The organism is Cupriavidus sp. FW305-46, assembly GCF_058787075.1.
Window position 1 is genome coordinate 1 of record NZ_JBYSZI010000058.1, and the last position, 44,266, is coordinate 44,266.

Sequence of the window (44,266 nt, forward strand, 5' to 3'; positions counted from 1 at the left end):
TAGCCGGCGAGTCACTTTTTGTCCGAGCGACAAAAAGTAACCAAAAAACGCGTCGCCTGTGCGGCTGGCAATCCATTCCACGGTGTTGGTGGTTCGAGCGGTGGTGCTTGCCGTTTGGGCGTGGTTGCCCGTTCGACCCTGCTACGCCATGTGAGTGTGGGGCAGTGCCTGCGTTAACCCACTATTGAACGATCCCCATGCAGGGCGTAGGCCGCCTGCTGCCAGCCGCATCGCGGGGACGCCTACGGCTGCTGCGCGGGTCCAAAATGCGCCGTCGCGCACTGGGCGCTTGTGCGTAGCGCAGCCGAACGCGTTGATGCGTACTCTCAATCCGGCACCGCCATCACCCCGCTCTTGAGCAGTGCAGCCACCAGATCGGACTGCGTCACCATCCCCACCACGCGCCGGTGGTCGTCGATCACTGGCGCGTGGTGCAGGCCGCCATCCGAGAACGCCTGGGCCAACTCCACCATCGGCTGCTCGGGTCGGGCGGTGACGACGGCGCGTGTCATCAGGTCCCGCACGGTACCAGCCAGCCGCCGCGCACCGGTATCACGCTGCGCCGCAAAAAAATCGCTTTGGGTGATGATGCCCACCAGCCGCCGGGTGGCGTCCACCACCGGCAGGGCCTTGATACGGTGCCGCGACAGCAGGTGCCCGGCCTCATGCGCAGGCTGGTCCGCGGTCACCATGACTACGTCGCGCGACATGATCTCGCCGCACAGCACGTTGCCGAAGTGGCGCCGGTAGGCGCGCAACTGCGCGGCCACCAGGATCTGTTCGAGGTCGTCTTCTTCGATATCCAGAAATTCGCCGCGCACCTTCAGCGCGGCATCGAGGTCGGCGCGGGTGACGCCCACGCGCTGGGATGGCGGCACGTCCTTGGTCCCGTGCTGCATGGCCGGCTCGGGCGGGCGGTGCGGGTAGCGCCGCCGCGACAGGTTGTTGAAGGCCAGCGCCATCATCAGCAGCAGCATCGAATTGAACAGCACGGGCACGGCAACGAAGCCGAAGCCCAGCGCACTGACCGCCGGCCCGCCGAATACGGCGGTGATGGCCACCGCGCCGCTGGGTGGGTGCACGCAGTGGAACTGGAACATCAGGGCGATGGAGACGGCCACGGCGACCGCTGCGGCCAGGCCAGGGTCCGGGATCCAGCGCGCGCACGCCACGCCGACCACCGCGGCAATCAGGTTGCCGCCAATCACTGACCAGGGCTGTGCCAGCGGCGATGACGGCACCGCGAACAGCAGCACCGCGCAGGCCCCCATCGGCGCGACAAACCAGGGGTTGAAGCCGCCCAGGGTCTGGTGGCTGATCCATTCAGTGCAGAGCAGGCCCAGCAGGGCGCCCAGGCAACTTTTGAGGCGCTCCTTGCGGCTGGCGGCAACGGGTAGCGGAACGAATGTGCGCAGCCATGCACGGGCATTCTGCGCCAGGGCAGAGACAGCGGGGGCGGTTGGCATTCTTGTGACGGGGGGCGCTTTGGAATGGTGCGCGTAATATATCACGGGGTGATATATTTGGCCGCCTTTGGTGCAATGCACCCCAATCGTGGGGCGTGATGCACCGCACAAGCGCATGGCGGCGCCGGGCGTGGCGCCCCTGCCGGTGGGGTAGCGCCGGGACCTGGGCGGGTCCCTTTACTTGTAGGTCGACAGCAGGATGCTGGTCTCGGTGGCGCTGATGCCGTCGATCAGCCGGATCCGGTCCAGCGCGCGGTCGAACGCTTCCAGTGTGTCGGCGCGCAGTTCGGCAATGATGTCCCAGCGGCCGTTGGTGGTATGCAGGGCCTGCACATTGGGCTCGCCGCGCAGCGCCTGCAGCACGGTGCGGGCCTTGTTGCCTTCCACGGCAATCGTCATCCAGGCGCGGATCCGGTGTGCTTCGGCCTCGGGCCGCAGGCGCACCGTGTAGCCAACGATCACCCCTTCCTGTTCCAGTTTGTCGATGCGGTTCTGCACGGTCGCGCGCGACACGCGCAGCGCCTGCGCCAGCGCCGTGACCGGCATGCGCGCGTTGTCGCGCAGGAGGGAAATCAGCTGGTGGTCGGTGGCATCCATATGGGTGGGCAAACAATCTTTTCAAAGCGCCAGCGTAGGCTGACATTTTGATAAATGCCTCGCGCAAATTGCACAAGTTGCTGGCTATTAGTTAACACCAGCTTGCCCGAGAATTCAATCGACCGATTGATTTCCCGAAACCTGCCATCAAAAAAGGAGCCCCCGTGACCCACTCCCCCACGATCCTGCTGGTCGAGCCGACCTTCTACGATGTGTCGTACAGCATCAATCCGTGGATGGACCCGGCTGCCTGGGCGCGCGACCCGCGTGGCATGCACCGCAGCGCGATGCAGTCGTTCGACGCGCTGCGCGAGGCGCTGGGCCGGGCCGGCTTTGCGGTCGAGGTGGCCCCCGGCGCACCGGGGCTGCCCGACATGGTGTTCCCGGCCAACGCCGCGGTGGTGCTCGATGGCCGCGCGCTGCTGGCGCGATTCCGTTACCCGCAACGCCGTGGTGAAGAAGCGCCGTTCGCCGACATCTTCGGCAAGCTGCGCGAACGCGGCCTGCTCGACGAAGTCGCGCTGCTGCCCGAGGGCTGCTTCCAGGAAGGCGCGGGCGACTGCATCTGGGATGCCGGCCGCGGCCACTTCTGGGCCGGGTTCGGTCCGCGCTCGTCGCATGAGGCGGCCGTGGCGGTGTCGAACTACTTCGGCAAGGACGTGGTGGCGCTGGAGCTGGCCACCGAGCAGAGCTACCACCTGGACGTCTGCTTCTGCCCGCTTTCCGGCGGCGAGGTGCTGTACTACCCGCCAGCCTTCAGCGAAGCGGCGTTGCGCGAGCTGCGCGCGCGCGTGCCGGCGCGGCTGCGCATCGAGGCCAGCGCCGACGACCTGCGCCACTTCAGCGTCAATGCCGTCAATCTCGACGACCAGGTGGTGATGACCCGCACCACGCCGCACCTGCGCACCGAGCTGGGCCGGCGCGGCTACCAGCTGCATGAGGTCGACCTGTCGCCCTTCATGCTGTCCGGCGGCGGCGCCTATTGCATGACGCTGCGCCTGGATCGCCGCAGCGGGCGTGGCGTGGCCGCGGCGGCGGCCTGAGCAGACCATCAAGGAGAGGGTCATGAAGAACACCGCCCGATCATTGTTTCTCGATGCCACGGACGTCGCCCGGCTGGTGGCCTTGATCGGCCCGCAGGCCGCCATCGTCGACCTGGCCGGGCAGGTCCGGCAGGCCTTCCTGCGCTGGCACGACTTCGACAAGTCCGCACGGCTGGCGAGCCATTCCGCGCGTGGCGTGATCGAGCTGATGCCGGTCAGCGACGGCATCCAGTATGCGTTCAAGTATGTGAACGGCCATCCGCGCAATGCGCAGCATGGCATGCCGACGGTGATGGCCTGTGGCTTGCTGGCCGAAGTGGAAACCGGCTTCCCGCTGATGCTGGCCGACCTGACGCTGGCCACGGCGCTGCGCACCGCGGCCACGTCGGCGCTGGCGGCGCGCGCCATGGCGCCGCCCGGTGCGGCGACCATGGCGCTGATCGGCAACGGCGCGCAGGCCGAGTTCCAGGTGCTGGCCTTCCAGGCGATGCTGGGCGTGCGCGAGATCGCCGCCTATGACATCGATCCCGCCGCCACCACACGGCTGATGCGCAACCTTGGTGGCGTACCCGGACTTTCGATCCGGCGTGCCGAATCGATCGAGGCCGCGCTGGCCGGGGCGGACATTGTCTCCACGGTCACCGCCGACAAGACTCGCGCCACCATCCTCGCGCCGGAAATGGTGCGGCCCGGCATGCACCTGAATGCGGTGGGCGGCGACTGCCCCGGCAAGACTGAACTGCACCCCGATATCCTGCGCCGCGCGCGCATCGTGGTGGAGTACGAAGACCAGACGCGCATCGAAGGCGAGATCCAGCAGTTGCCGCCCGACGCGCCGGTGACCGAGCTGTGGCAGGTGCTGGCCGGCCACGCGCCCGGCCGCGCGGCGGCGGACGAGGTGACCGTGTTCGATTCGGTCGGGTTTGCGCTGGAAGACTACGCCGCGCTGCGCTGGCTCTACGCCGCAGCGCAGGCGCACCGGGCGGGCAGGGCGGTTGAGCTGGTGGCGATGCCGCCGGATCCGCGCAACCTGTACGGCTGGATGATGGCGCAGGCCGACGGCGACGAAGCCGGGCTGGCAACGCCCCGGCAGGCGGCAGTGGCCTGAGGCTGCAGGCGATGCCGGGGCCGGCATGGCCCCGGTGCAGCCGTGCTCAGGCGGCGCGGCCCATCATCAGCTGGGCGCGCAGGAAGCCCTTGACCTCTTCCAGTGACGGCGTCTTCAGGAACACCATGATGCCCCAGTGCTGCAGGGCATCGGCCACGCCTTCATAGGCCTGGCGGTTGGTGATCACGGCAAAGATCACGTGCTGGCTGGCAAAGAAATTCTGCAGCTTCTCGATGGTGGCCGACTCGGCGTCGTTCAGTTCGTCGACGTAGTACAGCACCACGCGCGGATGCTCGCTGACCGAGGTGATGACGGTGTCCAGCACATCGTCGACCACCACGCTCTTGAGCGGCAGCCCCCATTTGGCAAGCTGGCCGTGGATGCGCTGCGCTTCCTGGTGGTTGGGGTGGAACACCACCAGGTCCAGGCCGTGCGGCGACGCCGATTCCGGCCCGATGCGCGTCGCCAGCAGGCGGTGCACGGTTTCCTTGTGGATGCGCCGATGGCCGCCGTTGGTCTTCCAGGCGCCAAGTTCGCCGCGCTCGACCATCTTCTGGACGGTGCCCAGAGAGACGTTAAGCAGTTTTGCCGCTGTACGCGTGCTGTAATAAGGCTTTTCAGCCAGTGCCGGATCCAGTTTCATCCCATCACCCGTGGTCCTGAAGGCAGTCGCGCCGGGACGGCGCCCGCGGCGCCAGGCACATGCGCCGCGCGCTTGTCACTGCCAATGGTTGACTGACCCTGTGTCCTGGCCCGCTCCCCCGCCGGCCGGACGGCTTTCTTTATAAATTTGTTGTTTCTTTCATTTCCAGCCGATCAGCGACTTTCTGGACGTATTGAAGATCTCAGACTCGGATCTGCTGGAAGCCAATAATATGCCGCAAACGCCAATCCATCTGTAAGAAAAAACATAAATCCATCGCGTATTGGTTGTTTAACGCACATTGGTGCTTGCAGGCAGACACGACAGTAACGGAGACATTGTCCTGCGCAGGTGGTTCCCCGGGGTTCGACGCAGCGTCTGAAGCATCCGCTGAATACAGCGGGCGCTTCAGAGTCCTGTCGTGACATGACAGATTGCGCGGCATGGCCGGCGCGACTGTCCCCGATTCACCGGCCACGCTTCAAAGCCCGTACTTGCGCACCTTGTCGAACAGCGTGGTCTTCGCCACGCCCAGGGCTTCGCTGGCGCGGCTCAGGTTGCCGTCGTGGCGGCGCATGGCATCGGCAATCAGTGCGCGCTCGAATTGCTCGACTGCCTGCGCCAGCGGCAGGGCTTCTGGCGCGGTGGTGCCGTGGCCGGGGTTGCAGCCCAGCCCCAGCACATGGCGCTCGGCCAGGTTGCGCAGCTCGCGCACATTGCCGGGCCATGGGTAGGCTACCAGCGCGGCCAGCTCGGCCGGGGTCGCGGGCACAGCCTCGCGGTTGAAGCGCAACGCGGCCTGCGCGACGAAATGCTCGAACAAAGCCGGCACGTCTTCGCGCCGCTCGCGCAGCGGCGGCAACTCCAGCGTGATCACGTTCAGGCGGTAGTACAGGTCGGCGCGGAACTGGCCGGCATCGGAGAGCGCACGCAGGTCGGCCTTGGTGGCGGCCACCACGCGCGTGTTGACCGGCACCGGCTGGTTGGAGCCAAGCCGTTCCACCACGCGTTCCTGCAGCACCCGCAGCAGCTTGATCTGCAGCGGCATCGGCATGCTCTCGATCTCGTCGAGAAACAGCGTGCCGCCTTCGGCGTGCTCGATCTTGCCGATGCGGCGGCGCGCGGCACCGGTGAACGAGCCGGCTTCATGGCCGAAGATCTCGCTCTCGAACAGCTGCTCTGGCAGGCCGCCGCAGTTGATGGCAACAAAGTTGCGCGCGTGGCGCTGGCTGGCCTCATGCAGGCAGCGCGCCACCAGTTCCTTGCCGGTGCCGGTCTCGCCGTGGATCAGCACATTGGCGTCGGTGCCGGCCAGGTCGGCGATCAGGCGGCGCAGCCGCTCGACCGTGGGCGAATGGCCGATCAGGTGGGCTTCCAGCTTCTGGCGGCCCGCCAGCCGTTCTCGCAGTTCTGACACTTCCAGCGCAAGCCGGCGTTGCTCCAGCGCGCGGCGCGTGGCGTCCACCAGCTGCTCGGGCGAGAACGGCTTTTCCAGGAAGTCGTAGGCGCCTTGCTTCATCGCCTGCACCGCCAGCCCCACGTCGCCGTGGCCGGTGATCATGATCACCGGCAGGGCCGGGTCGCGCTCGCGCAGTTGCGCGAGCAGCGCCATGCCGTCCTGGCCCGGCAGGCGAATGTCGCTGACGACCACGCCGGCATAGCCCGGCCCGGCCTCGCGCAGCGCGGCCTCGGCGCTGCCCACGCCGCGCGTGGCAATGCCCTCCAGGCGCAGCGCCTGCTCGCAGCCCAGGCGCACGTCGGCATCGTCCTCGACGATCAGTACGGTCAGGTCAGCCGGCATGCTTTGCGTCCTGTGGGTTGGCGTCGTGCGCCGCCAGCGGCAGCACCAGCGTGAAGCAGGCGCCGCCGTCCGGGTGGTTGGCGGCGGACAGGCTACCGCCGTTTTCATTGAGGATGCCGGCCGACAGCGTGAGGCCGAGCCCCAGCCCTTGCCCGGCGGGCTTGGTGGTGAAGAAGGGCTCGAACAGCCGTGCGAAGGCTTCCTCGGACAAGCCGGCGCCGTTGTCGCGCACGGTCAGGTGGACCATGGCGCCCGCCACGTGCGCATGCAGCGCAATGCGTGGCGCGGACTGGCCGGCAACGGCATCGAGCGCGTTGCCGAGCAGGTTCACCAGCACCTGTTCGAGGCGGTTGGGATCGCACACCACTGCCAGCGTTGGATCGATATCGCGCTGCAGCGCCGGTTGGACCGCGTCCACTCGCGTCTGCAGCAGGAACAATGCGTTGTCCACCGCTTCGGCCAGCCTGGCCTGGCGGCGGCCGTTGCCGGACTTGCGTGCAAACGACTTGAGCGCGCCGGTGATGCGGCCCATGCGCTCGACCAGCCCGATGATGGTGTCGAGGTTGGCGCGCACGGTGGCGTAGTCGCCGCGCTCGAGGAACTTGCCGGTATTGCCTGAGATGGTGCGCAGCGCCGCCAGCGGCTGGTTCAGCTCATGCGCGATGCCGGTCGACATCTGGCCCACGGCGGCCAGCTTGCCTGCCTGCAGCAGCCCGTCCTGGGCCTGGCGCAGCACGGTCTCGGCACGGATGCGTTCGGCCACCTCGGCCTGCAGGCGCTGGTTGGAGGTGGACAGGTCGGCGGTGCGATCGGCCACCTTGCGCTCCAGCTCGCTGTTTGCCGCCTCCAGCGCGGCGCGCGCCGCCAGGCGCTCGTTGACGATGCGCCGGCGCACGTTCCACGCCGCCCCCAGCAGCAGCACGAAGGCGCTCAGCACGCCGGCCAGCGCCGCCGTGTTGAGCGCGGCCACGCGTGCCTGCGAGGTATTGGTCAGCAGCGTCAGCTGCCAGTCGGTGCCGGGCAGCGCGGCATGCTGCGCCAGCATCGGCGGGCCGCTGCGCAGTCGCACCAGTTCGTCGCTGCTGCTGCCGTTGCCGTTGTTCAGCTTGCGCACCAGGGTCAGCGGCAGTTGCGGCAGCGGGGCGCGGTTGTACTGCAGGCTGCGCGTCAGGCGCTCGCGCGCCTCGGGTGACAGGGGGCGCAGCGCGGCCAGCTTCCACGACGGGTCCGAGGCCAGGATCACCACGCCGTTCTCGTCGGTCAGCAGCATCTGGCTGTCCGCGCCCTGCCAGCGGTTCTCCAGCGGCTCCAGGCCGATCTTGACCACCGCCACGCCGACCGGGTTGTCGCGCTCGCCCAGCGGCGCCGACAGGTAGTAGCCCGATTCGCTGCGGGTGGTGCCCACGCCGTAGAAGCGGCCCAGCTGGCCGTCCATGGCCGCCTGGAAGTAAGGGCGGAAACTCAGCGCTTCGCCCAGGTAGCTGTCCGGGCGCTGCCAGTTGCTGCTGGCCAGCACCTTGCCGTGCGCATCCAGCACATAGATCACGCGCGTGCCGGCGCGCGTATTGAGGGCGCTCAGGTAGTCATTGGCGCGTGCCGCGCGGGCGGCGTCGTCCGGGCGCAGCAGCAGCGCGGCGATGCGCTCGTCCAGCGACAGCAGGCCGGGCACGTAGTCGTAGTGGGCCAGCTCGCTTTCCAGTGCCTGCGTGTACAGCCGCAACTGCACCTGGCCGCGTTCGGCCTGTCGCGCCAGCGCGGTGTCGTAGCTGTAGCGGTAGCCGAGCGAGCCCGCCAGGCCCACCAGCATGGCCAGCGCCAGCAGCGCGAGCAGCGGCGCAAGGCCGCGCAGGCCGTGGGGCAGGCGCGAGCCGGTGGGTGCGGCGGACGCAGGTGCGGTGGCGCGGGTGGTATCGCCGGGAGGGTGTAGCGGACCGGTCATCAGGTGTTGGGTGAGGCAGGTGGCAAAGCCGCCGCGCGGGCAAGACGGGCAGGGGCCGGCGCGGGTGCCTACTTTTACCACACCAGGGGGGCAGTGCCGCGCCAGAATGCAAAAAGGCCCGGTTGCCGTATCGGCAACCGGGCCCTGGCACGCCTGGCGGACGGTATTACTTGCCCGCGAGGACCTGGGCAGGTGCCAGGCCGGTGGTGGTATCCGCGGCGGGTTCATCCTCCTCGGACGGTACCGGCGCGCCGATGGCGCCTTCGCTTTTGGCGACGACGGCGGTGGCAATTGCATTGCCGAGCACATTGGTCACGGTGCGACCCATGTCGAGTACGTGGTCGATGCCCAGCACCAGCAGGATGCCGGCCTCCGGCAGGCCGAACATCGGCAGCACGGCGGCGACCACCACCAGCGAGGCGCGCGGCACGCCGGCGATGCCCTTGCTGGTGACAAGCAGGACCAGCAGCATGGTGATCTGCTGGGTCAGCGACAGCTCGATGCCATACACCTGCGCCACGAACAGCGCGGCAAACGAGGTGTACATGATCGAGCCGTCCAGGTTGAACGAGTAGCCCAGCGGCAGCACGAAGTTGGTGATGCGCTCCTTGACGCCGAAACGGGTCAGCTGGTCGATCACCTTCGGGTAGGCCGATTCGCTGCTGGCGGTGGCGAAGCCGATCATCAGCGGCGCGCGCATCTGCTTGAGCAGGCGGAACACGTCACGGCCCAGGAAGAAGTAGCCGCCGGCGATCAGCGCCACCCACAGCAGCGCCAGCGCCAGGTACAGGCTGCCAATCAGCTTCGCGTACACGACCAGCACGCCCAGGCCCTGCGCGGTGATCACCGCCGCGATCGCGCCGAACACGCCCACCGGGGCAAACGCCATCACGTAGTTGGTGACCTTCAGCATCACCGTGGCGAGGCCTTCGATGCCTTGCAGCACGGGCTTGCCCACGCCGTCCTTGACCGTGCCCAGCGCAAAGCCGAAGAACAGCGAGAACACCACGATCTGCAGGATTTCGTTGTGCGCCATCGCCTCGACAAAGCTCTTGGGGAACATGTGGGCGATGAAGTCGCGCAGGTTCAGCGCGCCGGTCTTCAGGTTCGAGGCCGCGTCAGCCGGCGGCAGCGGCAGGTTCATGCCGTGGCCGGGTTCCAGCAGGTTGGCCATCACCAGCCCCAGCAGCAGCGAGGTGATCGAGGCGCCAATGAACCACATCATCGCCTTCAGGCCGATGCGGCCCACGGCGCGGCCATCGCCCATGCTGGCGATGCCGGCCACCAGCGTGGCGAACACCAGCGGGCCGATGATCATCTTGATCATCCGCAGGAATACGTCGGTCAGGATGGACAGGTGGTCCGCAATCGATTTGGCGGTGGCGGCGTCCGGCGCCATGTTGTGCGCGGCGGTGCCGACCAGCACGCCGAGCAGCATCGCAATGAAGATCAGGGTGGGCAGTCGATTCAGTTTCATCGTGGATCAGGCCTGTGCGTCCGTCTCCTGTGGCAGGGACGGGCGTCTGTGTATTGCGGGAAGGCTGGGCGGCGATGTCGGGGCGCCGGGCCGGCCTTGTCGTGGTTCAGCGCGGCAACAGGTGCCGTGGGTTCGCCGGGGTGGCGAAGGGGGTGCGCAAGGCGGGGTCGGTCATGTGTGTCCTCCTTTGTTTTTGGCATCGGCCGGGACGCCGGGCGGCGTGCCGGCATACCCGTCTGGCGCTGTAAGCGGCGGCCTATATTGCACGCGCCGTGCCAGCCCGAAAGGGCTGCAAGTGTTGTGCAACTTGTTGAATGCAAAGGAGAAAAAGATGTGATTCCGGCGCACGATTCGGGAATCCGGACCGGCATGCGAAAACGCCGTTCGGGAATCCGAACGGCGTTCTAGGTGTTAACCCGGGTTTTGGGGTGCCTGGCAGCGGGGAGGATGGGGCGTTTGCCGGCGTCACAGGGCTGGAAAAACCCGAGGGCCTTGCTTGATGTGGTTCCTGGCTAAACCACCCCTCACCCCGGCCCTCTACCCATGAGGGGAGAGGGAGAACACCTTGCTCAGGCTAGCTCGGGCGGCATTGGTGCACCCTTTGCAGGCGCCAGGGAACTCATTTCAGCCGCCGTCCCAGCGTTTCCGGCACCATTGCCAGGCCGATCAGCGATACCAGGCCACAGCCGATCACATACAGCGCGGGCGCATTGGCGTCACCGGTGACCTGGATCAGCCGGGTCGAAAAATACTGCGCAAAGCCGCCGAAGATCGCGATCGCCACGCAATACGCGATCGACAGCCCGGTGGCGCGCAGCCGCTGCGGCAGCACCTCGCTGACCAGCACCATCGAGGCCGGCGCGGTCATCGACATCGGCACCGACAGGCAGCCCACCACCAGCAGCAGGCGCGTCAGCGACGGCTCGGCGTTGATCAGCACGAAGGCCGGGTAGACCATTGCCAGCAGCGCCACGCGCGACCACAGCACCACGGTCTTGCGGCCGATGCGGTCAGCCAGCCAGCCCGCGAACGGCGACAGCACCACCTGCACCAGTGCCGCCACGCACGCGGCCCAGATGCCCAGCGACAGCGGCATCTTCAGCACGCTGACCGCGTAGTTGCTGAGGTAGTACACGACGATATAGGTCGAAGAGGCCAGGCCGATCATCAGCAGGATGCTGGCGATGATCTCGCGGCCATGGCGGCGCAGCAGCGGCCATTGCGCGGCGTGCTCGCCGTGGCGCACGGGCGCGGCGGTTTCTTCCAGCCGGCGGCGGATGATGAGGCCGACGGGAATCACCAGGATGCCGATCAGGAAGGCGAGGCGCCAGCCCCACGCTTCGAGGTCCGCCGGCGCCAGCACGTTGCTCAGCACCAGCCCGGTGATCGCGCCCAGCAGCGCCGCCAGCCCCTGGCTGAACGGCTGCCACGCGGTATAGAAGCCGCGCGTGCGGTCATCGGCGTATTCCAGCAGCAGCGCGGTCGATGCGCCCATTTCGCCGCCGATGGCAAAGCCCTGCACCAGCCGCGCCACCACCACCAGCACCGGCGCGAGGATGCCGATCTGCGCGTACGGCGGCGTCACCACGAAGATCAGCGAGCTCAGCCCCATCAGCCACAAGGTCAGCGCCACCGCCGGCTTGCGCCCGGCGCGGTCGGCGTACATGCCGATCAGCAGGCCGCCCAGCGGGCGCATCAGGAAGCCGACGCCAAAGGTGGCGAACGACATCAGCAGTTGCCCGGTAGGGTTGTCGACCGGGAAGTAGAGCCGGCCGATCAGCGTGGCAAAGAAGCTGTAAACGACGAAATCGTAGAACTCCAGGCCATTGCCGATGGTGATGGCGGCAATGGCGCGCGTGCGTGACAGTTGCGCCTGGGGCGCAGCGACCGCCACGCCGGCGGTGGTGTCGATGGACATGGGTGTCTCCGTAAAACGATAAGGCGCCGGCCGGGGCGCACGCGGCGGCCCGGCGGCAAAACGGCTCTTGCTGGCCGCGGGATCAGTCGCGCGATGCGTGGTTCAGCATCGGCAGGTCCAGGCCCTGCTCGCGCGCGCAGTCGACGGCGATCTCATAGCCGGCGTCGGCATGGCGCATCACGCCGGTGGCGGGGTCGTTGTGCAGCACGCGGGCGATGCGGGCGGCGGCTTCATCGGTGCCGTCGCACACGATCACTACGCCGGAATGCTGCGAGAAGCCCATGCCCACGCCGCCGCCATGGTGCAGCGAAACCCAGGTGGCGCCGCTGGCGGTGTTGAGCAGCGCGTTCAGCAGTGGCCAGTCGGACACGGCGTCGGACCCGTCCTGCATGGCCTCGGTTTCGCGGTTGGGGCTGGCGACCGAGCCCGAATCCAGGTGGTCGCGCCCGATCACGACCGGCGCCGACAGCTCGCCGCTGCGCACCATCTCGTTGAAGGCCAGGCCCAGCTTGGCGCGCAGGCCCAGACCCACCCAGCAGATCCGCGCCGGCAGGCCCTGGAAGCTGATGCGCTCGCGCGCCATGTCGAGCCAGCGGTGCAGGTGCTCGTCATCGGGGATCAGTTCCTTGACCTTGGCGTCGGTCTTGTAGATGTCCTGCGGGTCGCCCGACAGCGCGGCCCAGCGGAACGGGCCGATGCCGCGGCAGAACAGCGGGCGGATGTACGCGGGCACGAAGCCGGGGAAGTCGAAGGCATTGGCCACGCCTTCTTCCTTGGCCATCTGGCGGATATTGTTGCCGTAGTCGAAGGTCGGCACGCCCATCTGCTGGAACGCCAGCATGGCGCGCACATGCGCGGCCATCGAAGCCTTGGCGGCCTTGACCACTGCCGCCGGCTCGCGCTGCGCGCGCTCGCGGTATTCGTCCCAGCTCCAGCCGGCCGGCAGGTAGCCGTTGAGCGGGTCATGCGCGCTGGTCTGGTCGGTGACCATGTCCGGGCGCACGCCGCGGCGCACCAGTTCGGGCAGCACCTCGGCGGCGTTGGCGCACAACGCGATCGAGATCGCCTTGCCTTGCGAGGTGTAGCGGTCGATGCGGGCCAGTGCGTCGTCCAGATCGGTGGCCTGTTCGTCGACGTAGCGGGTCTTCAGGCGGAAATCGATGCGGCTTTGCTGGCATTCGATGTTGAGCGAACAGGCGCCGGCCAGCGTTGCGGCCAGCGGCTGCGCGCCGCCCATGCCGCCGAGGCCGGCGGTCAGCACCCAGCGCCCCTTCAGGTTGCCGCCGAAGTGCTGGCGGCCGGCCTCGACGAAGGTCTCATAGGTGCCCTGCACGATGCCCTGGCTGCCGATGTAGATCCAGCTGCCGGCGGTCATCTGGCCGTACATGGCCAGGCCCCTGGCGTCGAGTTCGTTGAAGTGTTCCCAGTTGGCCCAGTGCGGCACCAGGTTGGAGTTGGCGATCAGCACGCGTGGCGCGTCGCGATGGGTGCAGAACACGCCCACGGGCTTGCCCGACTGCACCAGCAGGGTCTGGTCGTCTTCCAGGCGGGTCAGCGCTTCCACGATGCGGTCATAGCATTCCCAGTTGCGGGCGGCGCGGCCGATGCCGCCATAGACCACCAGTTCCTTCGGGTTCTCCGCCACCTCAGGGTCGAGGTTGTTCATCAGCATGCGCAGCGGGGCTTCCGTGAGCCAGCTCTTGGCCGTCAGCGTGGTGCCGCGGGGAGCGCGGATTTCGGTGTCGCGGAAACGCGTGGTGGTGGTGGTCTTGGTCACGGGAACTCCTTCGGTCGTGCTGGTCTGGAACGCTCGCTTTTTCGGGCGATGCATAGGCATGTATATTCTTGTATATACAAGTACGTATAAATCGGGGTAATCCCGTAGGGCGGCCTGCGCCCGCACAGCGCTTTAATCACAAAATGATGTTGGAGTCCCTTGTGCCCTGGCGGGCGGCCAGTTCCGGGCCTAGGACGTGAACCGGCCTTCCAGGCGATGCAGCGAGCCGGGATGTACCAGCCGCACCGACGTCACGACCCGGCCCGCGGACCAGGTGCGGCGCCGGATCAGCAGGCACGGCTCGCCCCGCTGGATGGCCAGCAGCCCGCACTCTTCCGGCAGTGCCAGCACGGCCTCGACCACGTGCTCGCCTTCGGTCAGCGGTGCGATGCGGGACAGGTACTGGTAGGGGGTTTCGCTGGTGAAGTCCTGCGCCAGGTAGTCCGGTGCCACCGCGGCATTGACATAGCGGTCCTCCAGCTGGATCGCCACGTCGTCCTCATAATGCACGATCACGGAATGGAACACCCGCTCCTCCAGTGCCACCTCCAGTGCCGCGGCCTGTGCCGGGCCGGCGCGTTCCGCCTCCAGGCTAATGACCTGCGCGTGATGCCGGTGCCCGCGTGAAGCAATGTCTTCGGCAATATTGTTGACCGCATACAGCGCGGTCCGCCGCTTGGGTTCGGCGACGAAGGTGCCGACGCCCTGCAGCCGCACCAGCATGCCTTCCGCGGTCAGCTCGCGCAGCGCGCGATGCACGGTCATGCGGCTTACGCCCAGGGACTCGACCAATTCGGTCTCGGACGGCACGCGGTGATGCGGCGGCCAGCTGCCGTCAGCGATCCTGCTGCTGATGTGCTGCTTGACGCGCGCATAGAGCGGCGCCGGCATAGAGTCGGACACGAGCGACAACGGGTTCCCCTTGGGTGCGGCCATGCGGCCAATGCGACAGGCGCCGAATTTATCATGGCCCGGCACCCTGGCTACGATGCCTGCGCGTCACGCTGCCGGCATCCGGCCAGGAACACATCCAGTGCCACCGGCCGGCCGATCACATACCCCTGCGCATAGTCCACCCCGATCGCGCGCAGCGCATCGAGGGTGCGCTCATCCTCCACCCACTCCGCCACCGTGCGCACCCCCAGCCGGTGCCCGATGTCGTTGATCGAGCTGACGATCTCGCGGTCGACCGCGTTGTCGGCCAGTTGCCGGATAAAGCTGCCGTCGATCTTCAGGAAGTCCACCGGGAACTGCTTCAGGTAGGCGAACGAGGACAGGCCCGAGCCAAAGTCGTCCAGCGACACGGTGCAGCCGGCGCGCCGCATCTCTGTCACCAGCCGGTTGGCCGCGGCCATGTTGTTGATCAGCGCGGTTTCCGTGATCTCCAGCCGGATGCGGCTGGCGGGCAGCGCGCTGGCCTCCAGCTCGGCATGCAGGAAGGGCAGCAGGAAGGGCTCGCCGAGCGAGTTGGCGGACAGGTTGATCGATACCGACAGCCCGGGCACGGCGCCCAGGCGTTCGCCGTAGCCGCGCAGCACGTTGCGGATGACCCAGCGGTCGACGTGGCCCATCAGGTCGTAGCGCTCGGCGGCGGGAATGAAGGCACCGGGCATGATCAGATCGCCGTGCTCGTCGACCATGCGCACCAGGATCTCGATATGGCAGTGTTCGGCGCCGTCTTCGTTCTCCTCGGGCTGCAGTGCGCGGATCTCCTGCGCGAACAGGCGGAAGCGGTTGGCTTCAAGCGCCGAATGGATGCCGGCGGCGACTTCCAGCTCGCGGTGGTGGCGGCGCGCGTCGCTCTCGTCGCGGCGGTAGACCGAGACGCGGCTGCGGCCGGCGGCCTTGGCGGCGTAGCAGGCCACGTCGGCGCGGCTCATCAGTTCGCTGACCGGGGGCACGTCCAGGTCGATCGCGGCGATGCCGATGCTGGCGCCCATGTCGTACACGCGTCCTTCCCACGGGAAGCGGCGGCCGCGGATGGCGTCGATCACGCCCTGGCAGACCTGTTCGGCCTGGTCGACGGTGCAGTCCTTGAGCAGCAGCGCGAACTCGTCGCCGCCCAGGCGCGCCAGCACATCGTCGGGGCGCACGTGGTTGCGGATCATGTAGCCCAGTTCGCGCAGCAGCACGTCGCCGGCGCCGTGGCCGGCGGTGTCGTTGACGATCTTGAAGCGGTCCAGGTCGATGAAGCACAGCGCGGCGCGATGGCCGTGCAGCCGCGCCGCGTCGCAGGCTTCGCGCAGGCGCTTCTCGAACCAGGTGCGGTTGGGCAGGCCCGTGAGCGCATCGTGCATGGCCGAACGCGCCAGCTCGCGCTGCAGCGCGCGCGCGGTGGTGATGTCCTGGAACACCAGCACCGCGCCCAGTACCTCGCCGCGCGCGGTCAGCACGGGAGCGGCTGAGTCCTGCACGTCGTGGCGCTCGCCGGTCAGGCTCTGCAGCACGGCGCCGTCCTGCAGGTAGGCGGGCGCGAGCGTGCGCAGGCAGGCTTCGACCGGGCTTGGGATGGGGTCGCCGGTGGCTTCGTCGACGATGCGGAAGACCTGCTCCAGCGGCAGGCCGGTGGCGCCGGCCATGGTCCAGCCGGTCAGCTGTTCGGCGATCGGGTTCATGAAGGTCACGTGCATGGCCGCATCGGTGCAGATCACCGCATCGCCGATCGAGCGCAGCGTGATGTGCAGGCGTTCCTTCTCTTCGAACAGTGCCTCGGTCAGGCTCCGCTGCTCGGTGATGTCCCAGTTGGTGCCGACCAGGGCCTGCGCGGTGCCATCGTCGGTGCGCGTGACCATGGCCATCGCGCGTACGTGGCGCACGTTGCCGCCGGGGCGCGCGATGCGGTATTCGGTATCGAACGGCGCCTCGCCGCGGATGGCCTGGCGCATCTCGCCGCTGACGCGGCTGACGTCGTCCGGATGCAGCATCGCGATCCATTGCTCCACCACTGGCGTGCCGCCCGCGGGGTCGGTGCCGTGCAGCGCGTGCATGCGCGCGTCCCAGGTGACGCCGGCGCTGGTGAAGTCCCACTCCCAGATGCCCACGCCGCCGGCTTCGGCCGCCAGCTGGATGCGGCGCGACAGCCGTTCCAGCTCTTGCTGCGCCAGCTTGCGCGCGTGGATGTCTTCCACCTGGGTGATGAAGTGCTGCGGCTCGCCGGTCTGTTCGTCGCGCACCAGCGACACCGCCAGCAGAACCCAGCGGTAATGGCCGTCCTTATGGCGGTAGCGCTTTTCCAGGCGGTAGGACTCGATCTTGCCGGACAGCAGGTTGTCGACCTGGAGCAGGCCGCCGCTCAGGTCGTCGGGGTGGGTCAGTTGCTGGTAGCTCAGCTCGCGCAGCTCGGCCGCGCTGTAGCCCAGCAGCTCGGTCATGGCACGGTTCACCGTCTGCCAGCGGCCGTCCATGTCGACCAGCGCCATGCCGATGGCCGAGTGCTCCATGGCCTGGCGAAAACGCTTGTCGCTGCTGCGCAGGCTGGCGCGGCCGTGCCGGTTCTGCTCGGTCAGGTAGGCAATGCAGACCGGCAACACCATGATCACCGCCGCCGACAACGGCACTGCTTGATGGCGGTGCGCGAGCAGCATCAGCGCCTGCAGGCAAAGCGTGGCCACCAGCGTCAGCAGCGCGGTCGCAAACGGATTGCCGGCCAGCGCCACCAGCACCAGCGGCAGCGACATCGCGGCAAACGGGTCGTGGCCCTGCCACTGCGCAAAGGCGCCGATGGCCAGGCACAGCGCCAGCGCGCCCGCCTGCGGCGCCAGCACCGGCCGCGCGACGGCGGCGCGCACGCGCACCGCCGTCATCGACAACATCATCGGCAGCAACAGCGCCATGCCGAGCGCGTCGGCCTGCCACCAGGTCCACCAGACCGAGGCGAAGCTGGTGCCATGGGTCGTGGCGATGGCCATGGCCCCGGCGGTGGCCCCCAGTGCCGGCGCCAGGATGCCGCCCACCGCCAGCATCACCGCGAAGGCGGCCAGCGGACCGTGGCGCCCCAGGACGGCATGCCGGTCCAGCAGGCGCAGCAGCCCGAGCGCGAACAGCATCTCGGCCAGGTTGGCGCCGGTCAGCATCAGCGCGGTGGCGACGCTGTCGCCGGCCGCATAGTTGGCCAGCACGCTGGCGCCCAGCATGCCGGCCAGCAGCCACGGCCCCTCCGCGCGCGGCCGGTGCAGCAGCAGGCCCAGCCCGAAGGCGTTGGGCAGCCACACCGCCGCCACGGTACCGGGCAGCCGCGCCAGCCACAGCGCAGCCGCCGCCAGCACGAAATAGCCGGCGCCGGCCAGCAGCAAGGGCAGCCAGCGGCGCTGCGCGGCAGGATGGTCGTTGGCGGCCTGGTGGCTCGGCGGGGCCGTGTCGGGCGTCATGGACGAGAACGATGCAAAAAGGCGGTGCGTCTGGGTGGGAGGAGGCGGCTTGCCCGGCGCGCCCGGGCGGCACGGCCCCGGATGCGGGGACGGAATGCCGCCCAGCGTAGGGGCAATGTAGCGAGGATAAGGACGCGGCCATTGGCAGGACAGGGGGCAGGTTGGGGGCTATCTTGCCACTGGTGCTGGGGGCGATTTTTTGGTAGGGACCGTCAGGCATGCGGGTAAGCCAGTTCATAACCTCACGGGTAATCGCGCCGCGGCCCCGCCGCGCCCATCATGCAGCCATGGCCTGACCTCAGGCCGCTATACGGATTCCCAACCAAGACCAGGAGTACGCCATGTCTGCCGCCATCCAAGCCCAAGTCACTGCCGATCCCGCCACCCTTGCCGACCGCTACCTCGCCGCCTGGAACGAGACCGATGCCGCGCGCCGGCGCGAGCTGATCGCGCTGGCGTGGACGGAATCGGCAAGCTATGTCGATCCGCTGATGCGCGGCGACGGCCATGGTGGCATCGACGCGATGATCGCCGCGGTGCAGGCGAAGTTCCCCGGGTTCCGCTTTACCCGCGTGAGCCCGGTCGATGCGCACGGCGAGCATCTGCGCTTTACGTGGGAACTGGCCCCGGCGGGAGAGCCGGCGCTGGTGGTCGGCACCGACTTCGCCACGATTTCCGCCGATGGCCGGCTGGCGCGCATGACCGGCTTCATCGACCGGGCCCCGGCCGGGCTGGCCTGACCGCGGCGCGCGCCGCCGCTATGTGGCCTGCCCCACCGACAGCCCCCCGCCCACTCGCGGCAAGCTGCTGCATCCAGTGCGGCGGACAGGGGAAGGCAAATGGCGCGATTTCTGCGGGTGGCGGCGTGGGGGCTGGCCGGCACGGCTGTCGCCGTGGCCGTGGCGGCCTATGCCGCGGTATGGGTCGGCGAGCGCAAGGCGGCGCGCATTGTCGAGGTCAAGGTTTCACCCGTCGCCATCCGTGAAGACGCCGCCGGCATCGCCCTCGGCAAGTACCTGTTTGAATCGCGCGGCTGCATGGAATGCCACGGTGCCGGCGGCGGCGGCAAGCAGGTGATCGACGACCCCGGCGGCCTGCGCGTGCGCGCGCCGGACCTGACGCGCGCCAATCCGGACATTGCCGCCTACCAGCCGGTTGACTGGGTACGGAGCATCCGCCATGGCGTGGCGCCCTCGCACCGGCCGCTGCTGATCATGCCCAGCGAGGACTACAACCGCCTGAGCGACGAGGACCTGGGCGCGCTGGTGGGCTACCTGCGCAGCCTGCCGCCGGCGATGGGGGCGCCCGCGGAAATCCGCATGCCATGGCTGGTGCGGGCGCTGTACGGCGTGGGCATCGTGCAGGACGCGGCCGCCAAGATCGACCACAGCTTGCCGGTGCAGCCTGCAATGGTGCCGGCGTCCACGGCCAGGTACGGCGGCTACGTCGCCAATGCCTGCCTGGGATGTCACGGGCCGGACTTCCGCGGCGGCAAGATCCCGGGCGCGCCGCCCGACTGGCCGCCCGCGGCGGACCTGCGCCCCGTGCCGGGCGGTGCCATGTCGCGCTACGGCCAGGCTTCGGCCTTTATCGCGATGATGCGCAGCGGCAAGCGGCCCGATGGCACCGAAGTGAGCCGCGTGATGCCGTTCGATTCGTTCGGACGCATGAACGATACCGACCTGACCGCGCTCTATCTGTTCCTGGCCGGCATGCCGCAGCGCTGAGCGCGCGCGTCAGCGCCGCGCCAGCCGCCGGCCGGCGGCGATGCCGGGCAGCTCCACCCAGCGGTGCAGCAGCAGCGCCAGCGCCAGCGCCAGGCCGGCATCGATGACAAAGCGCAGCAGCTGCAGCGCGGTCTGGCCGGGCGCCAGTTCGGGCATCAGGCGCTTGACGCCCTCGATCACGGTGGGGTGCGTCAGATACAGCGCATACGACAGCTCGCCCAGCCAGACCAGTGCGCGCGGTACGCGCAGCACGCCGGCGTGCTCGGCCGCCACGGCGCCGGCCAGCAGCGCCGCCGCGGGCAGCCCGCGTCCGGCCAGGCTGAAATCGGGCCCGACCAGCGGCAGCGACAGCGCGAACGCGGCGCAACCGGTTGCCAGCATGCCCACGGCGATGGCCGGCGTCAGCAGGTGGCGCCAGCGCGCATAGGCCCATGCCAGTCCGCAGCCCAGCAGGAATTCCAGCACCAGCGGATTGCTGGCCATGGCCAGCCACGGCGTGGCGAACGGGTAGCCCTGCGCCGGATCGGCCGCCAGCGCGCCGAAGCGCCACCACGGCAGCACCAGCGTGGTCAACGCGAAGACCCCCAGCACCACCAGCAGCGCGCGCCGCCCGGCCAGCAGCAGGCCGAGCGCGAAGGCGGCGTAGAACGCCAGCTCATAGTTGAGCGACCAGCCCACGTACAGCGCCGGGTAGCCATAGTACGGCGCGTGGTCGGTTGCAGTCGGCAGGAAGGCCAGCGACGCCGCGAATACCGCCGGCGTGACCGGATTGAGCAGCAGCGCATGGATGGCCGACATGATCCAGTACGGCGGCGCCAGCCGGCAGCAGCGCCGGATCATGAAGCTGAGCGGGCGCTCAGGCTGGGGCCGGGCCAGCACCGCGACCCAGGCGATGATGAAGCCGCTGATGACAAAGAAGACGTCCACGCCGACATGGCCGCGCTTGATCACGTTGTCGGTCAGCCAGTTGAGCGCCGGCGCATCGGCGCCGCCCAGCGCCAGGCCGGAGTGGTAGACCACCACGAACGCGGCGGCCAGCCCGCGCAGGGCCTGGATGCTGTCGAGCCGCGCCACTGACGGGGACTGGGCCGCCGGCACGCGCGTGGCAGCGGTGGCGCGCGGGACCGGTGCCGCGGAGGCGCCGGAATAAGTGTGTTCTGGAATAGTCGATGGCACTGTTGCGGCGACAGAAATCGGAAAGCGAAGGGATTCATGAGGGACAGCCGCCACATGCCCAAAGTTCGTGCAAAACGGCTTCGGGGGCAGGGTAGTGCGCACGGTGTCCGGCAAGGTGACCGAAATTGCACTATCCTCATTTGTCCTTTGCGCCAGGCTGCGGCGCATGGGCAGTGCCCGCGCGCCGCACCGCGCCCGGCGGGGCACTGGAAAGAACCAGCGGGCAACGTACCCAAGGAGTGTCCCCCCATGACCACCCTCAATATCAACGTCAACGGCAAGACCCGTGAAGTCGACGTGGACCCGTCCACGCCGCTGCTGTGGGCGCTGCGTGACAACCTTGAAATGACCGGCACCAAGTTCGGCTGCGGCATGGCCGCATGCGGTGCCTGCACCGTGCACGTCAACGGCCAGGCTACGCGCAGCTGCGTGACGCCGGTATCCGCCGCTGCCGGCGCGCGCATCACCACCATCGAAGGCATTGGCACTGACAAGGTCGGGCGCGCCGTGATGGACGCCTGGCTCAAGCACGACGTGGCGCAATGCGGCTACTGCCAGAACGGCCAGGTGATGAGCGCCATCGGCCTGCTGCGCACCAAGCCGCGGCCCACCGACGCCGACATCGACCAGGCCATGGCCGGCAACCTGTGCCGCTGCGGCACGTACCAGCGCATCCGCGCGGCGATCAAAGACGCCGCCCGTGCGCTGGCCTGAGCGGGAGGAAACCAATATGCGTATCCGAGGCATCGAAGTCCTGGCAGGTGGCCAGGCCGGCGATAGCGGCGAAGCGCGCCCGAACACCGGCGTGGCCACGCTGGACCGCCGCAGTTTCCTGAAGCTGACCGGCCTCGCCGGCAGCGGCCTGGCGCTGGGCGTGGCCCCGCTGGCGCAGGCACAGGAGGGCGCCAAGCCCAAGGCGCCGCCGCCGGCGCCGCAGGCATTCCTGATCATCGCGCCGGACAACACCGTGACCGTGGCCGTGAACCGGCTCGAATTCGGCCAGGGCGTGCACACCGCATTGCCGATGGCGCTGGCCGAAGAGCTGGACGCCGACTGGCGCAACGTGCGCGCCACGCTGGCGCCGGCCGGCGATCCGTACAAGGACCCTGGCTTCGGCATGCAGATGACCGGCGGCTCCACCGCGCTGAACCACTCGTTCCAGCAGTACCGCGAACTGGGCGCGCGCGCCCGCGCGATGCTGGTGGCGGCGGCCGCGCAGCAATGGAAGGTCGATCCGGCCAGCTGCAAGGTGGAGCAGGGGGTGGTCACGTCCGGCAGCCACCGGGCCACCTTCGGCGAACTGGCGCCGGCGGCGATGGAGCTGCCCGTGCCGCAGCGGGTTACGCTGAAAGACCCGTCGCAGTTCCGCATCGTCGGCAAGCCCACGCCGCGGCTGGATGCGCGCGGCAAGATGGACGCGACCACGCCGTTCGGCATCGACACGCACCTGAAAGGCATGGTGGTGGCCGTGGTGGCGCGCCCGCCGCGCTTTGGCGGCAAGGTCAAGAGCTTCAGCGCCGACAAGGCGCGCGCGGTGCAGGGCGTGCGCGGCGTGCTGCAGGTGCCGGTTGACCGCGGCGGCAGCGGCGTGGCCGTGATTGCCAGCGGCTACTGGCCGGCCAAGATGGGCCGCGACGCGCTCGACATCCAGTGGGAAGACGCGGGCTCGAAGGTGTCGTCGCAGGCGCTCTTCGATGAATACGCAAAGCTGGCCGGCCAGCCCGGCATGGTGGCGCGCGCGGGGAGCGGGGATATCGGCTCGGCCATCAACGGTGCCGCGCGCAAGATCGAGGCCGATTTCCGCTTCCCGTACCTGGCGCACGCGCCGATGGAGCCGCTGAACTGCACGCTGCAGCCGGAAGTGGCCGGCGGCAAGGTGCAGTCGGTCAAGGTCTGGGTGGGCTCGCAGTTCCAGACCGTCGACCAGGCCGCGGTGGCGCGCACGCTGGGGCTGACGCCGGACAAGGTGGTGCTCAACACCATGATGGCCGGCGGCGGCTTCGGCCGGCGCGCGGTGCCGACCTCGGACTACATCGTCGAGGCGGCCAACGTGCTCAAGGCCTGGGTGGCCGCCGGCCACACCGAGCCGCTCAAGGTGGTGTGGAGCCGCGAGGACGATATCCGCGGCGGCTACTACCGCCCGCTGCACCTGCACCGCGCCCGCATCGGGCTGGACGCGCAGGGCAAGGTGGTGGGCTGGCAGCACACCATCGTCGGCCAGTCGATCCTGAAGGGCACGCCGTTCGAGCCCTTCATGGTCAAGAACGGCGTCGACGCCACCATGACCGAGGGCATCGTCGAGAACGACTACGACCTGCCGCTGCAGATGTCGGTGCACCACCCGCAGGTGGACGTGCCGGTGCTGTGGTGGCGCTCGGTGGGCAACACCCACACCGCCTTCGTCAAGGAAACGCTGGCCGACGAGATGGCCGCCGCCGCGAAGCAGGACCCGGTGGCATTCCGCCTGGCCCGGCTCGACGAGAAGAAGCACGCGCGCCACCGCGCCGCGCTGCAGCTCGCCGTGGACAAGTCCAGCTATGGCAAGCGCAAGCTGCCCAAGGGCCATGCCTGGGGCGTGGCCGTGCACGAGTCGTTCAACACCGTGGTGGCGTATGTGGTCGACGTTTCGGTGGTGAAGGGCGAGCCGCGCGTGCATCGCGTCACCGCCGGCGTGCATGCCAACCGCGTGGTCAACCCGATGTCCGCCGAGGCCCAGATCCAGGGTTCCTGCGTGTTCGGGCTGGCCATGACCAGGCCGGGGTTTGCCATCGAGATCGAGAACGGCGCCGTGAAGAACAGCAACTTCGCGGACTATCCGCCGCCGCGCATCACCGATGCGCCGGTGGTGGACGTGTTCTTCGTGCCCTCGCAGGAGAACCCCACCGGCCTGGGCGAGCCGGGCGTGCCGCCAATCGCGCCGGCGGTGGCCAATGCGCTGTTCACGCTGACCGGCAAGCGCCAACGCCAACTGCCCTTCGTGATGGCTTGATGGTGTGATGGCAGCCAGCCGCCGAAGGGGAGGTGCAGCCGCACCGCGCATCCCCCGAATGCGGCTGGCGTTCGCTGTCCGCTGCGCAGTTTGTTGTAATCGCACCAGTGTTTGCAGGGCCGTGGCTCCACCCTATTGCGTTTGCGCGGCGAGCCGCGTAGAACGGGGAAAACTGCGCGGGAAAAACCGCGCGGAAGAAAACTACGTCAGCACCGCCCGGCCGCCGCCTGTCGCGGACCGGAGGCGTGCCCGGAGACCGAGGTGTGACCATGGAGACCCAGGAAAGTACGCTGACCCTTGCGCTGATGACCGAGCCCGCGCGGATCCGGATCTGCCGTGCGCTGCTGGATGCCGGCGAGGCGGGCCTGCCGGCCACTGACCTGGCGCAGGTTGCACGGCTGAGCCTGGCGCGCGCCGGCCATGTGTTCCTGGAGCTGGTGCAGGCCGATGTGCTGGCGCTGTCGATCCAGGAGCGCCGCGTTTGCTATGTGCTGAAGGCGCGCCGCGCCGTGACCGAGGCGCTGGGCTATATCGACGCCAGCGGACTGGCCGACTGATCCATGCGGCGTGGCCGCCGCTACTTCCGGACTTCCTTCAGTGCCCGCTCACGCGCGGCCTCCCGGTCCTGCGTGAGCCGGTAGGCTGCGTAGTACTTGTAGATGTTGCGCACATAGGTGGTGGTTTCGATGCCGATCTTCTCGGCCACCACGATCTCGACATTGTTGAACCACTTGTCGGGGTCCAGCCCGCGCGCCGCAGCCTCCTTGCGCATCTTGGCGATATTGCCGGGCCCGGCGTTGTAGCTGGCAAAGGCGAACAACGGCCGGTTGGATTCCGAGAAATGCGCGTCAGGGAAGTACTTCGTCATCAGCCGGTCCATGTACTTGGCGCCAGCGTGGATGTTGGACTCGACCATCTGGATATTGCCCACGTTCAGTTCCTTGCCGGTGGCGGGCATGATCTGCATGATGCCGACGGCGCCCACGCGGCTGCGCGCCTGCTGGTTGAGCTGTGACTCCTGGAAGCCCTGTGCCGCCAGCATCAGCGGGTCGAAGCCATAGTCCTTGCCGTACTTTTCGAAGAAGGCAACGGTCTGCTGGAAGCGCTTGTATTCGGCGTCCTCGGTATTGTTCCTGATCTGCTTGATCCGGCGCATGGATTGCTTGAGCAGGTATTCCGCCACGCCCTGCTTCTTGACGTAGTTGACATAGAAGTCGTCGATCACCTGCCGCAACTGCGGGCTGTCCTTGCGGAAGGCCCAGCCGACATAGCCGCCTTCGCGCACCGCCAGGTCCTGGCGCACCTTGATGTCAGGCAGGATCTGCACCCACATTGCGGCCTTCCAGTCGTCGACCACGACGATCTCCAGCAGGCCCGCATTCACCATCTCGAGCACGTCTTCGTCTTCAAGCGCGTCGGGCAGCAGCACCAGCTGCATTGGCGCCTTGCCGGACTGGCGCAGGCGGTTGTTCAGTGCAGTCAGGCTTTCGTAGTAGCTGCTCGCGCGGCGCACGTGCACGGTCTTGCCCGCCAGGTCGTCCAGGCTTTTCAGCGCCGGCGACTTCGGGCCGGTCACGATCAGCTCGCGCACTGGCTTGCGGTCACGCGGTGCGGCAAAGTCGACCAGCTTCAGCCGTGCCTCGGTCTCGGTCAGGTTGCCTGCGGCGATATCGCCCAGGCCCGCCGCCAGGTCGGGCAGCAGCCGGTCGCGCGTGGTGGGGATGATGAGGACAGTGAGCGGGCGCTTGCCAAGTCGATTGGCGTAGGTCTTGTTCAGGTAGCGCTCGAATTCCCGCACCAGTTCTGCGGTAATTCCGCGCTCGTGGCCTTTGTCGCTGAAGTAGAGGGTGCGGCTGTAAGGCACCAGCACGCGGATGACGCGACTGTTGACCATCACGTCGAAGTCGCCCTTGCGCGGCTTGTTGGCCAGGTTGAGGCCGCGCGGCCTAGAATCGGCCTTGCCGGTTGCGGCTTTCGCCGTGGGGGCAGCAACAGGCGCGGACGCCGGCGCCGGCTTCTGCTGCGCTACGGCAAACGTGCTGCACAGGCTGAGCGCGCCCACCAGGCCGGACAGGAGAAGGCCTGCGAACCAGTGGCGTGGGTGGGCAGCGGGCATGGCGCGGATGGCAAGCCGGGCAGAAAGGCGCGCGACTTGCTCGTATCGAGTCTAGGCGCGATCCTGCCGCTTGCAAGCCGCCAGGGTCCGGGTGCTGCCGAAGGACAAACGGGAGGGGTATGTCCGGCAAAAAGAAGGTGGCCGGTTGATCCCGGCCACCCGTCGTGCAAAGGCTGGCGCTATTGCTTTGGTGCGGCCATTTCCTGCTTGGCCGTTGCATCTGCTGCCTTGTTCTCTACCTTGCGCTCCTGCTTGGCAGCGCCGACTTCTTCCTTGTACTCACCCTTGGCTGCCTTCTTCTTGGCCTTGTACTCGGCGGCGGCCTTCTGGCGTGCCTCGCGGCGTTCCACCAGCGGGTCCTTCGGCGGTTCGACCTGGGTCATGCCCGGCGGCACGCCCTGGCTGCCTGCCGGCGTGGCAGAAGTTGCTGGCATCGCCGGGGTCGCCGGGGTCGCGGGCATGCCCTGGGCAGCAGGGGTTGCCGGCGTGGCCGGGGTGGCCGGAGTGGCGGGGGTGGCGCTTGTCTGGGCAATCGCAGCAGCGCAGCTGAGGCCAGCCAGGCCTGCGGCAATCACACTGGCGATTCGGGTAAGGCGAGCGGGCTGTTTCGTATCCATGGAATACCTCCAGAGTCGCTGTCTGAGGCGCCGGCAACGGAAGCGCTCGGCGCGGCGTACGCCGTACATCCGGCCAAGACGGGCGCGCGGCGACAAGCCCAGTCTAGGCAGCGGCACCACGTTGCGCTGTCAGGCACACGCCCGAATGGGTGCCGGGATTATTCCTACAGGCGGGTCGTTGCCGGCCGGGAGCCCATGCCGCGCAAGGCATCGACAGCCCCTCGGGAAAACCCGCATCACCCCCGCGTCTTGAAATGCCCCTACCCCGTCCCTATAATTAGCACTCGTCAGGGGTGAGTGCTAACAGCCTCCTGCGACACCTGAACATTTCTGACGGCCGTCGCCTCGGTAGCCGGCCGATTTGTGATCAAAAACTCACTTTGTATCTAGGAGTCCGTATGAATCTGCGTCCTTTGCACGACCGCGTGATCGTGAAGCGTCTGGACAACGAAACCAAGACCGCGTCCGGTATCGTGATTCCCGACAACGCTGCCGAGAAGCCCGATCAAGGCGAAGTGCTGGCAATCGGTCCTGGCAAGAAGGATGACAAGGGCAACAACATCGCCCTCGACGTCAAGGTCGGTGACCGCGTGCTGTTCGGCAAGTACGCCGGCCAGGCCGTGAAGGTGGAAGGCCAGGAACTGCTGGTCATGCGCGAAGAAGACATCATGGCCGTGGTGAACAAGTAATTCACCAACTGACCGCCACCCCGTACAGATTTCAGGAGATTCAAGAATGGCAGCTAAAGACGTAGTGTTCGGCGACGCCGCACGTGCCAAGATGGTCGAAGGCGTGAACATCCTCGCCAACGCAGTCAAGGTGACCCTGGGCCCGAAGGGCCGCAACGTGGTGCTGGAGCGCAGCTTCGGCGGCCCGACCGTGACCAAGGACGGCGTGTCCGTGGCCAAGGAAATCGAGCTGAAGGACAAGCTGCAGAACATGGGCGCCCAGATGGTCAAGGAAGTGGCTTCCAAGACCAGCGACAACGCCGGTGACGGTACCACCACCGCAACCGTGCTGGCCCAGTCGATCGTGCGCGAAGGCATGAAGTTCGTTGCCGCCGGCATGAACCCGATGGACCTGAAGCGCGGCATCGACAAGGCTGTTGCCGCCGCCGTGGAAGAGCTGAAGAAGGTCAGCAAGCCCACCACCACCAGCAAGGAAATCGCCCAGGTTGGCGCGATCTCGGCCAACAGCGACACCTCCATCGGTGAGCGCATCGCCGAAGCCATGGACAAGGTCGGCAAGGAAGGCGTGATCACGGTTGAAGACGGCAAGTCGCTGGCCGACGAGCTGGAAGTCGTGGAAGGCATGCAGTTCGACCGCGGCTACCTGTCGCCGTACTTCATCAACAACCCGGAAAAGCAGGTTGTCCAGCTGGACAGCCCGTTCGTGCTGCTGTTCGACAAGAAGATCAGCAACATCCGCGACCTGCTGCCGGTGCTGGAGCAAGTGGCCAAGGCCGGCCGCCCGCTGCTGATCGTCGCTGAAGACGTCGAGGGCGAAGCCCTGGCGACCCTGGTGGTCAACAACATCCGTGGCATCCTGAAGACCGCCGCCGTCAAGGCCCCGGGCTTCGGCGACCGCCGCAAGGCCATGCTGGAAGACATCGCCATCCTGACCGGCGGCACCGTCATCGCTGAAGAAATCGGCCTGACGCTGGAAAAGGCTGGCCTGAACGACCTGGGCCAGGCCAAGCGCATCGAGATCGGCAAGGAAAACACCATCATCATCGACGGCGCCGGCGACGCAGCTGCGATCGAAGGCCGCGTCAAGCAAATCCGCGCCCAGATCGAAGAAGCGACCTCGGACTACGACCGTGAGAAGCTGCAAGAGCGCGTGGCCAAGCTGGCCGGCGGTGTTGCCGTGATCAAGGTTGGCGCTGCCACCGAAGTCGAAATGAAGGAAAAGAAGGCCCGCGTGGAAGACGCCCTGCACGCCACCCGCGCTGCGGTGGAAGAAGGCATCGTCCCCGGCGGTGGTGTGGCCCTGCTGCGTGCCCGCGCTGCGATCTCGGCACTGACCGGCGAAAACGCCGACCAGAACGCCGGTATCAAGATCGTGCTGCGCGCCATGGAAGAGCCGCTGCGCCAGATCGTGCTGAACGCCGGTGAAGAAGCTTCGGTGGTCGTTGCCAAGGTTATCGAAGGCAAGGGCAACTACGGCTACAACGCCGCTTCGGGCGAGTACGGCGACCTGGTGGAAATGGGCGTGCTGGACCCGACCAAGGTCACCCGCACCGCACTGCAGAACGCCGCTTCGGTGGCTTCGCTGATGCTGACCACCGACTGCGCAGTTGCCGAATCGCCGAAGGAAGAGTCGGCTCCGGCAATGCCGGGCGGCATGGGCGGCATGGGCGGCATGGAAGGCATGATGTAATTCATCGCCGACCGACTGCCCTCAAGGGCAGGCTGTCTTGGAAAACCCCCGCGGGCGCGAGCCCGCGGGGGTTTTTGTTTGGGGCGCGGCAGCAGGCTCTCGCTGGGGCGGCCGGGTCAGATCTCGACCACGCAGCACCAGTCGAAGCGCTTGTTTTCAAGCTCGCCGGTGCGGCGGCTGACGTAGCCGCGGGGGTTGCAGACCACGCGCGAATCATCGATGCAGTAGTCGAAGCTGGTGTGGGTATGGCCGTGGATCCACAGGTCCGCCTTTGCTACCAGGTCGGGCCGGCGCGACAGGAAGCCGCCGGAGACCAGGTCGTGCGAGTAGCGCGGGTCCAGGCTGCCCAGGTCAGGGCCGTGGTGCGTGACCACCACGGTCTTGCCATCGTAGGGTTGCGCCAGCTGCTCCGCCAGCCAGGCCGACGCGGCCTGGTGGCGCGCCAGCGCGTCCTGGGGCGTGAAATGTCGTGGATGGCCGTCGTCGCCGTGGAGTTCGATCAGCCGATGGTCCAGCATCACCGCCGCGCAAGCCTGCATCGCGTCATCGCGCCGGTCGGTCCCGAACAGGGAGTAGTCAGTCCACCAGGTGGTGCCGATGATGCGTACCCGTCCGTGGGCGTCGTTGAATTCGGCCACTGTGCCATTGAGCACCTGTATGCCTGGGTGCGCCTCGGTGGCTTCGGCCATCAGGCGATCCACGGTATCGAAGTTGCTTTCGTAGTATTCGTGATTGCCGGGCACGTAGACCACCGGCTGGCTGAAGGTGCGCGCGGCCCAGTCGATGCCGTCGCGCCCGTTGGCGATGTCGCCGGCCAGCACCACGATGGCGGCGTCGCAGTCGGGCACGGACTGCGGCATGTTGTGCTCGATATGGAGGTCGCTCAGGATGCGTAGCTTCATGGGGACTCCGAAAGGCGCATGGGGCTCGCTGCATGGGCCGCTACGGCGGCAGGCGGTTGCCTGCATTCTTAAGAAGCCAGCCCGTCTGGTCAAGTCCCGCGGATCCCGCCAGCAAGCAAAAAAGCCCGGAACCAGGTCCGGGCAAGTGACTGTCTAGCCGGCATTGCACCGGGAGACAGCCGGGGGAAACGATCGCGGTTTCCCGGAAGTACTACCCTCCCTGTCCGCCCATGGTCGGCAGCAGGACGCGATAGATCTGGATAAAGGCTGGCCCGAGCAGCACCAGCAACAGCGACGGGAAGATGGTGAAGATCAGCGGGAACAGCAGCTTGAGCGCGATCTTGGCGGCTTGCTCCTCGGCCCGCATGCGGCGCTTGGTGCGCAGCATGTCGGACAGTACGCGCAGGGACTCGCCCAGGCTGGTGCCGAATCGGTCGGCCTGGATAAGCATGGAGGCGAACTTGTCCACGTCTTCCACGCCGGTGCGCACCGACAGGTTCGACAGCGCCTTCTCCTTAGAGAAGCCCGAGCGCAGCTCCAGCAGCAACAGCTGGAGCTCATCGGCCAGCACCGGGCAGCGCAGCGCCAGCTCGTCGGCCACGCGCATCAGCGCCGCATCGAGCCCGAGGCCGGCTTCCACGCAGACGGTCAGCAGATCGATCACGTCCGGGAACTCTTCGAACACCGTACGCTGGCGTTGCGCGACCTTGCGTGCGAGAACGACGTTGGGCAGGTAGTAGCCGATCGCACCCAGCACCGCCAGCAACACGAACATGATGTTCCGGTCCTGCAGCCCCGGCTGGCCGGTGGCTGCCAGCAGCCCGATCATCGGCAGGGCGATGGCCAGAACGGTCTTGGCCCCAAAGTAGAGTGGTGCGGCACTGGCATTGCGCCAGCCGGCGTTCATGAAGCGCACGCGCAGCTGCGAGCCCTCCCAGCCTTCCTTGGGCAGTGACAGCCGCGATACCGGCTGCGCCCATTGCACCAGCTTTTCGAATAGCGCATTCTGCTTGCCAGGATCAGCCCCGAGCTGGCCCGCCTGGCCTGCCATTTGCTCCGCCCGCCCGCGCAAGCGGTTGGGCGAAAACACGTACAGCATCCCCAACACTGTGCCGAACGCCGCCACGAAGATCAGCGCGAGCACGACCAACTGGTCTGCCTGAAACCCCTGGATAATGCCTTGCATGATGGACTCCCGTCAGGATGGCTGTCCAAGCCCTGCTTCTTCGAGCACTGCATGTACCGGTACCGTGCATTGCGCCTTCAGACCCGGATTCGGATGATCTTGCGCATCCACAGCACACCAAAGGTCATCGAGACTACTGCGCCGCCGATCATGCGCAAGCCGAGTGGGTCTTCCCACAGCACCTTCATGAAGCCTGGATTGACCACCAGGATCAGTCCGGCAGTGCAGAAGGGCAGCAACCCCAGCACCCACGCAGACATCTTGCCTTCTGCCGACAGCACACGGATCTTGTCGAACAGCTTCAGCCGCTCGCGCACCATCGTGCCGATGGTGTCGAGGATCTCCGCCAAGTTGCCGCCGCTTTCACGCTGGATCAGCACCGCGATCACGAAATAGCGCAGGTCGCCCACCGGCACCCGGATGGCAAGGTTGGTCATGGCCTCGTCCAGCGCCACGCCATAATTGATTTCCTCGAAGGTTGTGCGGAACTCCGGCCCGATCGGGGCCTTCATTTCCTGCCCGACCATGCCGAGCGCGCCGCTGAACGAGTGCCCGGCGCGCAGGGCACGGCTGATCATGTCGACGGCATCAGCCAGCTGTGCCTCCATCTTCTTGATCCGCTTGCCGCGCAGACGCATCACATGCAGCACTGGCAGCATGGCGGCCAGCGCCGCGCCGGCGAGCACCAGCGGTCCCGGTATCGGCAACAGCGGAATCAGTGCCACCGTGCACAGCGCCACCATCGCGCAGTAGCCCAGCAGTTGCGCCACCGACCAGGTGCTGCCGGATTGTTCCAGCCACCGGTCCAGCGTGCCCACGCGGGGCACGCTCATCAGCCACTTCTGCAAGCGCGGCGAGCCCGCCAGCATGCGCTTCTTCAGGATGGACAACTGCTCTGCGCTGACATGTCCTCCCGCCGACAGCGCCCGCAGCCGCGCCTCGATGCGCCTGGCCGCGGGGCCATGGGCGTTGCTCCACCACAGGTAAATGCCTTCGACGCAGAGCACCACGGCCACGAACAGCAGAATGCCGAAGGCGTAGAAGATCGTGCTCATGTGTAGCTCCCCGGAATTGTTTGTTGTTGTATCGTGCCAGGCGGATCAGACTTCGAAGCGCTTGGCCGGATCATAGGTCTCATCCGGCAGCCCCACGCCGAACACGCGCAGCCGCTCGGCGAACTTGGGATACACCCCGGTCGCCCGGAAATTGCCGCGGACCGTGCCATCCTTGTCCACGCCCGTGCGCTGGAAGGTGAAGATCTCCTGCATATTGATGATGTCGCCCTCCATGCCGGTGATCTCCTGGATGCTGATGATCTTGCGCCGGCCGTCGGTCATGCGCGCCGCCTGCACGATCACCGTGATGGCCGAGGCGATCTGCTGGCGCATGGCCTTGGCCGGCATGGTCAGGCCGGCCATGCTGACCATGTTCTCCAGGCGCGTCAGCGCGTCGCGCGGGGTGTTGGCGTGGATCGTGGTGAGCGAGCCCTCGTGGCCGGTGTTCATTGCATTGAGCATGTCCAGCGCCTCGCCGCCGCGCACTTCGCCCAGGATGATGCGGTCGGGGCGCATGCGCAGTGCGTTGCGCACCAGTGCGCGCTGGGTGATCTCGCCCTTGCCCTCGATATTGGGCGGCCGCGTTTCCAGCCGCAGCACATGGGGCTGGCGCAGCTGCAGTTCGGCCGCATCCTCGATGGTGACCACGCGCTCGTCTTCCGGGATAAAGCCCGACAGGATGTTCAGCAGCGTGGTCTTGCCGCTGCCGGTGCCGCCCGACACCAGCACGTTGACCTTGGCCTGCGAGAGCGCCTGCAACAGCTGCGCCATCGGCGGCGTCAGGCTGCGCAGGTTCACCAGGTCGGACACCTGCAGCGGATTCACGGAAAAGCGGCGGATCGACAGCAGCGGGCCGTCGATGGCAGAGGGCGGGATAATGGCGTTGACGCGCGAGCCGTCCGGCAGGCGTGCGTCGACCATCGGGCTGGTCTCGTCGATGCGGCGCCCCACGCGCGACACGATCTTCTCGATCACCTTCATCAGGTGCGCGTCGTCGTAGAACACCACGTCGGTCAGTTCCAGCTTGCCGCGCCGCTCCACATAGGTCTGGCGTGCGGTGTTGACCAGGATGTCCGACACGGTGGGATCCTGAAGCAGGGGCTCGAGCGGGCCGAAGCCGAACATCTCGTCGTAGATCTCAACCGTCAGCTGGCGCCGCTCGTTTTCGTTGAGCAGCACTTTCTGTTCGTCGATGATCAGGTTGACCAGCGCAGCGATCTCCTGCCTCACCTGCTCCTGCGGATAGCGCGCCAGCCGCTCCAGCTCCACGCGGTCCAGCACGGTCTCGTGCACGTCGCGCTTGAGTTGGTGGTAGCCGCCCGACACGGAGGCTGCCGAGGTCGCAAACTGGATTGCGGCGTTGCCGTTGGCAGTGAAGGCGGGCCCGGCATTGGCCAGCTGTTCGCGAATGGACATGATGAGCTCCTCGTTATCGGCTTCGGTTGGCCGCCGTCCTGGCTGGCCGTTGTCTGGGTATTCAGGTGCTCCGCGCGCGCAGCATCAGCCTGCGCAGCGGCGATACCACTTCGGGCCTGCTGCGCCGCTCGGCTTCCGGCGTGGCGCACAGCTGCGTGGCCATGGCCTGCAGCGCGCGCGCCATGGCGCTGCGCCGGCTCAGCTTGGCGACAGGCTCGCCGTGGCTGACGGCCTCATCCACGGCGGCGGGGTCGTCGGGCAGGGTAAATGCGGCCTTCATGCCGAAGATCTCCTCCATCGTTGCGCGCGGCATCTCGTTCTTGCGGCCGGTGCGGTTCAGCACCAGCCGGACCTTGTCGGTGGGGTAGTGCAGCGCACGCAGGATATCGAGCAGCCGACGGCCCGGTCGCCCGAAAGAGATGGCTGGCTCGGCCACCACGCAGATGCGGTCGCTGTGGTCCAGCACGCCGATCGACAATGGGTCGATGCTCTGGCCCAGGTCGAAGATCACGAAGTCATAGGCCGGCTGCACCACCGACAGGATCCACTCCAGCTTGTCCTTCTGGATCTGGCTGGCCTTGATCGGATCGGCCGCACCCGCCAGCACGTCGAAACCGTTGTCCACATGCACCAGGCAGGCTTCCAGGAAGGCGGCATCCATACGGTCGATCTGGCTGCAGATATCGGGCAGTGTGGAGGGCGGGGTCTTGTCGCTGACGATATAGGTCAGGTCGCCGAAGTGCCGGTTCAGGTCCACCACCAGCACGCGCTTGTCAAGGTGCCGGGCCAGCGCATCGCCCAGGTTGGCCGCAACGAAGCTGGTACCCGCGCCGCCCTTGCACGAGATTACCGAAATCACCTGTCCGGTCTCTTGCGCACGCGGCACATGGCCGGCTTCCACGCGCTTGAGCGCCTCGGCCAGCTGTCCCTTGTCCAGCGGCCACGACAGCACATCGCGGATGCCGGCGCGCATGGCCTTGATCAGCACCTCGGAGCTGGGCGCCTGCGTGATCAGGATGCAGGGCAGTTCAGGGTGTTGCTGGCGCAGCGTCTCGATGGCCTGCATCTGCGAGGCATTGATGGCCGGCAGTTCCAGGATGAGCAGGTCGGCCATGCGCAGCCGGCTGGCATGGAACGGGATACGCGACAGGCCCTCCTGCAGCGTCATGGCCTGGAAGTTGCCAATTACGGCGCTGAGCCGGTTGATCTCGGCAAGCCGGTCGGCGTCTTCGGAAACGATCAGAATTCTGAGCATGGTGTGCTCCTGGTTCATGCGCGCTAGTTGCAGATCGGGCCGCTGGTGGAAGAGTCCAGGCTCTCCCGCGGCAACGTGGTTGAGAACGACGGCATCGACACCGTAATCGGAACGACCGGAATAAAGGTCTTGACCGAGACGTCGGCCACGCTGACGGTGACCGAGCGGCAGGAACTGCGCGCGGCATTGGCGTCAGCGTCGCAGCCGCTTGGTTCGTAGGCGACCTGAATATTGGTGGCCTTCAGCAGGGGCATCAGCTGGGTCATCTTGGCCTTGATGGCGGTGTCTTTGGCGTCGCAAACCACCGCGATGCGTGCACCCAGCCGGGTCACCTCACCGGCGGTGTTCCAGTAAAAAAGCACACGGGAGAACTCGGCAATGCCGATCAGCAGCATGAAGAAGATGCTGGCAACCAGGGCGAATTCGATGGCGGTTGCGCCGGCCTGGCGTGAACGCGGGTGCATGGCACGGATTGGAGTCATAGCACCTGCCTCATTACCGTTGCGATATCGGAGAACGCCAGGGCTCCCACCTTGAGGTAGGACTGGATTGGCGAGTAGGTAAAGCCCGAGATCTTCACTTCAACCAGATTGATGGTGCCCGCCGGCGGGCGTGAACTGTCGCCCCCCTCGTAGATGGCGACGTTGGCAAACTGCTTGCTGCCGCAGCCGGTCGAGTCAACGCGGTCACAGACGACCACCATCGACGTACTGAGGCCTTTCACAAGTGCCGCGCCACCGCAGGTGGTCTTGCCATAGACGGCGATGCATTTCGCCTGGTCAACCGGGTAGTTCGGCTCGCTGGGCGCATATTGCGAAAGGAAGCGTGCCGCATCGCGCGTGGCCTTGGTCAGGGCGTTGTACTGGTAGATCGCGCGCCCGTACTCCGCCACCCCGGTCACCAGGATCAGCAAGGGCACCAGGACCAGTGCGAACTCCACCGCGACCACCCCGCGCAGCTTGCTCCTGTGCTGCCTGCATTGCGCCATGATTCGCTCCTATTGCACCAGCACCGGCACACGGGGGCCTGGGCCCGTACTGGACCCGGGCACGCCCTGGGTCGCGCACGGGCTGGTGGGGTCCTTCGAGTCGCCCAGATATTCGAGGGTGGTCACAGCCTTTGCGCTCTGTTCCTGCATTGGCTCTACCATCAGCATGCAGGTCCAGGCGATCACCGTAGCTTGCTTGTCCTCGGCAAGGTCATTGCAGTTCACCATCGGCACCTGTACCAACCTGCGATCGGCGCCGGCCTGATGCACCGGCCTGGGTGATGGAGTGCCCTTGATGTCCAACCCACTATCAGTCTGGAATGGCTCGTTGATTGCCCGCTTCTGGATAAAGTCAGGGTAGGCGTTGCCACCGTTCGGCGCATTCCACGTGGTCGTGGTGTAGGCATAGCCGGTAAAGTCGGGTGCCCCGTCCTTCGGTCCCTTGTATGAGCCGGTATAGATCCCGAAGCGGGTATTCCACGCCGCGATCAGCGATGCGATGCTGCCTGGCTCGCCCACCTTGGAGCCCACCACCGGCAGGTCGCACTGTCCGCTGCCGGCAAGCAGATCGGCCAGTTCAGAAGCGCCGCCTGCCGGAGGCGAAAGGTCAGCCCAGCCAAAGCTGCCAGGACCGTATGGGTCGCTCGGATCGACCCTGGACTTGATCCAGTCGCCCCGGTTGTACGCGGTCTTCGCCGGATTCGCCGTTGGCGGCGAGCAGACATAAACCGGGATGGCACAGGCGGCTTGCGCGCTGGTGGTGGTGGCGACAGCCATGGCATTGACGGTACTGGCCTTGATATCGATCCCCGGCAGCAGGTTGAGCATATGGATGAACCAGTGGGCAATGCCCGTGCGCTCGGCGGTGCATTTCACGTACTTCACCTTGTCCAGCGGGTACGGAACGTCGTTCTTGGTGTAGAAGGTGCTGTCAGGTGTATCGCTATATGAGACGTTGAGATTCTCGAACATTTCCACTGCCTTGCCCTGGAACATGGCAGCGTTGCTCGTGCCGGTGGCCAGGCCGGCCGCCTCGGAAACGAGCAGCGGCGTGGCGCCCGTTACATCGCGCGCAGCAGCCAGCGCGCAGGCATCGACGCTGTTCTGCAGCTCGCTCTTGGTTACATAGAGCTTGCCCAGATCGAGCGCCAGCCCGACAAAGCCGATCAGCACCGCCAGCGACAGTCCCACGATGATGGCAACCGCGCCACGCTGGTGCGCGCGCCGCGTCGGCCTGGATCGTGTGAAGCCCGATGTAGACATGATGGTCTCCCGCGGTTCCGGTGCTCAGCGGCCGTTGCCACCCAGGCCCACGCCGCCATAGCCGCCGGCGCCGAAGTCGATAGTCATGGAGGGTGCGCCGCCTTGCTGGCTCCCTGACAGCGAACGGTCGAAGTTCTTCATCGCTGCCACCGCCGTCTTGCCATCGGTACCGGTGACAGTGGGCAGCCCGGCAGGCGCGTCGGGATTGATGATCTGCATCTGCGTGACGGTGGCCAGCGCTACGCCGCGCTGGCCGTCCCACACCGGCGTCGAGGTCATGCAGGCCGACAGTCCCAGGCAGGCCAGGCTGCCGAGCACCAGGGCGGCGGCGCCGCGCGAAAGCTTAAGTGTCTTGTTCATGGTCGTTCTCCGGTTCTGCAGGTGGCGCGGCGGATCAGTTGCCGCCCGATGCGGTGCGGCCGGCAGTAGCCGCGGCCCTGGCCTGGGCCAGGCGGGCGGCGGTGGCCTCGATGCGGGCGATGCGCGCGGTGGTGTCCTCGGCCGGGGGCGCGGCCGCCGTCGCCGTGTTGCGGGCGGGCGCCGGGGCCGGCAGGGCCGGACGCGTGCTTGCGGCGGCGGCTGGTTCCGGTGCGGCCGGCGCGGGCTCATCCAGCGGTTTGCCGTTCGGCACGGCCGAGACCGAAGTGCCGGGCGCGCCTTCGCTGCGCGGTGCCGTGGGCGGCGTGGCGGGTGCTGCGGCCGGTGCGGCGGGCTGCGACGGTGCCGGCACGGGTTGCGGGGCACGCTTGCCGCTGCCTTCCATATTGCCCATGAAGTACAGCGACAGCGGGTTGGGTGTGGAGAAGCTGTCGGTGGGCAGCGGGTAGTTGCTGGTCTGCATCGGCTTGACCAGCCGCGGCGTGATGACGAACACCAGTTCGGTCAGGTCCTGCTGGTACTGCGTGCTGCGGAACAGCGTGCCCAGCACCGGCACTTCGCCCGCACCCGGCAGCGCCTTGAGCGAGCCGCGCGCGCTGTCTGTCAGCAAGCCGCCGATGGCAAAACTCTCGCCGTCGCGCATCTGCACGGTGGTGGAGGCGCGGCGGGTGGTGATCACCGGCAAGATCGACTGGCCGGCCAGGGTGCCGCCGCGTATGGTGGCGCCAGTGGGCGACAACTCGGACACCTCCGGCGATACCTTCAGGTGAATGCGGCCGTTGGCCAGCACCGTAGGCGTGAACTTCAGGCCGACGCCGAACTCTTCTTCCTGCAGCGTGACCGTGCCGGCCCCGTTCAGCACATTGGCCTGCGCCACCGGGATATAGATCTTGCCGCCTGCGAGGAAGCTGGCTTCCTGCCCGCTGATGGTGACCAGGTTCGGCTCGGCCAGGATCTTGACCAGGCTGTCATTCTTTTGCGCGTCGATGGCGATATCGAATGGCCGGTTGTTGGCCTTGCTGGCGAAGATCGCGCTCGAGGCGCCGGTCAGCAGCGAAGTCACCAGCCCGCCGCTCCAGGAACCGAAGCCGCCCTGCAGGTTCACCGTCGAGCCGAGCTGGTTCAGCAGCGTCTTGGACACCTCTGCCACCTTCACTTCCAGCATGACCTGCTGCGGGGTATCCACCGACAGCATGTTCAGCACGCCGCCCTTCTTGTTGCCTTCGCCGCCCTGCGCGGCATTGGCATAGGCCTGGGCGATTTCCATGGCTTGCTGCGCGGTCTGTGCATTGGTGACGCTGCCGGTCAGCACCAGGTTATCGGCGGCGGTCATGACGCGGATGCCGGGCTCGCCGGGCAACAGCTGACCCAGCGAAGTCTGCAGCCCGCCGGCGTCGGCATTCACCACCACGTTGATGATGCTGCAAGAGCCGCTGCGGCCCTGCACGATCATGTTGGTGGTGCCCACCGCGCGGCCCAGCACGTAGAGCGTCTGCGGCGACACCATGGTGGCCTGCACCACATTGGGATTGCCCAGCGTGCGGTTGCGCACCGGCTCCTGCAGCGTGATCAGCTGTGACTTGCCGACCGGCACCATCACGCTTGATTCGCTGCGGATCGCGCCAGTGCAGTTGGGCCCGCGCGCATCCCCGGAAGTCACGGGCGGAGCCGACGCGGCCGGCGCGGCGGCTCCGGGCGTCATGCTGATGGTCATCTGCATCGGGCCCTGGGGGGCCTTGGCGGCAGCCGGTGCGGTTGCCTTGGTCAGGCTGCCGGCCTCGATGGCGGCCTGTGCCGCGGCGGCCAGCGGCGTGCAGAGGATGGCGGCAAGCACCAGGATGCGGGTGCCGCCAGCAGCTTCGGATCGTTTCTGGTTCATTTTGAATCTCCCCCCGGAGAGGCTGTGTTGCAGCTCAGAATTCGTTGGATGCCTGGCGCAGGTGCTCAGAAGCACTCGACGCCGCCCTGCATGCCTGCCAGCACGCCGATGCAGTTGCCCGAGCGTGCGGGCGCCGCCGCCACCGTGCGAGTCTTGACTACGGTGCGCGTCTCGGTCTTGGTCACCACCTTGGCCGGTGCCTCCGGTGTCTTGCCAAGCAGCGTTCCCTTGGTGGCGCCGCCGGTGTTGATGTCGGCCACATCCATCTGGTTGCGCAGCACCAGCGACAGCGTGCCGACGCTGCGCGCCACGTCGAGCTTCTCGGCCTGTTCGGGGGTGACTTCCAGCGTCACCGCATTGACCACCTTGGGCTGGGTGTCGTCGCGGCTGACCTGCTGTGCCACCGCCAGCACCAGGATCTTCTCGAGCACGATCTTCGAGATGCTGCCGCTCTGCGCGGTCTTGGCTTCTTCGTTGGTATTGACGATCACGTCGACGTAGTTGCCCGGCAGCGCGAAGCCGGCCACGCCCACCACGTCGTTGACGCGGACCGTGATGGCACGCTTGCCGTCATTGATCACGGCGGACAAGCCACCCTTGGTGCCCACCGGCGCCAGCTTGGCGTCGAGGACGGGCTCGCCGCGCTGCAGGCTGGTGCGGACCACGCGGCCCTCCAGCGCCTTCATGTCTTCAAACGCGCCGGGCGGCACGCTGCCTGTCGGCCAGCTGACCATGCGCAGCTGGCTGCCGTTGAGCGGCTGGCCGAGGTTGAGGTCATTTGCGGCGACGACCACCTGCCTGACCGAACTGGACGACTGCTGGACCAGCCATCGCGACGCGGAGACCACTGCCGCCACGCCGGCGACAAGGGCAATCAGCAGCATCAGGATTGCGCGTGTGTTTTTCATGATGATTCTCCCCCTACAGTTGTCCGATGATTCGGTGGTGCAGTTCAGCTTGCGGCGCGCTGGTCATCTGGCCATCGATGGCCAGCGCCCAGCGATGGCATGGCGTCGGCCGAGGCGCGCAGCCCGTAATAGCCTTGCCATGCAGACAGCAGGCCTGCCTCGGTGACCTGCGCGGGCTGACCGTGGTAGCGCACGCCCGAGTCCACCAGGCGCAGCAGGTCGCGCGGGATGCAGGCCAGCAGCGGCGTATCGCTGGCGTAGTGCAGGCTGTCGACCAGGAAATCGAACATCGCATCTGTGCTGGCCAGTCCGAAGCCAGCGGCGGTGCGTTGATAGACTTCGCGGTAGTCGTCGACCGACAGCGGGCCCACGTAGAGCTTGCTGCCGAGCCGGCGCAGGAAGGCGTCGTCGCCCAGCTCCGACGGTTCGAGGTTGGTCGAGAACACTGGCCAGACATCGAACGGCACCGAGAAGCGCACGCCGGTTTGCAGCGTGAACATGTCAATGCCGCGATCCAGCGGCACGATCCAGCGGTTCAGCAGGTCGCTGACGCCAACCAGCTGGCGGCCCAGGTCATCGATGATGTAGATGCCGTTGTTGGCCTTCATGTGAGGAGGCGCCTGGTAGAAGCCGGAGACACGGTCATAGCGCAGGTCCAGCATGGACAGCGTCAGCTCGCCGCCGGACAGCACTACCGGGCGATGGCACAGGACCCAGCGGCGGTCCAGCGAGCGGCGCGCCAGCGAGGCTTCGCTGTCGTCGAACGGCACATGAACCAGCGGATCGAACACCTGGATGATTTCGCCGGCGACGGTGATGGCATGCGGCACCGGCACGGCACCGGGCAATAATGTGCCCAGTCGTTGCGCTAGGTAGGTCTTGCCGCTGCCGGCCGGGCCGTAGATCATCAGCGCGCGGCAGGTGTTCAGCGCCATGCCGATTGCGTCGAGCAGGTGGACCGGGATCACCAGGTCATGGAAGGCGGCAGTAACGTCCGCCTTGGTCACGGAAGCTTGGTTGACCGAGTGGCGCTTGACGGCATCGAGGTATGCGTCCAGCGTGACCGGCGCAGTGCCGACATAGCTGCAGCGCGCCGAGGCTTCCGCCGCGCGGGTATAGCCGGCGTCGGTGAGCCGGAAGCGCACATCCAGGTCGCTGGCGCCGCGGTGCGCGATCTCCAGCAGGCGCTCGCGCACGGCGACGGCCGCGATTTCATTGACCACCAATGCCGGCAGCTTGAGCGTGTCGGTCAGTACTGCCAGCGTGACGGTGCGGTGCTGGTAGGCGGCCTTCATCAGCAGCCCGAGCAACTGTGCGATCTCCAGGCCGGTATCGACAATCGTGCGCGGCAGCACGTGCCAGGGCGGCACCGGCAGCGTGCCATGCTCGGCATGGACATTCCTGCCGATCGCGACGGGCTCAAGGAGCCGTGGTGCGTGACCTGAGTCGTGATGCTCGTTCATTGCCATCCCCTGTTCGCTGGTCAGTGTGTTCTCGTTCCCGCAGGCGCCCGTGACTGGTCGGCGCGTGGTGTCGCTTGTGGCTTGTGTCATGTGCCGGCAAAGAGCATCGTCAGCGTCCCGGCGGCAATCGCTACGCCGTAAGGCATGGAGCCGGCTGACGCCTCGGCTTGCGGTTGCATCGGCCGGGAACCGGGTACCAGGGCGGCAATTAGCATGTGGCCCACGCGGGCGAGGGTCGAGCGTCCCTGTCCTGTGGCAAGCACCTGTAGCAACGCCCAGGCCCCGCCAATCACGCAGGTTGCCAGTGCGATCTTCAGCGCCATGCTGCCGCCGAGCCAGGCGCCCACGGCTGCCATCAGCTTGACGTCGCCGGCCGCCATGCCGCGCATCAGGTAGAACGGCAGAAACAGCACCAGGCCCACCGTCCAGCCATAGAGCCACGCCAGCGAGCCGGCGGCAGGGCCATGAATTGCTGCCATCACGGGCAGCGCAGCGATCCAGGCGCCGAAGGTCAGCCAGTTGGGAATGCGGCGGCGGTCCAGGTCGATGGCCGCGGCTGTGAGCACGATGCCGATCGTGGCGGGGCCAACGAGGGGGGCGAGGGCAGTGGCGGCTTGCATGGCGATAGTGGCGGGTAGCTTGGGTTGTGTCCGGGGCGTGCGCTGGTCGGATAGATCAGGGCATGCTGGAGGCGATCAACTCGTACATGGCTTTCACGGCATTGCTGAGCGTGGCGACGGAAACGACAATTGCCATTGCGATCAGACTGCCGAGCAATGCGTATTCGATAGAGGAGACACCCCGGTCGTCGCGCAGAAAATCTTTTGACCTGGCGATGAGCTTCAACATTTGGCGTCTCCGGTGCTGGTGTTGGTGTTGGTGTGTCGGGTGGGAGTCCGTGCCGCATGGCCGTCCGGAACAGGGCGGCCATGCGTGCGGCTCGGTGATCAGGACGCAGGTACGGCGTTGGTGAGGGTATCGCCGATGTACTTGAAGATGAGGTTCAGGTTCGTGCCAATCAGCGTCACCGAAACGATGATGACAACTGCGATGAGTGCGGCAATCAGACCATATTCAATGGCGGTCACACCGTCTTCATCACGGATGAATTGCTTGATCATGGTGGTCAGGTTTTGCATGACAAACTCCTTTGGTTGGGAACAAGCTGTGCAGTACTTTGGAACTGCGGATGAGGCAACAACGGCATCGGATAGCAATGCCTGGAAATCCGGCAGCAGGGCGGCGCGCAGATTGCGCAGGCGTGAAATGGCCACTGGCCGGGACCGCCATGCACACCGCGTGGGTTGCGTGACTGCAGCCGGCGCTGTGCCGACGCATGCATGCACCGCGCGGCGTGCTGCACATGGCCTGCGCGAGCCAGGCAACGGAACGGTGCGCTGCTGGTGCCCCTGGCAGCAGCAGCGTGGCCGATATTCCGGTGTGGCATCGCAGGTTGGCGTGCGACTGGCATGGTGAAGCTCCCCGTATATTTTTGAACCTGATGCCGGCGAACGTTGCGCTGGCATCGCGGCAGCCAGGACTGCGGTGCCGCGTGCCTGACATAGGCAAACGCCAGGCCAGGTCAGTGGAAACCGTTGTGCCACAAGGGTTTGCGGGTAGCGATGCGCGGTAGCCGCAGGCTCGGCGGGGCTGCAGGCGGCCTTTCGGCCACGCTTCGTTGCTGGGTGGAAACGCGGGTCTTGCAAGCCATTCCGGACCCCGCTACGGATGTCCTAGATCGCGGGAAGTGCTCAAGTGGGCCGCGCAGACGAAAGAGGGCGGCAACTTCATCCAAAAGCATGAGGCACCGTTCGCGCCGAAGGTCGGCATTCGTTGCAGTCGGTAGTCCTCCTGGCTGCTTCAATCCCCTTTTTCTGGCGACGGCCAGACTGACGGATGAGAACGGCTTCTGCCGAGGCACCGTTTCCGGATCGAAACATTGCGAAGTGCGCCAGGGCCGCGGGAGTGCCGGCAGGTTCCACAGGCAGTCCCTGCAAACCCTTGTGTGCAGGGGGCTGCGGGCTCGCGCGGCCGCGTGATTCACCTTGGAAACATGGCATGTGAGATGGCTGTTCTTCGCTGCAATCGCAGGCGTGCACGGGGGGCGGCGCAATCGACTTGCGAAGCGGGAGCCGCGCGACAAGGCATGCGGTTCACGCAGGCTTCGCATCTTGTCGACGGCCTGCGGGGGGCGCTGCGGGGGGCAAGGCAGCAGCTACCTCGCATTGCCGATGGCCGCAGGGGCTGCGCTATAGGTGTGATGCGAAGCGTCCTGCGGACCGGGGCATCGCATGAGCGCGGAAGCTCAGCCCAACCCTGCCTGCAGCCATGCAGCGCCATGGCGTGGTCCGCCGCTGCCACGCAGGGCACCGGGACGCCCGCCATGGCGCAATGTGCGGCGCGAGCTGCTGGCTAGGCGGAAATGGGTACGGG

Annotated in this window: 37 protein-coding genes; 9 read left to right on the forward strand and 28 right to left on the reverse strand. The window is 67.0% G+C overall.

All coding sequences use genetic code 11. The features are described from left to right. Window positions 1-326: 326 nt before the first annotated feature. Both AC3WON_RS24440 and AC3WON_RS24445 read right to left on the reverse strand, forming a co-directional pair. Window positions 327-1,466 (reverse strand): HPP family protein, encoded by a 1,140-nt coding sequence (locus AC3WON_RS24440; RefSeq protein WP_492317548.1) that lies wholly within the window; start codon window positions 1,464-1,466, stop codon window positions 327-329. A 177-nt stretch (window positions 1,467-1,643) separates the two neighbouring features. Further along, complete coding sequence (locus AC3WON_RS24445; RefSeq protein WP_010813068.1) at window positions 1,644-2,063, reverse strand: Lrp/AsnC family transcriptional regulator; 420 nt, start codon at window positions 2,061-2,063, stop codon at window positions 1,644-1,646. Window positions 2,064-2,227: 164 nt separating this feature from the next. Between AC3WON_RS24445 and AC3WON_RS24450 the strand changes: the two genes are divergently transcribed. Beyond that, entirely contained in the window at window positions 2,228-3,106 is an 879-nt protein-coding gene (locus AC3WON_RS24450; RefSeq protein ID WP_492317547.1) for a dimethylarginine dimethylaminohydrolase family protein, read from the forward strand. Window positions 3,107-3,128: 22 nt separating this feature from the next. After that, the gene (gene ocd / locus AC3WON_RS24455; protein ID WP_492317546.1) at window positions 3,129-4,214 is read left to right on the forward strand and encodes an ornithine cyclodeaminase; all 1,086 of its coding nucleotides are present in this window, start codon (window positions 3,129-3,131) and stop codon (window positions 4,212-4,214) included. Between the two features lie 46 nt (window positions 4,215-4,260). Here the strand turns inward: ocd and AC3WON_RS24460 are convergent, their stop codons facing one another. The 8 genes from AC3WON_RS24460 to AC3WON_RS24495 all read right to left on the reverse strand — a co-directional run bounded on the left by AC3WON_RS24460 (window position 4,261) and on the right by AC3WON_RS24495 (window position 18,136). Beyond that, window positions 4,261-4,857 (reverse strand): helix-turn-helix domain-containing protein, encoded by a 597-nt coding sequence (locus AC3WON_RS24460; protein WP_492317545.1) that lies wholly within the window; start codon window positions 4,855-4,857, stop codon window positions 4,261-4,263. Window positions 4,858-5,338: 481 nt separating this feature from the next. Beyond that, window positions 5,339-6,658, reverse strand: a complete 1,320-nt coding sequence (locus AC3WON_RS24465; protein ID WP_010813064.1) for a sigma-54-dependent transcriptional regulator — start codon at window positions 6,656-6,658, stop codon at window positions 5,339-5,341. Next, window positions 6,648-8,597, reverse strand: coding sequence for a sensor histidine kinase (locus AC3WON_RS24470; RefSeq protein ID WP_492317542.1), 1,950 nt, complete (start codon window positions 8,595-8,597; stop codon window positions 6,648-6,650). Before AC3WON_RS24470 ends, AC3WON_RS24465 begins: the two co-directional genes overlap by 11 nt. Before the next feature lie 166 nt (window positions 8,598-8,763). After that, window positions 8,764-10,074 carry a dicarboxylate/amino acid:cation symporter gene (locus AC3WON_RS24475; protein ID WP_492317541.1) on the reverse strand — a complete coding sequence of 437 codons (1,311 nt, stop codon included), beginning with the start codon at window positions 10,072-10,074 and terminating at the stop codon, window positions 8,764-8,766. A 619-nt stretch (window positions 10,075-10,693) separates the two neighbouring features. Next, complete coding sequence (locus tag AC3WON_RS24480) at window positions 10,694-11,992, reverse strand: MFS transporter (RefSeq protein WP_492317540.1); 1,299 nt, start codon at window positions 11,990-11,992, stop codon at window positions 10,694-10,696. 82 nt (window positions 11,993-12,074) lie between these two features. Continuing rightward, window positions 12,075-13,769, reverse strand: coding sequence for a urocanate hydratase (gene hutU, locus AC3WON_RS24485; RefSeq protein ID WP_492352907.1), 1,695 nt, complete (start codon window positions 13,767-13,769; stop codon window positions 12,075-12,077). Between the two features lie 189 nt (window positions 13,770-13,958). After that, window positions 13,959-14,705, reverse strand: a complete 747-nt coding sequence (gene hutC, locus AC3WON_RS24490) for a histidine utilization transcriptional repressor HutC (RefSeq protein ID WP_492317538.1) — start codon at window positions 14,703-14,705, stop codon at window positions 13,959-13,961. A 47-nt stretch (window positions 14,706-14,752) separates the two neighbouring features. After that, the gene (locus AC3WON_RS24495) at window positions 14,753-18,136 is read right to left on the reverse strand and encodes a diguanylate cyclase (RefSeq protein WP_492352908.1); all 3,384 of its coding nucleotides are present in this window, start codon (window positions 18,134-18,136) and stop codon (window positions 14,753-14,755) included. Window positions 18,137-18,477: 341 nt separating this feature from the next. Between AC3WON_RS24495 and AC3WON_RS24500 the strand changes: the two genes are divergently transcribed. Both AC3WON_RS24500 and AC3WON_RS24505 read left to right on the forward strand, forming a co-directional pair. Next, window positions 18,478-18,876 carry a nuclear transport factor 2 family protein gene (locus tag AC3WON_RS24500; protein WP_492317536.1) on the forward strand — a complete coding sequence of 133 codons (399 nt, stop codon included), beginning with the start codon at window positions 18,478-18,480 and terminating at the stop codon, window positions 18,874-18,876. A gap of 99 nt (window positions 18,877-18,975) precedes the next feature. Then, entirely contained in the window at window positions 18,976-19,863 is an 888-nt protein-coding gene (locus AC3WON_RS24505) for a c-type cytochrome (RefSeq protein ID WP_035821948.1), read from the forward strand. A gap of 9 nt (window positions 19,864-19,872) precedes the next feature. Here AC3WON_RS24505 and AC3WON_RS24510 read toward each other — a convergent pair whose 3' ends face one another. Then, a complete protein-coding gene (locus tag AC3WON_RS24510) occupies window positions 19,873-20,961 on the reverse strand; it encodes an acyltransferase family protein (protein ID WP_492317687.1) in 1,089 nt (362 codons plus the stop codon). Window positions 20,962-21,288: 327 nt separating this feature from the next. On the opposite strand from AC3WON_RS24510, the gene AC3WON_RS24515 reads away from it, so the two are divergent. The 3 genes from AC3WON_RS24515 (at window position 21,289) to AC3WON_RS24525 (ending at window position 24,585) form a co-directional block, all read left to right on the forward strand. Continuing rightward, complete coding sequence (locus AC3WON_RS24515; RefSeq protein ID WP_010813052.1) at window positions 21,289-21,753, forward strand: (2Fe-2S)-binding protein; 465 nt, start codon at window positions 21,289-21,291, stop codon at window positions 21,751-21,753. Window positions 21,754-21,769: 16 nt separating this feature from the next. Further along, window positions 21,770-24,028, forward strand: a complete 2,259-nt coding sequence (locus AC3WON_RS24520; RefSeq protein WP_492352909.1) for a xanthine dehydrogenase family protein molybdopterin-binding subunit — start codon at window positions 21,770-21,772, stop codon at window positions 24,026-24,028. 269 nt (window positions 24,029-24,297) lie between these two features. Beyond that, on the forward strand, window positions 24,298-24,585 hold the full coding sequence (locus tag AC3WON_RS24525; protein WP_340527535.1) for a helix-turn-helix domain-containing protein: 288 nt from the start codon (window positions 24,298-24,300) through the stop codon (window positions 24,583-24,585). Window positions 24,586-24,605: 20 nt separating this feature from the next. Here AC3WON_RS24525 and AC3WON_RS24530 read toward each other — a convergent pair whose 3' ends face one another. Beyond that, window positions 24,606-26,144 (reverse strand): MltF family protein, encoded by a 1,539-nt coding sequence (locus tag AC3WON_RS24530; RefSeq protein ID WP_492317533.1) that lies wholly within the window; start codon window positions 26,142-26,144, stop codon window positions 24,606-24,608. A 179-nt stretch (window positions 26,145-26,323) separates the two neighbouring features. Further along, window positions 26,324-26,761: a hypothetical protein gene (locus AC3WON_RS24535; RefSeq protein WP_492317532.1), complete on the reverse strand. Its 438-nt coding sequence runs from the start codon at window positions 26,759-26,761 to the stop codon at window positions 26,324-26,326. Window positions 26,762-27,159: 398 nt separating this feature from the next. Here AC3WON_RS24535 and groES point away from each other — a divergent pair, with 398 nt between their 5' ends. Both groES and groL read left to right on the forward strand, forming a co-directional pair. Then, entirely contained in the window at window positions 27,160-27,450 is a 291-nt protein-coding gene (gene groES, locus AC3WON_RS24540; protein WP_010813047.1) for a co-chaperone GroES, read from the forward strand. Window positions 27,451-27,496: 46 nt separating this feature from the next. Further along, window positions 27,497-29,140 (forward strand): chaperonin GroEL, encoded by a 1,644-nt coding sequence (gene groL / locus AC3WON_RS24545; RefSeq protein WP_492317531.1) that lies wholly within the window; start codon window positions 27,497-27,499, stop codon window positions 29,138-29,140. A 116-nt stretch (window positions 29,141-29,256) separates the two neighbouring features. Here groL and AC3WON_RS24550 read toward each other — a convergent pair whose 3' ends face one another. The 15 genes from AC3WON_RS24550 to AC3WON_RS24620 form a co-directional block, all read right to left on the reverse strand. Further along, the gene (locus AC3WON_RS24550) at window positions 29,257-30,042 is read right to left on the reverse strand and encodes a metallophosphoesterase (RefSeq protein WP_492352910.1); all 786 of its coding nucleotides are present in this window, start codon (window positions 30,040-30,042) and stop codon (window positions 29,257-29,259) included. A 211-nt stretch (window positions 30,043-30,253) separates the two neighbouring features. Further along, window positions 30,254-31,228, reverse strand: coding sequence for a type II secretion system F family protein (locus AC3WON_RS24555; RefSeq protein ID WP_492317529.1), 975 nt, complete (start codon window positions 31,226-31,228; stop codon window positions 30,254-30,256). A gap of 77 nt (window positions 31,229-31,305) precedes the next feature. Next, complete coding sequence (locus AC3WON_RS24560; protein ID WP_492317528.1) at window positions 31,306-32,283, reverse strand: type II secretion system F family protein; 978 nt, start codon at window positions 32,281-32,283, stop codon at window positions 31,306-31,308. Between the two features lie 45 nt (window positions 32,284-32,328). Then, on the reverse strand, window positions 32,329-33,699 hold the full coding sequence (locus AC3WON_RS24565; protein WP_492317527.1) for a TadA family conjugal transfer-associated ATPase: 1,371 nt from the start codon (window positions 33,697-33,699) through the stop codon (window positions 32,329-32,331). A gap of 61 nt (window positions 33,700-33,760) precedes the next feature. Continuing rightward, window positions 33,761-34,954, reverse strand: coding sequence for a CpaE/TadZ family protein (locus AC3WON_RS24570; protein WP_492352911.1), 1,194 nt, complete (start codon window positions 34,952-34,954; stop codon window positions 33,761-33,763). Between the two features lie 23 nt (window positions 34,955-34,977). Continuing rightward, window positions 34,978-35,436 carry a TadE/TadG family type IV pilus assembly protein gene (locus AC3WON_RS24575; protein WP_492352912.1) on the reverse strand — a complete coding sequence of 153 codons (459 nt, stop codon included), beginning with the start codon at window positions 35,434-35,436 and terminating at the stop codon, window positions 34,978-34,980. Continuing rightward, window positions 35,433-35,942 carry a TadE/TadG family type IV pilus assembly protein gene (locus AC3WON_RS24580; protein ID WP_492317524.1) on the reverse strand — a complete coding sequence of 170 codons (510 nt, stop codon included), beginning with the start codon at window positions 35,940-35,942 and terminating at the stop codon, window positions 35,433-35,435. Before AC3WON_RS24580 ends, AC3WON_RS24575 begins: the two co-directional genes overlap by 4 nt. Before the next feature lie 9 nt (window positions 35,943-35,951). Beyond that, window positions 35,952-37,205, reverse strand: coding sequence for a pilus assembly protein TadG-related protein (locus AC3WON_RS24585; protein WP_492317523.1), 1,254 nt, complete (start codon window positions 37,203-37,205; stop codon window positions 35,952-35,954). A gap of 24 nt (window positions 37,206-37,229) precedes the next feature. Further along, on the reverse strand, window positions 37,230-37,565 hold the full coding sequence (locus AC3WON_RS24590; RefSeq protein WP_492317522.1) for a hypothetical protein: 336 nt from the start codon (window positions 37,563-37,565) through the stop codon (window positions 37,230-37,232). 34 nt (window positions 37,566-37,599) lie between these two features. Next, window positions 37,600-39,462: a type II and III secretion system protein family protein gene (locus AC3WON_RS24595; protein WP_492317521.1), complete on the reverse strand. Its 1,863-nt coding sequence runs from the start codon at window positions 39,460-39,462 to the stop codon at window positions 37,600-37,602. 65 nt (window positions 39,463-39,527) lie between these two features. Continuing rightward, window positions 39,528-40,370 (reverse strand): Flp pilus assembly protein CpaB, encoded by an 843-nt coding sequence (gene cpaB, locus AC3WON_RS24600; RefSeq protein ID WP_492317520.1) that lies wholly within the window; start codon window positions 40,368-40,370, stop codon window positions 39,528-39,530. A gap of 44 nt (window positions 40,371-40,414) precedes the next feature. Continuing rightward, complete coding sequence (locus tag AC3WON_RS24605) at window positions 40,415-41,833, reverse strand: DUF8689 domain-containing protein (protein ID WP_492317519.1); 1,419 nt, start codon at window positions 41,831-41,833, stop codon at window positions 40,415-40,417. Window positions 41,834-41,919: 86 nt separating this feature from the next. Beyond that, on the reverse strand, window positions 41,920-42,453 hold the full coding sequence (locus AC3WON_RS24610; protein ID WP_492317518.1) for an A24 family peptidase: 534 nt from the start codon (window positions 42,451-42,453) through the stop codon (window positions 41,920-41,922). 55 nt (window positions 42,454-42,508) lie between these two features. Further along, window positions 42,509-42,682, reverse strand: coding sequence for a Flp family type IVb pilin (locus AC3WON_RS24615; RefSeq protein ID WP_492317517.1), 174 nt, complete (start codon window positions 42,680-42,682; stop codon window positions 42,509-42,511). A gap of 98 nt (window positions 42,683-42,780) precedes the next feature. After that, window positions 42,781-42,972, reverse strand: a complete 192-nt coding sequence (locus AC3WON_RS24620; RefSeq protein ID WP_492317516.1) for a Flp family type IVb pilin — start codon at window positions 42,970-42,972, stop codon at window positions 42,781-42,783. Window positions 42,973-44,266: the final 1,294 nt, after the last annotated feature.

Excerpts from the sequence above, each read along its gene's own strand:
- AC3WON_RS24440 (WP_492317548.1), bottom strand. The coding sequence starts at position 1,466 with ATGCCAACCGCCCCCGCTGTCTCTGCCCTGGCGCAGAATGCCCGTGCA.
- AC3WON_RS24445 (WP_010813068.1), bottom strand. The coding sequence starts at position 2,063 with ATGGATGCCACCGACCACCAGCTGATTTCCCTCCTGCGCGACAACGCG.
- ocd (WP_492317546.1), top strand. The coding sequence starts at position 3,129 with ATGAAGAACACCGCCCGATCATTGTTTCTCGATGCCACGGACGTCGCC.
- AC3WON_RS24460 (WP_492317545.1), bottom strand. The coding sequence starts at position 4,857 with ATGAAACTGGATCCGGCACTGGCTGAAAAGCCTTATTACAGCACGCGT.
- AC3WON_RS24465 (WP_010813064.1), bottom strand. The coding sequence starts at position 6,658 with ATGCCGGCTGACCTGACCGTACTGATCGTCGAGGACGATGCCGACGTG.
- AC3WON_RS24470 (WP_492317542.1), bottom strand. The coding sequence starts at position 8,597 with ATGACCGGTCCGCTACACCCTCCCGGCGATACCACCCGCGCCACCGCA.
- AC3WON_RS24475 (WP_492317541.1), bottom strand. The coding sequence starts at position 10,074 with ATGAAACTGAATCGACTGCCCACCCTGATCTTCATTGCGATGCTGCTC.
- AC3WON_RS24480 (WP_492317540.1), bottom strand. The coding sequence starts at position 11,992 with ATGTCCATCGACACCACCGCCGGCGTGGCGGTCGCTGCGCCCCAGGCG.
- hutC (WP_492317538.1), bottom strand. The coding sequence starts at position 14,705 with ATGGCCGCACCCAAGGGGAACCCGTTGTCGCTCGTGTCCGACTCTATG.
- AC3WON_RS24495 (WP_492352908.1), bottom strand. The coding sequence starts at position 18,136 with ATGACGCCCGACACGGCCCCGCCGAGCCACCAGGCCGCCAACGACCAT.
- AC3WON_RS24500 (WP_492317536.1), top strand. The coding sequence starts at position 18,478 with ATGTCTGCCGCCATCCAAGCCCAAGTCACTGCCGATCCCGCCACCCTT.
- AC3WON_RS24505 (WP_035821948.1), top strand. The coding sequence starts at position 18,976 with ATGGCGCGATTTCTGCGGGTGGCGGCGTGGGGGCTGGCCGGCACGGCT.
- AC3WON_RS24515 (WP_010813052.1), top strand. The coding sequence starts at position 21,289 with ATGACCACCCTCAATATCAACGTCAACGGCAAGACCCGTGAAGTCGAC.
- AC3WON_RS24520 (WP_492352909.1), top strand. The coding sequence starts at position 21,770 with ATGCGTATCCGAGGCATCGAAGTCCTGGCAGGTGGCCAGGCCGGCGAT.
- AC3WON_RS24525 (WP_340527535.1), top strand. The coding sequence starts at position 24,298 with ATGGAGACCCAGGAAAGTACGCTGACCCTTGCGCTGATGACCGAGCCC.
- AC3WON_RS24530 (WP_492317533.1), bottom strand. The coding sequence starts at position 26,144 with ATGCCCGCTGCCCACCCACGCCACTGGTTCGCAGGCCTTCTCCTGTCC.
- AC3WON_RS24535 (WP_492317532.1), bottom strand. The coding sequence starts at position 26,761 with ATGGATACGAAACAGCCCGCTCGCCTTACCCGAATCGCCAGTGTGATT.
- groES (WP_010813047.1), top strand. The coding sequence starts at position 27,160 with ATGAATCTGCGTCCTTTGCACGACCGCGTGATCGTGAAGCGTCTGGAC.
- groL (WP_492317531.1), top strand. The coding sequence starts at position 27,497 with ATGGCAGCTAAAGACGTAGTGTTCGGCGACGCCGCACGTGCCAAGATG.
- AC3WON_RS24550 (WP_492352910.1), bottom strand. The coding sequence starts at position 30,042 with ATGAAGCTACGCATCCTGAGCGACCTCCATATCGAGCACAACATGCCG.
- AC3WON_RS24555 (WP_492317529.1), bottom strand. The coding sequence starts at position 31,228 with ATGCAAGGCATTATCCAGGGGTTTCAGGCAGACCAGTTGGTCGTGCTC.
- AC3WON_RS24560 (WP_492317528.1), bottom strand. The coding sequence starts at position 32,283 with ATGAGCACGATCTTCTACGCCTTCGGCATTCTGCTGTTCGTGGCCGTG.
- AC3WON_RS24565 (WP_492317527.1), bottom strand. The coding sequence starts at position 33,699 with ATGTCCATTCGCGAACAGCTGGCCAATGCCGGGCCCGCCTTCACTGCC.
- AC3WON_RS24570 (WP_492352911.1), bottom strand. The coding sequence starts at position 34,954 with ATGCTCAGAATTCTGATCGTTTCCGAAGACGCCGACCGGCTTGCCGAG.
- AC3WON_RS24575 (WP_492352912.1), bottom strand. The coding sequence starts at position 35,436 with ATGACTCCAATCCGTGCCATGCACCCGCGTTCACGCCAGGCCGGCGCA.
- AC3WON_RS24580 (WP_492317524.1), bottom strand. The coding sequence starts at position 35,942 with ATGGCGCAATGCAGGCAGCACAGGAGCAAGCTGCGCGGGGTGGTCGCG.
- AC3WON_RS24585 (WP_492317523.1), bottom strand. The coding sequence starts at position 37,205 with ATGTCTACATCGGGCTTCACACGATCCAGGCCGACGCGGCGCGCGCAC.
- AC3WON_RS24590 (WP_492317522.1), bottom strand. The coding sequence starts at position 37,565 with ATGAACAAGACACTTAAGCTTTCGCGCGGCGCCGCCGCCCTGGTGCTC.
- AC3WON_RS24595 (WP_492317521.1), bottom strand. The coding sequence starts at position 39,462 with ATGAACCAGAAACGATCCGAAGCTGCTGGCGGCACCCGCATCCTGGTG.
- cpaB (WP_492317520.1), bottom strand. The coding sequence starts at position 40,370 with ATGAAAAACACACGCGCAATCCTGATGCTGCTGATTGCCCTTGTCGCC.
- AC3WON_RS24605 (WP_492317519.1), bottom strand. The coding sequence starts at position 41,833 with ATGAACGAGCATCACGACTCAGGTCACGCACCACGGCTCCTTGAGCCC.
- AC3WON_RS24610 (WP_492317518.1), bottom strand. The coding sequence starts at position 42,453 with ATGCAAGCCGCCACTGCCCTCGCCCCCCTCGTTGGCCCCGCCACGATC.
- AC3WON_RS24615 (WP_492317517.1), bottom strand. The coding sequence starts at position 42,682 with ATGTTGAAGCTCATCGCCAGGTCAAAAGATTTTCTGCGCGACGACCGG.
- AC3WON_RS24620 (WP_492317516.1), bottom strand. The coding sequence starts at position 42,972 with ATGCAAAACCTGACCACCATGATCAAGCAATTCATCCGTGATGAAGAC.